53 protein-coding genes and 1 pseudogene (2 of these 54 only partly in view) are annotated in these 55,463 nt (G+C 72.3%); 28 read left to right on the forward strand and 26 right to left on the reverse strand.

All coding sequences use genetic code 11. The features are described from left to right. On the reverse strand, window positions 1–24 hold the beginning of the coding sequence (locus AC0NZQ_RS05955) for an aldehyde dehydrogenase family protein (RefSeq protein WP_474528734.1). Its footprint begins 1,410 nt before the window's first position; the window shows 24 of its 1,434 coding nt (coding positions 1–24); the start codon lies at window positions 22–24; its stop codon lies off the left edge, out of view. After that, entirely contained in the window at window positions 24–974 is a 951-nt protein-coding gene (gene deoC, locus AC0NZQ_RS05960; protein ID WP_474528736.1) for a deoxyribose-phosphate aldolase, read from the reverse strand. The genes AC0NZQ_RS05955 and deoC overlap by 1 nt, the downstream gene beginning before the upstream one ends. 71 nt (window positions 975–1,045) lie before the next feature. Between deoC and upp the strand changes: the two genes are divergently transcribed. Further along, on the forward strand, window positions 1,046–1,669 hold the full coding sequence (upp, locus tag AC0NZQ_RS05965; RefSeq protein WP_474528738.1) for a uracil phosphoribosyltransferase: 624 nt from the start codon (window positions 1,046–1,048) through the stop codon (window positions 1,667–1,669). 90 nt (window positions 1,670–1,759) lie between these two features. Here the strand turns inward: upp and AC0NZQ_RS05970 are convergent, their stop codons facing one another. Further along, window positions 1,760–2,572, reverse strand: a complete 813-nt coding sequence (locus AC0NZQ_RS05970) for an endo alpha-1,4 polygalactosaminidase (RefSeq protein WP_474528739.1) — start codon at window positions 2,570–2,572, stop codon at window positions 1,760–1,762. Continuing rightward, window positions 2,569–3,084, reverse strand: coding sequence for a DUF427 domain-containing protein (locus AC0NZQ_RS05975; protein ID WP_474528740.1), 516 nt, complete (start codon window positions 3,082–3,084; stop codon window positions 2,569–2,571). The genes AC0NZQ_RS05970 and AC0NZQ_RS05975 overlap by 4 nt, the downstream gene beginning before the upstream one ends. Window positions 3,085–3,157: 73 nt before the next feature. Here AC0NZQ_RS05975 and AC0NZQ_RS05980 point away from each other — a divergent pair, with 73 nt between their 5' ends. Together AC0NZQ_RS05980 and AC0NZQ_RS05985 are read left to right on the forward strand one after the other, a co-directional pair. Then, window positions 3,158–3,709 (forward strand): RNA polymerase sigma factor, encoded by a 552-nt coding sequence (locus AC0NZQ_RS05980; protein WP_474528741.1) that lies wholly within the window; start codon window positions 3,158–3,160, stop codon window positions 3,707–3,709. Continuing rightward, window positions 3,706–4,809 carry a L,D-transpeptidase gene (locus tag AC0NZQ_RS05985; protein WP_474528742.1) on the forward strand — a complete coding sequence of 368 codons (1,104 nt, stop codon included), beginning with the start codon at window positions 3,706–3,708 and terminating at the stop codon, window positions 4,807–4,809. Before AC0NZQ_RS05980 ends, AC0NZQ_RS05985 begins: the two co-directional genes overlap by 4 nt. Window positions 4,810–4,822: 13 nt before the next feature. Here the strand turns inward: AC0NZQ_RS05985 and AC0NZQ_RS05990 are convergent, their stop codons facing one another. The 5 genes from AC0NZQ_RS05990 to AC0NZQ_RS06010 form a co-directional block, all read right to left on the reverse strand. After that, the gene (locus AC0NZQ_RS05990) at window positions 4,823–6,397 is read right to left on the reverse strand and encodes a phospho-sugar mutase (RefSeq protein ID WP_474528743.1); all 1,575 of its coding nucleotides are present in this window, start codon (window positions 6,395–6,397) and stop codon (window positions 4,823–4,825) included. A 5-nt stretch (window positions 6,398–6,402) separates the two neighbouring features. Beyond that, on the reverse strand, window positions 6,403–7,218 hold the full coding sequence (locus AC0NZQ_RS05995) for an NAD-dependent epimerase/dehydratase family protein (protein ID WP_474528744.1): 816 nt from the start codon (window positions 7,216–7,218) through the stop codon (window positions 6,403–6,405). Window positions 7,219–7,225: 7 nt separating this feature from the next. Continuing rightward, window positions 7,226–8,044 (reverse strand): purine-nucleoside phosphorylase, encoded by an 819-nt coding sequence (locus tag AC0NZQ_RS06000; protein ID WP_474528745.1) that lies wholly within the window; start codon window positions 8,042–8,044, stop codon window positions 7,226–7,228. Between the two features lie 90 nt (window positions 8,045–8,134). After that, window positions 8,135–8,578, reverse strand: a complete 444-nt coding sequence (locus AC0NZQ_RS06005) for a TraR/DksA family transcriptional regulator (RefSeq protein ID WP_474528746.1) — start codon at window positions 8,576–8,578, stop codon at window positions 8,135–8,137. Between the two features lie 110 nt (window positions 8,579–8,688). Continuing rightward, the gene (locus tag AC0NZQ_RS06010) at window positions 8,689–9,081 is read right to left on the reverse strand and encodes an ATP-binding protein (RefSeq protein WP_474528747.1); all 393 of its coding nucleotides are present in this window, start codon (window positions 9,079–9,081) and stop codon (window positions 8,689–8,691) included. A gap of 71 nt (window positions 9,082–9,152) precedes the next feature. Here AC0NZQ_RS06010 and AC0NZQ_RS06015 point away from each other — a divergent pair, with 71 nt between their 5' ends. The 4 genes from AC0NZQ_RS06015 to meaB all read left to right on the forward strand — a co-directional run bounded on the left by AC0NZQ_RS06015 (window position 9,153) and on the right by meaB (window position 14,655). Further along, a complete protein-coding gene (locus AC0NZQ_RS06015) occupies window positions 9,153–9,485 on the forward strand; it encodes an STAS domain-containing protein (protein ID WP_474528749.1) in 333 nt (110 codons plus the stop codon). A 111-nt stretch (window positions 9,486–9,596) separates the two neighbouring features. Then, a complete protein-coding gene (locus AC0NZQ_RS06020; protein ID WP_474528750.1) occupies window positions 9,597–11,441 on the forward strand; it encodes a methylmalonyl-CoA mutase family protein in 1,845 nt (614 codons plus the stop codon). After that, complete coding sequence (scpA, locus tag AC0NZQ_RS06025) at window positions 11,438–13,588, forward strand: methylmalonyl-CoA mutase (protein WP_474528751.1); 2,151 nt, start codon at window positions 11,438–11,440, stop codon at window positions 13,586–13,588. Before AC0NZQ_RS06020 ends, scpA begins: the two co-directional genes overlap by 4 nt. A 77-nt stretch (window positions 13,589–13,665) precedes the next feature. After that, the gene (gene meaB / locus AC0NZQ_RS06030; RefSeq protein WP_474528752.1) at window positions 13,666–14,655 is read left to right on the forward strand and encodes a methylmalonyl Co-A mutase-associated GTPase MeaB; all 990 of its coding nucleotides are present in this window, start codon (window positions 13,666–13,668) and stop codon (window positions 14,653–14,655) included. On the opposite strand, the gene AC0NZQ_RS06035 is transcribed toward meaB, so the two are convergent. Next, window positions 14,643–14,783 (reverse strand): hypothetical protein, encoded by a 141-nt coding sequence (locus AC0NZQ_RS06035; RefSeq protein ID WP_474528753.1) that lies wholly within the window; start codon window positions 14,781–14,783, stop codon window positions 14,643–14,645. The two genes, meaB and AC0NZQ_RS06035, sit on opposite strands and share 13 nt — an antisense overlap. A gap of 172 nt (window positions 14,784–14,955) precedes the next feature. Then, a complete protein-coding gene (nhaA, locus tag AC0NZQ_RS06040) occupies window positions 14,956–16,194 on the reverse strand; it encodes a Na+/H+ antiporter NhaA (protein WP_474528754.1) in 1,239 nt (412 codons plus the stop codon). A gap of 96 nt (window positions 16,195–16,290) precedes the next feature. Here nhaA and AC0NZQ_RS06045 point away from each other — a divergent pair, with 96 nt between their 5' ends. Together AC0NZQ_RS06045 and AC0NZQ_RS06050 are read left to right on the forward strand one after the other, a co-directional pair. Beyond that, a complete protein-coding gene (locus tag AC0NZQ_RS06045; RefSeq protein ID WP_474528755.1) occupies window positions 16,291–17,427 on the forward strand; it encodes a glutamate--cysteine ligase in 1,137 nt (378 codons plus the stop codon). After that, window positions 17,424–18,587 carry an amidohydrolase gene (locus tag AC0NZQ_RS06050; protein ID WP_474528756.1) on the forward strand — a complete coding sequence of 388 codons (1,164 nt, stop codon included), beginning with the start codon at window positions 17,424–17,426 and terminating at the stop codon, window positions 18,585–18,587. The genes AC0NZQ_RS06045 and AC0NZQ_RS06050 overlap by 4 nt, the downstream gene beginning before the upstream one ends. A gap of 19 nt (window positions 18,588–18,606) precedes the next feature. Here AC0NZQ_RS06050 and AC0NZQ_RS06055 read toward each other — a convergent pair whose 3' ends face one another. Beyond that, window positions 18,607–19,824, reverse strand: a complete 1,218-nt coding sequence (locus AC0NZQ_RS06055) for a glycosyltransferase 87 family protein (RefSeq protein ID WP_474528757.1) — start codon at window positions 19,822–19,824, stop codon at window positions 18,607–18,609. Between the two features lie 119 nt (window positions 19,825–19,943). Between AC0NZQ_RS06055 and AC0NZQ_RS06060 the strand changes: the two genes are divergently transcribed. After that, the gene (locus AC0NZQ_RS06060; protein WP_474528758.1) at window positions 19,944–20,786 is read left to right on the forward strand and encodes a glycerophosphodiester phosphodiesterase family protein; all 843 of its coding nucleotides are present in this window, start codon (window positions 19,944–19,946) and stop codon (window positions 20,784–20,786) included. 29 nt (window positions 20,787–20,815) lie between these two features. Here the strand turns inward: AC0NZQ_RS06060 and AC0NZQ_RS06065 are convergent, their stop codons facing one another. Beyond that, window positions 20,816–21,280, reverse strand: a complete 465-nt coding sequence (locus AC0NZQ_RS06065; protein ID WP_474528759.1) for a gamma-glutamylcyclotransferase family protein — start codon at window positions 21,278–21,280, stop codon at window positions 20,816–20,818. Between the two features lie 84 nt (window positions 21,281–21,364). Here AC0NZQ_RS06065 and AC0NZQ_RS06070 point away from each other — a divergent pair, with 84 nt between their 5' ends. The 3 genes from AC0NZQ_RS06070 (at window position 21,365) to AC0NZQ_RS06080 (ending at window position 25,150) form a co-directional block, all read left to right on the forward strand. Continuing rightward, window positions 21,365–22,786, forward strand: coding sequence for an NAD(P)H-quinone dehydrogenase (locus AC0NZQ_RS06070; protein ID WP_474528760.1), 1,422 nt, complete (start codon window positions 21,365–21,367; stop codon window positions 22,784–22,786). 10 nt (window positions 22,787–22,796) lie between these two features. Then, a complete protein-coding gene (locus AC0NZQ_RS06075) occupies window positions 22,797–23,159 on the forward strand; it encodes a hypothetical protein (protein WP_474528761.1) in 363 nt (120 codons plus the stop codon). A 110-nt stretch (window positions 23,160–23,269) separates the two neighbouring features. Continuing rightward, window positions 23,270–25,150: a methyl-accepting chemotaxis protein gene (locus AC0NZQ_RS06080; RefSeq protein ID WP_474528762.1), complete on the forward strand. Its 1,881-nt coding sequence runs from the start codon at window positions 23,270–23,272 to the stop codon at window positions 25,148–25,150. Between the two features lie 76 nt (window positions 25,151–25,226). On the opposite strand, the gene AC0NZQ_RS06085 is transcribed toward AC0NZQ_RS06080, so the two are convergent. From AC0NZQ_RS06085 to AC0NZQ_RS06095, 3 genes are all read right to left on the reverse strand, one after another. Further along, window positions 25,227–26,879, reverse strand: a complete 1,653-nt coding sequence (locus AC0NZQ_RS06085; protein ID WP_474529435.1) for a glycerol-3-phosphate dehydrogenase/oxidase — start codon at window positions 26,877–26,879, stop codon at window positions 25,227–25,229. Between the two features lie 78 nt (window positions 26,880–26,957). Further along, window positions 26,958–28,469, reverse strand: coding sequence for a glycerol kinase GlpK (glpK, locus tag AC0NZQ_RS06090; RefSeq protein WP_474528763.1), 1,512 nt, complete (start codon window positions 28,467–28,469; stop codon window positions 26,958–26,960). A gap of 32 nt (window positions 28,470–28,501) precedes the next feature. Further along, window positions 28,502–29,341 carry an MIP/aquaporin family protein gene (locus tag AC0NZQ_RS06095; RefSeq protein WP_474528764.1) on the reverse strand — a complete coding sequence of 280 codons (840 nt, stop codon included), beginning with the start codon at window positions 29,339–29,341 and terminating at the stop codon, window positions 28,502–28,504. Window positions 29,342–29,500: 159 nt separating this feature from the next. On the opposite strand from AC0NZQ_RS06095, the gene AC0NZQ_RS06100 reads away from it, so the two are divergent. After that, on the forward strand, window positions 29,501–30,310 hold the full coding sequence (locus tag AC0NZQ_RS06100; protein ID WP_474528765.1) for an IclR family transcriptional regulator: 810 nt from the start codon (window positions 29,501–29,503) through the stop codon (window positions 30,308–30,310). Next, window positions 30,307–31,806 (forward strand): annotated as a pseudogene (glpK, locus tag AC0NZQ_RS06105) (glycerol kinase GlpK); the annotation flags it as partial. The gene AC0NZQ_RS06100 and the pseudogene glpK (AC0NZQ_RS06105), both read left to right, overlap by 4 nt. A gap of 71 nt (window positions 31,807–31,877) precedes the next feature. Here glpK (AC0NZQ_RS06105) and AC0NZQ_RS06110 read toward each other — a convergent pair. Beyond that, window positions 31,878–32,939 carry a GGDEF domain-containing protein gene (locus AC0NZQ_RS06110; RefSeq protein ID WP_474528766.1) on the reverse strand — a complete coding sequence of 354 codons (1,062 nt, stop codon included), beginning with the start codon at window positions 32,937–32,939 and terminating at the stop codon, window positions 31,878–31,880. A 128-nt stretch (window positions 32,940–33,067) separates the two neighbouring features. Here AC0NZQ_RS06110 and AC0NZQ_RS06115 point away from each other — a divergent pair, with 128 nt between their 5' ends. Continuing rightward, a complete protein-coding gene (locus AC0NZQ_RS06115; RefSeq protein WP_474528767.1) occupies window positions 33,068–35,350 on the forward strand; it encodes a putative bifunctional diguanylate cyclase/phosphodiesterase in 2,283 nt (760 codons plus the stop codon). Here AC0NZQ_RS06115 and AC0NZQ_RS06120 read toward each other — a convergent pair. The 4 genes from AC0NZQ_RS06120 to AC0NZQ_RS06135 form a co-directional block, all read right to left on the reverse strand. Then, entirely contained in the window at window positions 35,293–36,018 is a 726-nt protein-coding gene (locus tag AC0NZQ_RS06120; protein ID WP_474528769.1) for an N-acyl amino acid synthase FeeM domain-containing protein, read from the reverse strand. The genes AC0NZQ_RS06115 and AC0NZQ_RS06120 overlap by 58 nt on opposite strands. A 188-nt stretch (window positions 36,019–36,206) precedes the next feature. After that, on the reverse strand, window positions 36,207–37,979 hold the full coding sequence (locus AC0NZQ_RS06125; protein WP_474528770.1) for an acetyl/propionyl/methylcrotonyl-CoA carboxylase subunit alpha: 1,773 nt from the start codon (window positions 37,977–37,979) through the stop codon (window positions 36,207–36,209). A 166-nt stretch (window positions 37,980–38,145) separates the two neighbouring features. Beyond that, window positions 38,146–39,543 (reverse strand): glycoside hydrolase family 16 protein, encoded by a 1,398-nt coding sequence (locus AC0NZQ_RS06130; protein ID WP_474528771.1) that lies wholly within the window; start codon window positions 39,541–39,543, stop codon window positions 38,146–38,148. Window positions 39,544–39,870: 327 nt separating this feature from the next. Beyond that, window positions 39,871–40,275 (reverse strand): MerR family transcriptional regulator, encoded by a 405-nt coding sequence (locus tag AC0NZQ_RS06135; protein WP_474528772.1) that lies wholly within the window; start codon window positions 40,273–40,275, stop codon window positions 39,871–39,873. Window positions 40,276–40,320: 45 nt separating this feature from the next. Between AC0NZQ_RS06135 and AC0NZQ_RS06140 the strand changes: the two genes are divergently transcribed. Genes AC0NZQ_RS06140 through AC0NZQ_RS06155 form a run of 4 tightly spaced genes read left to right on the forward strand, consistent with a single transcriptional unit; the run spans window position 40,321 to window position 45,168 of the window. Further along, window positions 40,321–41,472, forward strand: a complete 1,152-nt coding sequence (locus AC0NZQ_RS06140) for an acyl-CoA dehydrogenase family protein (RefSeq protein WP_474528773.1) — start codon at window positions 40,321–40,323, stop codon at window positions 41,470–41,472. A 2-nt stretch (window positions 41,473–41,474) separates the two neighbouring features. Further along, a complete protein-coding gene (locus tag AC0NZQ_RS06145) occupies window positions 41,475–43,001 on the forward strand; it encodes an acyl-CoA carboxylase subunit beta (protein WP_474528774.1) in 1,527 nt (508 codons plus the stop codon). Then, window positions 42,998–43,165, forward strand: a complete 168-nt coding sequence (locus tag AC0NZQ_RS06150; protein ID WP_474528775.1) for a hypothetical protein — start codon at window positions 42,998–43,000, stop codon at window positions 43,163–43,165. Before AC0NZQ_RS06145 ends, AC0NZQ_RS06150 begins: the two co-directional genes overlap by 4 nt. 47 nt (window positions 43,166–43,212) lie before the next feature. Continuing rightward, window positions 43,213–45,168 (forward strand): adenylate/guanylate cyclase domain-containing protein, encoded by a 1,956-nt coding sequence (locus AC0NZQ_RS06155; RefSeq protein ID WP_474528776.1) that lies wholly within the window; start codon window positions 43,213–43,215, stop codon window positions 45,166–45,168. Here the strand turns inward: AC0NZQ_RS06155 and AC0NZQ_RS06160 are convergent. Next, window positions 45,141–45,758, reverse strand: a complete 618-nt coding sequence (locus AC0NZQ_RS06160; protein WP_474528777.1) for a Maf family protein — start codon at window positions 45,756–45,758, stop codon at window positions 45,141–45,143. The genes AC0NZQ_RS06155 and AC0NZQ_RS06160 overlap by 28 nt on opposite strands. Window positions 45,759–45,821: 63 nt before the next feature. Between AC0NZQ_RS06160 and AC0NZQ_RS06165 the strand changes: the two genes are divergently transcribed. From AC0NZQ_RS06165 to AC0NZQ_RS06185, 5 genes are all read left to right on the forward strand, one after another. After that, complete coding sequence (locus tag AC0NZQ_RS06165; RefSeq protein ID WP_474528778.1) at window positions 45,822–46,637, forward strand: S-methyl-5'-thioadenosine phosphorylase; 816 nt, start codon at window positions 45,822–45,824, stop codon at window positions 46,635–46,637. Window positions 46,638–46,674: 37 nt separating this feature from the next. Then, the gene (locus AC0NZQ_RS06170; RefSeq protein ID WP_474528779.1) at window positions 46,675–47,688 is read left to right on the forward strand and encodes an NAD-dependent epimerase/dehydratase family protein; all 1,014 of its coding nucleotides are present in this window, start codon (window positions 46,675–46,677) and stop codon (window positions 47,686–47,688) included. Window positions 47,689–48,281: 593 nt separating this feature from the next. Next, window positions 48,282–48,926 carry a glycosyltransferase family 2 protein gene (locus AC0NZQ_RS06175; RefSeq protein WP_474528780.1) on the forward strand — a complete coding sequence of 215 codons (645 nt, stop codon included), beginning with the start codon at window positions 48,282–48,284 and terminating at the stop codon, window positions 48,924–48,926. Next, window positions 48,923–49,585, forward strand: coding sequence for a TIGR04282 family arsenosugar biosynthesis glycosyltransferase (locus AC0NZQ_RS06180; protein WP_474528781.1), 663 nt, complete (start codon window positions 48,923–48,925; stop codon window positions 49,583–49,585). Before AC0NZQ_RS06175 ends, AC0NZQ_RS06180 begins: the two co-directional genes overlap by 4 nt. Beyond that, on the forward strand, window positions 49,585–50,298 hold the full coding sequence (locus tag AC0NZQ_RS06185) for a methyltransferase domain-containing protein (RefSeq protein WP_474528782.1): 714 nt from the start codon (window positions 49,585–49,587) through the stop codon (window positions 50,296–50,298). Before AC0NZQ_RS06180 ends, AC0NZQ_RS06185 begins: the two co-directional genes overlap by 1 nt. Here AC0NZQ_RS06185 and AC0NZQ_RS06190 read toward each other — a convergent pair. Together AC0NZQ_RS06190 and AC0NZQ_RS06195 are read right to left on the reverse strand one after the other, a co-directional pair. Continuing rightward, entirely contained in the window at window positions 50,238–50,717 is a 480-nt protein-coding gene (locus AC0NZQ_RS06190; protein WP_474528783.1) for a hypothetical protein, read from the reverse strand. The genes AC0NZQ_RS06185 and AC0NZQ_RS06190 overlap by 61 nt on opposite strands. Further along, the gene (locus tag AC0NZQ_RS06195; protein WP_474528784.1) at window positions 50,717–51,934 is read right to left on the reverse strand and encodes a molybdopterin-dependent oxidoreductase; all 1,218 of its coding nucleotides are present in this window, start codon (window positions 51,932–51,934) and stop codon (window positions 50,717–50,719) included. The genes AC0NZQ_RS06190 and AC0NZQ_RS06195 overlap by 1 nt, the downstream gene beginning before the upstream one ends. A 66-nt stretch (window positions 51,935–52,000) precedes the next feature. Here AC0NZQ_RS06195 and AC0NZQ_RS06200 point away from each other — a divergent pair, with 66 nt between their 5' ends. From AC0NZQ_RS06200 to AC0NZQ_RS06210, 3 genes are all read left to right on the forward strand, one after another. Then, window positions 52,001–53,287: a glycosyltransferase 87 family protein gene (locus AC0NZQ_RS06200; RefSeq protein ID WP_474528785.1), complete on the forward strand. Its 1,287-nt coding sequence runs from the start codon at window positions 52,001–52,003 to the stop codon at window positions 53,285–53,287. Beyond that, window positions 53,284–54,063, forward strand: coding sequence for an enoyl-CoA hydratase/isomerase family protein (locus AC0NZQ_RS06205; protein WP_474528787.1), 780 nt, complete (start codon window positions 53,284–53,286; stop codon window positions 54,061–54,063). Before AC0NZQ_RS06200 ends, AC0NZQ_RS06205 begins: the two co-directional genes overlap by 4 nt. A 172-nt stretch (window positions 54,064–54,235) precedes the next feature. Then, the gene (locus AC0NZQ_RS06210) at window positions 54,236–54,946 is read left to right on the forward strand and encodes a hypothetical protein (RefSeq protein ID WP_474528788.1); all 711 of its coding nucleotides are present in this window, start codon (window positions 54,236–54,238) and stop codon (window positions 54,944–54,946) included. Between the two features lie 55 nt (window positions 54,947–55,001). Here AC0NZQ_RS06210 and AC0NZQ_RS06215 read toward each other — a convergent pair whose 3' ends face one another. Continuing rightward, the gene (locus tag AC0NZQ_RS06215; RefSeq protein ID WP_474528789.1) at window positions 55,002–55,211 is read right to left on the reverse strand and encodes an acyl-CoA carboxylase subunit epsilon; all 210 of its coding nucleotides are present in this window, start codon (window positions 55,209–55,211) and stop codon (window positions 55,002–55,004) included. 24 nt (window positions 55,212–55,235) lie between these two features. After that, on the reverse strand, window positions 55,236–55,463 hold the 3' portion of the coding sequence (locus AC0NZQ_RS06220) for an acyl-CoA carboxylase subunit beta (protein WP_474528790.1). The gene runs 1,374 nt beyond the window's last position; 228 of the gene's 1,602 nt are visible here — the last part of the coding sequence; its start codon lies beyond the right edge, outside the window; its stop codon occupies window positions 55,236–55,238.

The following is a 55,463-nucleotide window of genomic DNA, read 5'->3' on the forward strand; positions in this document are numbered from 1 at the left end:
GGGCGCGTACTCGAACTTGGCCATCAGTCAACACTCACGTAGTCGGGTCCGTCGTAGCTGCCGGTCGTCAGCTTGTGCCGCTGCTGCAGCAGATCGTTGAGCAGGCTGGAGGCGCCGAAGCGGAACAGGTCCGGGTCGAGCCAGTCGTCGCCGGCCACCTCGTTGACCATGACCAGGAAGCGCACCGCCTCCTTGGTGGTGCGGATGCCGCCGGCGAGCTTCACGCCGCGGCGCTCGCCGGTCGCGGCGGCGAAGTCACGGACCGCCTCCAGCATCACCAGCGCCACCGGCGCGGTCGCCGCGGGCGAGACCTTGCCGGTGGAGGTCTTGATGAAGTCGCCCCCGGCCAGCAGGGCCAGCCACGACGCCCGACGGGCGTTGTCCAGGGTGGTCAGCTCGCCGGTCTCGAGGATGACCTTCAGGTGCGCGTCGCCGCACTCGGCCTTGACCGCGACGATCTCCTCGTAGACCTGCAGGTAGCGCCCGGCGAGGAAAGCGCCCCGGTCGATCACCATGTCGATCTCGGTCGCGCCGGCGGCGACGGCCTCGCGGACGTCCACGAGCTTGGTCGCCAGCGAGGCCCGGCCGGAGGGGAAGGCGGTGGCCACCGCGGCGATCTGCACCGCCGATCCGCGCAGCGCCTCGACGGCGGTGGCGACCAGATCCGGGTAGACGCAGACGGCGGCGACCGCCGGGGTCGCCGGGTCGGCCGGATCGGGGCGCCGGGCCTTGGCGCAGAGCGAGCGGACCTTGCCGGGCGTGTCGGCGCCCTCCAGCGTGGTGAGGTCCACCATCGAGATCGCGGTGTCGATGGCCCACGCCTTGGCCGTGGTCTTGATGCTGCGCGTGGCGAGCGAGGTAGCACGCCCTTCGGCGCCGACCTGGTCCACGCCGGGCAGACCGTGCAGGAAGCGGCGCAGCGTCGCGTCGTCGCGAGCCGCGCCGGCCAGGTCGGGGGCAGCCAGGGTCGTCATTTCGGCCAGTCTAGGCCGCGAGCCCGGACGCACCCAGACCCGACGCCGAAGCCAGGTCATAGGGTCGGGGCATGCAGACCAGCGTCGTCGAACACCCCATCGTCCAGGCGCGGCTGACCGTGATGCGCGACAAGACCAGCAGCAACGCCGAGTTCCGCGCGGCCCTTCGTGAGCTGGCCACCCTGCTCGTCTACGAGGCGGCCCGCGACCTCGAGCCCGCCGGCATCCCGATCGAGACACCGGTCTCGGCGACGACGGGGACGGCCATCGCCAACCCGCCGCTGCTGGTGCCGGTGCTGCGTGCCGGCCTCGGGATGGCCGAGGCCGCCTTCAACCTGCTGCCGGAGTCGCAGATGGGCTTCGTCGGCCTGGCTCGCGACGAGCGGACCCACGAGCCGACGCCGTACATGGCCTCGCTGCCGGAGTCGCTGGCCGGACGGCCGGTGTTCGTCCTGGACCCGATGCTCGCGACCGGTGGTTCGCTGCTGCACTGCCTGCACCTGCTCGCCGAGCGCGGTGCCACCGAGCTCACCGTGGTCTGCGCCCTCGTCGCCCCGGAGGGGCACGCAGCGCTCGAGGCGTCGGGGCTACCGATCCGGCTCTTCACCGCCAGCATCGACGAGCGCCTGAACGAGAACGCCTACATCGTCCCTGGCCTCGGTGACGCCGGCGACCGGCAGTTCGGACCGCGCTAGCGGATCCGAACCGTCGGCTCGGTGGGCCGCGTTAGCGGGTCCGGACCGTCGACTCGGTGGGCCACGTCAGCGGGTCCGGACGCTCGCACGTCAGCAGTACCGGAAGACGTATCCCCGGTGCCCACGCGGGACGACGTCCCGGTCACGGAGCAGGATGGACATCCGCCCGTGCCGCTGCGCGCAGGCTCGGCTGTAGGCCGAGCGCGGGGTGTCGCTGTACTCGATCTCGATCACACGCGACCCGTAGTACCTGGTGTAGCCGCCGCACTCCCGGTAGACCTCGCACTCCTCGGCCACGGCGAAGTCGAAGCCGAGGCGCCGGGCCTGCCGCGAGACCTCGACGGTGTTCTTCTGCGCGATGGCCAGGCCGCGGGCGTGCGCTCGCTTCACGAGGGCGCCTGCGAAGGCGAGATTGTCGGCACGGGTGATCGCGCCCCGCACGCCGCGCCGCGTCCAGGAGTCGAGGTTGTCCGGCTCGACGGCGTCGAAGCCGCGCTTGGCGCAGCCGTCGAACCAGCCGCCGACGATGCGCAGCAGGGCCTTCCGCTTCGCCGCGGTCGAGGTGTCGAGGATGTGCTCGCCGGGCCAGTTGGGGTCCTGCACCAGCCGGCCGCCGACCCGCAGCAGCAGCGAGGCGTGCTTCGCCGTCCAGAACCTGTTCTCGTCCGGCTGGGTCTGGAAGGCGTTGACGTAGCAGATGTTGTAGCGGCCTCCGACCGGCCGGGAGCTGCGGTCGCGGTCGACGATGCGGACCTGCGTCACCGGCGGGTACGAGCCGCCGAGCTGGTAGTCGGCCACCCCCGCCTTCGGCGGCAGTCGCACCGCGGGACGGGCGTCGGCCACGGACCCCGACGCGCAGCCGGCCAGCACGACGGCGGCCAGCACCGCGCCGAGCCGCCTCACCAGCCCCACGTGCCCGGCCCGCCCTTGAACGGACCCACGACATCGTCGGTGATCCAGCCGCCGTAGAAGCCGCCCTCCTGCGGCCGGACGGCCTCGCCGTCCACGGAGCAGGCGAAGGCCGACGGGTAGAAGGTCAGCGCCCCGGCGATCGCGGCGAAGCGGGGGACCGGCCGCTCGTAGGACCAGGCCTGCGCCTCGATCACCCGGTCGGGCAGGACGACGTCCCAGTAGGTGGCCTCGCCCTTCCACTCGCACATCGAGCCGCCGCGCGTCGAGGGGCGCAGCAGTGCGGCGTCGACATCGGCACGCGGCAGGTACCAGGTCGGCGGGTGGCTGGTCTCCAGGACGCGATGCGCCCGCCGTGAGTCCGCGACGACGACATCGCCGGCCCGGACGATCACGTGCCGCTCGGACGGGACGCAGGCCGGCGGCCGGGGGTAGTCCCAGACCGACTCCCGGCCGGGGCCGGGCTCGACGCGAGGTCCGGACGGGGGACGAGATGCAGGACTCACCTGATCATGGTGCCCGGCAAGGCAACCCCGCGGCGGCGCCGGACGTCCTTCCCTTGTGACAACCTTGGTCCCCGTGACCGCCGACGAGCACCGGGTGCGCGAGACGCCCCCTGCTCCGGCGGCCCCCGGCGTCGACCTCAACGCCCTCTACCAGGCGCACTGGCGCTATCTCGTGCGGTTGGCGACCCTCATGGTCGATGACGTCGCCAGCGCCGAGGATGTCGTCCAGGACGCCTTCGTCGCCTTCCACAAGCGCTCCGGGGCGCTCCGGGATCCCGATGCGGCGCTGGGTTACCTCCGGACCTCGGTCGTGAACCTGTCGCGTTCGGTGCTGCGCCGCCGGCAGACCGTCCGCAAGCACCTCAAGGTCGCCGAGCCTGAGGCGACGGCGGGGGCCGACGACGACGTCCTGCTGCGCGACGAGCACCGGGCCGCCCTCCAGGCCGTCCGCGCACTGCCGCGGCACCAGCGCGAGGTGCTGATCCTGCGGTACTGGTCGGGGCTCTCCGAGCGGGAGATTGCCGAGACCCTCGGGATCTCCAACGGCGCCGTGAAGTCGGCGGCCAGCCGCGGCATGGCGTCACTGCAGAAGACCCTGCGCAGCACGCTGGGGGAGGGGTCATGACCGACGACGACCTGGCACGGCTGCTCGCCGAGGCCTTCGATGCGCGGGCTCGCGGGGCCCTCGACGACCACGCTGCCCCGCCGCTGCCCCGCTTCGCCGACCCGTCGCGGGCCACGTCAGCCTCCCGTCTCGAGCTCTCCCCGTCCTCTGCGAGATCGCCGCGGACGCGGTGGTGGGCGCCGCTGGCCGCCGCCGCTGCCGTCCTCGCGGTGGCCGCAGGTGTCACCGCGGTCGTGGTGAGCGACGACGGCTCGCAGCAGGTCGCGGCCGGACCGAGCGGGGACCGTACGAGCGGTGGTCCGATCGCCGCCGCGAACGCGGTGCGCATCACCACCCTCAACGCCGACGGCGACACCTACGGCGTCGGCATGCCCGTCATCGCCTACTTCTCGAAGCGGATCACCGATGCCCGCGCCTTCCAGGCCGCGACGAAGGCGACGGCGAACGGCAAGCCGCTGGCGGTGGCCTGGTACTTCCAGCGTTCCAAGGCCGGCCGCGGTCCCATCGAGGGACACCTGCGACCGCAGCAGTACTGGCCGGCGCACAGCCAGATCCACGTGCAGTTCCCGGCGGCGGGGACCCCGCTCGGCGACGGGCTGCGCAGCGACGGCAAGCTCGCCTCGCTGGACTTCCGCATCGGCGCCCGCACCATCCTCACCGTCGACGACCAGCGTCACCGGCTCAGCGTCACCAGCGACGGTCGCAGCATCGACACCTTCAAGGTGTCGCTGGGGTCGGAATCGACCCCGACGACGCGCGGCATCAAGGTGATCATGGAGAAGGGGCGGGCCGTCCCGATGCGGGGGCCCGGCTACTACGAGCCGGCGGTGCGGTTCACGCAGCGACTCACCTACAGCGGCGAGTACCTGCACGCTGCGCCGTGGAACGTCAAGAACATCGATCGGGGCGTCGACTCGTCCAACGGCTGCACCAACATGCTGCCCGGCGACGCGGGGAAGCTCTACCGGCAGACCCGCGTCGGCGACGTCGTCCAGTACCCCAACGCCGACGGCCCCACCCTGCAGGTGGGGCAGGGCTACGGCGACTGGAACGTCAGCTGGACGCAGTGGCGCACCGGCGGGCTCGTCCCCACCGGCTGACGCCGTTCGCCGCTCACCCGACCAGCGCCGCCACCTCGTCGCGCAGCCGGGCCAGGGTGGCGGCGGCCGTGGCGGCCGAGCCCGACGGCTCGACCACCTCCAGATAGGCCTTGAGCTTCGGTTCGGTGCCCGACGGCCGGACGACGACCCGGCCGCCGTCGACGCGCCAGCGCAACCCGTCGGTGGCCGGCAGCAGCTCCTCGACGGTGACCGCACGGCCGAGGAGCGTCGTCGGTGGCTCGGCGCGCAGCCGCGACATGGTGTCGGCGATGACGGACAGCTGCGCCACACGCACCGAGACCTGGTCGGTGACGTAGCGACCGTGCTCGGCGGCCAGCTCGTCCAGCCGGGCGCGCAGCGACGAGCCGGCCCGCTTCAGCTCCGCGGCGAGGACGGCCAGGCGCAGTGCGGCGCTGATGCCGTCCTTGTCCCGCACGAGATCCGGGGCGACGGCGTAGCCGAGTGCCTCCTCGTACCCGTAGACGAGGTCCGGCGCGGCCCGCGAGATCCACTTGAACCCGGTGAGCGTCTCGGCGTAGCCGGCGCCGTGCGCCGCAGCCAGCACGCCGAGCAGCGAGGAGGAGACGATGGTGGTGGCGTAGGTGCCCCGGACGCCGGCGCGCAGCATGGCGTCGGCGAGCAGCACCCCCACCTCGTCGCCGCGCAGCATCTGCCAGCCATCGGGCCCCGGCACCGCAGCCGCGCAGCGGTCGGCGTCCGGATCGTTGGCCAGCACGAGATCGGCGTCGCGCTCGCGCGCGAGCTCCAGGGCGAGGTCCAGGGCGCCGGGCTCCTCCGGGTTCGGGAAGGCGACGGTGGGGAAGTCGGGGTCGGGGTCGCGTTGCTGGGGCACCGGCTCGACCTCGAAACCGGCGCGGCTGAAGACGGCCTGCAGTGTCTCGGTGCCGACCCCGTGCATGGCGGTGTGGACGATGGACAGATCCCGGCGGCTGTCCCCGGCCAGCCCCGCCACGGCGGCGACATAGGCGTCCACCACCTCGTCGTCGAGCACGTCGTGGTCGTCGGCGAGCGCGATCTGGCGCGTCGGTCCCACGGCCCGGATCGCCGCCTCGATCTCCCGGTCCGCCGGCGGGACGATCTGCGCACCGTCGCCGGCGTACACCTTGTAGCCGTTGTCCTGCGGCGGGTTGTGCGACGCGGTGACCATGATTCCCGCGGCGGCGCCGAGGTGCTGTACCGCGAAGGCGAGGACGGGCGTGGGCAGCACCCGCGGCAGCACCGACGCGGCGAACCCGGCGGCGGCGAGGATGCGTGCCGAGTCGTGGGCGAAGTCCGCCGAGCCGTGGCGCGCGTCGTAACCCACCACCACCGGCCTGCCGGCGTCCCCCCGCTCGACGAGCCAGGCCGCGAGGCCGGCGGCAGCCCGGCGCACCACCGCCCGGTTCATGCCGTTCGGACCGGCGCGCAGCGGCCCCCGCAGACCCGCGGTGCCGAAGGTCAGCGGGCCGGCGAAGCGGTCGGCCAGCTCGGTCTCGTCACCCGCGTCGAGCAGTCTCTGCAGCTCAGCCGCGGCGGCCGGGTCGACCTCGTCGTCGATCCACGCCCGCACCTCGTCGCGCAGCGTCATGTCCCTCAGTCCCTCTCGGTGCGGTCGATGTCGCTGTCGATAGCGATATCACCATCGACGGCGGTCTCGGCGTCCTCGGTGAAGCGGCCGCCGACAAGCCGGTCGGAGTCGCGCGGCGCGTCGGTGACCAGGTCGGCGTACTGCTCGGCGTCGTCGTGCGGCTCGTAGCCCAGGCGCCGGCCGGGGCCGAGGTCCCAGCTGCGGCGGGTGTTGGCCGAGACGCCCCAGACCAGCTCGTAGCCGAGGTCGGGACTGCGCAGGCAGGCGTCGACGAGGCGGACGCAGTCGTCCGGCGAGAGCCAGGTCGCCAGCGACCGGACGTCGGTGGGGCGCGAGGCGAAGGTGCCGATCCGCAGGCAGGCCACGGCGGTGCCGTACCGGTCGTGGTGATACCGCCCGAGGGCCTCGCCGAAGACCTTGGTCAGCCCGTAGAGGGTGTCCGGCCGTGGCGCGACGTCGGCCGGCAGCTCCGGGGCGTTCGGGGTGAAGCCGGTGGCGTGATTGGACGACGCGAAGACGACCCGCGGCACGCCGTGCCGGCGGACGGCCTCGAAGAGCGTCATCAGCCCGTCGACGTTCGCCTCGCGCAGTCGCGGCCACGGCGCTTCGGTGGGGATGCCGGCCAGGTGCACGACGGCGGCGCAGCCGGCGACGGCGCGGTCGACGGCGGCGGCGTCGGTGAGCTCGCCGGTGACGTCGCCGGGCCCGGCGTCCGGGACCCCGACGCGGTCCAGCGTGCGGAGCTGCCAGCCGAGCGCGGGCAGGCCGGCGCGCAGCACCGAGCCGATGCTGCCGGCGGCGCCGGTGAGCAGGACGGTCACGGGTCGGCTAGAGCCGGGGGATGACCCGGCTCAGCAGCTCGCCCATCCGGGTGGCCGACGCCTTGCCGACGGCGAGGACCTCCTCGTGATCCAACGCGTCACCCAGGCCGGCGGCGAGGTTGGTGACCAGCGAGATGCCGAGGATCTCGCACCCCTCGGCGTGGGCGGCGACCGCTTCGAGCACCGTCGACATGCCGACGAGGTCGGCGCCGAGCACGCCGGCCATCCGCACCTCGGCCGGCGTCTCGTACTGCGGGCCGGGGAACTGGGCGTAGACGCCTTCGGCGATCTCGGGCGCGATCTCGTGCACCAGGTCGCGCAGCCGGGCGGCGTAGACGTCGGAGAGGTCCACGAAGCGCGGCCCGACGAGCGGGGTGCGGCCGGTGAGGTTGAGGTGGTCGCGCAGCAGCACCGGATCGCCCACGGACAGTCCCGGCGCGAGGCCGCCACAGGCGTTAGTGAGCACCACGACCCGGCAGCCGGCGGCAGCGGCCGTCCGGACGCCGTGGACGACCGGTGCGACGCCGCGACCCTCGTAGAGGTGCGTCCGTCCGAGGAAGGCGAGGACGCGCACGCCCTGCACGTCGATGGAGCGCACCCGGCCGGCGTGACCCTCGACAGCGGGCGGCAGGAAGCCGGGCAGCTCGGTGACAGGGAAGTCCGCGCTCGGGGTGCCCAGGACCTCGACGGCCGGCACCCACCCCGAGCCCAGGACGATGGCGACGTCGTGGCGGGCCACGCCGGTGCGCTCGGCCAGGGCGGCGGCTGCGGCAGCTGCTGCGCTCGCCGGGTCGGCGGTCTCGGCGTCGATCGGTGTTCCGGTCACGCCCGCCGACCCTACTCGCGCCGCGGGGGGCGGCAGCGTGGGTCGGCGGGCGTGACCGGGCCCCGGCCTTGTCATCGCCGGGGCCCTCCCTCAATCCTCCGCGTGGCCGTTCCCGGCGGCCCTGACCGCGACTGCGCCGGCACCCCTACCGGCGGCGTCGGGGGCGGCGTGCGTGCTCGTCGTGACTTGTCGTTGGCACGTCATGCACATCGCCACCTGCGGAAGGATCTCGAGTCGTTCGCGGCCGATGGCCGCATCACAGCGGGTGCACCGGCCGTAGCGGCCGGTGGCCATCCGCTCGAGCGCGGCGCGGACGTCCCGGAGCGCGGCCCGCGCGCCCGCGGCCAGTGAGGCCGCCACCTCGTCGTCCGCGCTGCCGAACCGGCCGGGTGTACCTGGCCGGGTCAGTGCCGCGAGCTGCTCCCGGCGGAACTCCTGCTGCTGGTGGAGCATGACGCGGAGCTGGGCGTACTCGCGGGGCGTCAGCGAGGACGGCCGCGATGCCGCCTGCGCCGGGTCTGTCCGTGTGCCCATGACTCCACCCTGCGCGACGGTGGTGGCAGTCCACGGTGAGCCAGCTGTGAACCGGCTCTGTCCACGAGCTCTGTCCGCGGGCGTCCCGCCGGGGCGGTCAGTCGGAACGGTCAGTCCGGGAGGGCCAGCTCGGCCCAGACGATCTTGCGGCCGGGGGCGCTGAGGGTGACGCCCCACGAGGTGCAGAGCGCGCTGACCAGAGCCAGCCCACGACCGTTCGTGTCGTGGATACCGGCGTCGCGCGGCTGCGGCCAGCCGGTGCCCTCGTCCTCGACTCGCAGCACCAGCCGCCGCCGCTCGTGGGAGACGGCGACGCGCACGGTCGGGCTCGCGGCCCGGACGGCGTTGGTGACCAGTTCGCTGATCACGAGCTCGATGTCGTCGCGCAGGGTGTCGGGCAGCGCCGCGGGCAGCAGGCCGGCGATCACCGCGTTGACGTAGACGCGAGCGGCGGTGGGAGTGTGTTCGTCGGCGACGAACTCCCGTTCGAGCGGCGCTGCCACGTCGTCTCGTCCTCCACCCACGCCTGCCGTCGTTGCGACGCCTCCATCGGTGACTGTGCCACAGTAGGACCGTGAGTTCACTGTCCCTCAGTGCCCGCCGTGAGCACGGCGACGACGGTGGCGCCGTCACGTTGAGCCTGGACGGTGACCTCGACCTGGCCACCGTGCCCACGCTGCGCGACTCGGCACTCTCCGAGCTCGCCGAGCCGTCGTGCCGGACGCTGGTCCTGGATCTGGCGGGCCTGACCTTCGTTGACTCCACCGGAATCGGCTGCTGGATCGACCTGCGCAACCACGCCGAGGAACTCGGCAAGGGCCTGCGCCTCGAGGCCGTCCCCGCGGCGGCTCGGCGCACCGTCACCATCGCCGGGCTCGCCCCGGTCTTCGGCATCGACGAGGCCTGAGGCTCTCGGGTGGAGCAGACCTACTGACGCGTAACCCCCGGCGAACGGCGGGTTGCGACATCGCCCACGTCGACATCGCCCCGGGCGGGTCCGGCCCCTAGAGTCCAGAGAATGCCCGACGAGCCGGCCGCACCGTCAACTCTCGCCCTCGCCGCCGACTTCCCGACGCCCGACCGGGACGCCTGGCGCGCTCTGGTCTCCGCCGTCCTCGCCAAGTCCGGCGCGGCCGAGGCGAGCGACCCCGAGGCGGCACTGGCGTACCGCAGCTACGACGGCATCACGATCGCCCCGCTGTACACCGCCGACGACGCGCCACCGCTGGTGGGTGCGCCCGGCCGGCCGCCGTTCGTCCGGGGCCCGGTCGCCCTCACCGACACCGGCGACGATCCCGACGGCGGCACCGCCGCACCCGGCTGGGACGTCCGCACCCGGCACGCCGACCCCGACGCCGCCCGGACCAACGCCGCCGTCCTCAACGACCTCGAGACCGGCGCCACCTCGCTGTGGCTCGTCGTCGGCGACCGCGGCCTGGCGGTCGCCGACCTCCCGGCCGCCCTGAAGGACGTCTACCTGGAGCTGGCGCCGATCGTCCTGGACGCCGGTGCCGACACCGTCGCCGCCGCCGACGCGCTGCTGGCCCTCGCCGACGAGCGGGGGGTGGAACGTGCTCGGCTCGCCGGCTCGCTGGGTGACGATCCGATCGGCGCGCTGGCGCGAGACGGTGCCGAGCCCGACCTCGCCTCCCTCGCCGATCTCGCCGGCCGGGCGGCCGGCACCGGCCTGCGCGTCGCCACGGTCGATGCCGGCGTCTACCACCGCGCCGGGGCCAGCGACGCGCAGGAGCTCGGCATCGCCACCGCCGTCGGGGTCGCCTACCTGCGGGCGTTGGTCGACGGCGGGTTCGCCGTGGACGACGCCCTCGCCCTCATCGACTTCCGCTTCGCGGTGACGGCCGAGCAGTTCCCGTCCATCGCCAAGCTGCGGGCGGCCCGGCGGCTCTGGGACCGCGTCGCCGAGCTCAGCGGTGCCGCCGAGACGCGGCGCGGGCAGTACCAGCACGCGGTGACCGCCGAGGCGGTCCTCACCCAGCGCGACCCGTGGGTCAACCTGCTGCGCGGCACCATCGGCTGCTTCGCCGCGGCCGTCGGCGGTGCCGACGCGATCACGGTGCTGCCCTTCGACCACGCCATCGGGCTGCCGGACGACTTCAGCCGCCGCATCGCCCGCAACACCTCGGCCGTGCTGCACGACGAGTCCTCGCTGGCCCGGGTCGCCGATCCGGCCGGCGGCTCCTGGTTCGTCGAGTCGCTCACCGACCAGCTCGCCGAGGCGGCGTGGTCGGTCTTCACCGGCATCGAGCGGGGCGGCGGCGCGCTCGCGCAGCTGCGCGACGGCTCGCTCGAGGCGATGGTCGCCGAGGTCCGGGGCCGTCGCGCCGACGACATCGCCCACCGCCGTGCCCCCATCACCGGTGTCAGCGAGTTCGCCTTCATCGATGAGGCGCCCGTGACGCGCACCGCCTGGCCGTCGTCGGTCGGGGGCGGGCTGCTGCCGCAGCTGCGCTACGCCGAGGCCTTCGAGCAGCTGCGCGATCTGGCCGACGGGCAGCCGGAGCGTCCCGTCGTCTTCCTCGCCACGCTCGGACCGCCGGCGGTCCACAGCGCGCGCGCCGGCTTCGCCGCCAACCTCTTCCAGGCCGGCGGATTCTCCTGCGTGACCGGCCCGGTCGAGGACTTTGCGCAGTCCGGCGCAAAGATCGCCTGTCTCTGCTCGTCGGACAAGGTCTACGCCGAGGAGGCCGCACCCGCCGCCGCAGCGCTGCGCGAGGCGGGGGCCAGCCGGATCTGGCTGGCCGGCAAGGGCGACCACGACGGGGTCGACGCGACCATCTTCGCCGGCTGCGACGCGGTCGCCGTGTTGCGAGAGGCCTTCGACGAGCTGGGAGTGAGCGCATGAGCATCCCCGATTTCGGCGACGCGACGCTGGGTGACATCCCGGCCTCGACGCCGGAGGTCACCGCATCGGCCTGGCAGACCCCCGAGGGCATCGACGTCGCCCCGCTCTACACGGCGGCCGATCTCGGTGAGCTGGACACGCTGCGCACCTACCCCGGCATCAAGCCGTTCCTGCGTGGTCCGTACCCGACGATGTACGTCAACCAGCCCTGGACGATCCGGCAGTACGCCGGCTTCTCGACGGCGGCGGAGTCCAACGCCTTCTACCGCCGCAACCTCGCGATGGGGCAGAAGGGGCTCTCCATCGCCTTCGACCTGCCGACGCATCGCGGTTACGACAGCGACAACCCTCGCGTCACCGGTGACGTGGGCATGGCCGGCGTCGCCATCGACTCGATCTACGACATGCGGCAGCTCTTCGACGGCATCCCGCTGGACCGGATGAGCGTCTCGATGACCATGAACGGCGCGGTGCTGCCGGTGCTGGCGCTCTACGTCGTCGCGGCCGAGGAGCAGGGGGTCAAGCCGGAGCAGCTCACGGGGACGATCCAGAACGACATCCTCAAGGAGTTCATGGTCCGCAACACCTACATCTACCCGCCGCAGCCGTCGATGCGGATCATCAGCGACATCTTCGAGTTCACGTCGCAGCACATGCCGAAGTTCAACTCGATCTCGATCTCCGGCTACCACATCCAGGAGGCCGGCGCGACGGCTGACCTGGAGCTCGCGTACACCCTCGCCGACGGCGTCGAGTACATCCGTGCCGGCCTGGAGGCCGGTCTGGACATCGACAAGTTCGCGCCGCGACTGAGCTTCTTCTGGGCCATCGGCATGAACTTCTTCATGGAGGTCGCGAAGCTGCGGGCGGGGCGCTTGCTCTGGGCCAAGCTCGTCAGCCAGTTCGACCCGAAGAGCGACAAGTCGCTGTCGCTGCGCACCCACTCGCAGACCTCGGGCTGGTCGCTCACCGCGCAGGACGTCTTCAACAACGTCACCCGCACCTGCATCGAAGCCATGGCGGCGACGCAGGGTCACACGCAGTCGTTGCACACCAACGCCCTCGACGAGGCGCTGGCGCTGCCGACCGACTTCAGCGCCCGCATCGCGCGCAACACCCAGCTGCTGCTGCAGCAGGAATCGGGGACGACGCGCGTCATCGACCCGTGGGGTGGGTCGGCCTACGTCGAGAAGCTGACCTACGACCTCGCCCGGCGGGCCTGGGCGCACATCACCGAGGTCGAGGAGGCTGGCGGCATGGCCAAGGCCATCGACCAGGGTCTGCCGAAGCTGCGCATCGAGGAGGCGGCGGCGCGCACTCAGGCGCGGATCGACTCCGGACGCCAGCCGCTCATCGGCGTCAACAAGTACCGGCTCGCGCAGGAGGACGACCTCGACGTCCTCAAGGTCGACAACGCCGGGGTGCGCCGGGAGCAGACCGAGAAGCTGCAGCGGCTGCGGGCCGAGCGCAACGCCGACGAGGTCGAGGCCACGCTCACCGCGCTCACCCACGCCGCCGAGCGGGGCGGCAACCTGCTGGCCCTGGCCATCGACGCCGCCCGCGCCAAGGCCACGGTCGGTGAGATCAGCGACGCGCTGGAGAAGGTCTACGGTCGGCACCAGGCGACGATCCGGACGATCTCCGGCGTCTATCGCGAGGAGGCCGGGGCCGAGGTGGAGCTGATCGAGCAGGCGCGTGCCGCCACCGACGAGTTCGCCGACGAGCAGGGTCGCCGGCCCCGCATCCTCATGGCCAAGATGGGACAGGACGGCCATGACCGCGGCCAGAAGGTCCTCGCCACCGCCTTCGCCGACCTCGGCTTCGACGTGGACGTGGGCCCGCTGTTCCAAACGCCGGCCGAGGTCGCGCGGCAGGCCGTCGAGGCGGACGTCCACGTGGTGGGCGTCAACTCGCTGGCCGCCGGTCACCTGACGCTGGTGCCGGAGCTGCGGGACGCGCTCGCCGAGCAGGGCCGTGACGACATCATGATCGTCGTCGGCGGGGTGATCCCGCCCGGTGACTTCGACGCGCTGCGCGAGGCCGGCGCCGCCGCGATCTATCCACCCGGCACGGTCATCGCGGAGGCCTCGTTGGAGCTGCTCGGCAAGCTGCGCGATGCCCTGGCCGACTCCGCCCCCGCCGGTTGAGTGGGCCGATATCGCGCGAGTGGGCCGATAGATCGGCCCACTGAGCTGACCATGGCCCACTCAACAGGACGAACGCGATGGTGAAGGTCTCCGTGCCCGAGCTGGCCGAGGGCGTCCGGGCGGGGCGACGGGCGGCGATTGCGCGGGCGATCACGCTCGTCGAGTCGCGCCGTGCCGATCACGGTGAGCTCGCCCAGCAGCTGCTCGCCGAGCTGCTGCCGGAGACCGGCGGCGCCGATCGCATCGGCATCAGCGGTGTCCCCGGCGTCGGCAAGTCCACCTTCATCGACCAGCTCGGCGTCAACCTCATCGCCGAGGGCCACCGGGTGGCCGTGCTGGCCGTCGACCCCTCGTCCGGCCGAACCGGCGGTTCCATCCTCGGCGACAAGACCCGGATGGCCCGGCTCAGCGCGGACGACAACGCCTTCGTCCGCCCCTCGCCCTCGGCGGGGACGCTGGGCGGCGTGGCGAAGGCGACCCGCGAGACGATGCTCGTGATGGAGGCGGCCGGTTACGACGTCGTCCTCGTCGAGACCGTCGGCGTGGGGCAGAGCGAGTACGTCGTCGCCGACATGGTGGACACCTTCCTTTTTCTCACTCTTGCGCGAACGGGTGACCAGCTGCAGGGCATGAAGCGCGGCATCCTGGAACTCGCCGACGTCATCGCCGTCAACAAGGCCGACGAGCAGCACGAGACGGAGTCCGAGCGAGCCGGCCGGGAGCTGTCGGCCGCGCTGCGCTTCCTGCGCGGTCCGGACGACGACTGGCAGACGCCGGTCGTCACCTGCAGCGGGCTGCACAACCTCCACCTGGACCGGGTCTGGAAGCACGTCCGGCGTCACCGGGAGTGGCTCGACGAGCGGGGCGGCTTCGACCGCAAGCGCAGCGAACAGCTCGTCGCCTGGACCCGCGACCTCGTCCGGGACCGTCTGCTCGCCCGGCTGCAGGCCGCGGGTGTGCGCGAGGCCGTCCAGCAGGCCGAAGCGGCCGTCCGGGACGAGCAGCTCACCCCGGATCAGGCGGCGGAGCGCATTCTCGCCGCCCTCGACCGCGATCAGTCGGGCTGACCCTCGCGCCGGCGGGCGGCGCTGAACTGGACGAAGGTGAGGGCGACGGCGGCCCCGGTGACGACACCGGCCAGTCGGGCCAGGATGCGGCGCCGGGTGTTGTCCAGCTCGAATCCGGTGAACTGCACTCCGATCTCCTTCCGAGACGGAAAGGGCACCGCCCCGGGATCGCCGGGCGCGGTACCTGATCATGACTGTACGGACGTCGGTCGGGACGAAACGGACAGTCATGGCGCCGTGTACCCGTTCTCACAGTCGACCCGGACACAGCGCGCCCGCAGGATTAACGGCGGGTGACGATCAGCTTTCGCGCTCGCACATCCGGCGGTACACCCGGTTACGCACCCGCAGGATCCCCGCCGCCGAGGCCACGGCCAGCAGCGATCCGACGAGGACGCCGACGGTGACGTGCTCCCCGGCGGCGCTGCCCGCGCCGTAGGCCAGCTCACCGATCAGCAGCGAGACGGTGAAGCCGATCCCCGCCAGGGCGGCCATGCCGATCACGTCCACCCACGCGAGCTCGTCGTCCAGCTCGGCGCGGGTGAAGCGCGCCAGCAGCCACGTTGAGGCCGAGATGCCGACGGTCTTGCCGATCACCAGCCCGGCGATCACCCCGAGGGCGACGGGGTCGCTCAGCGCGTCGCCCAACCCGGACCAGCCGCCGACCGCGACCCCGGCGGCGAAGAAGGCGAAGACCGGCACCGCCAGGCCGGCCGAGAGCGGCCGCAGCCGGTGCTCGAGGTGACGGGCCAGGCCGGGTCGCTCCGGGTCGCGATCGCGCCGCACCACCGGCACGGTGAACGCCAGCAGCACCCCCGCGACCGTTGCGTGCACCCCCGACTCGTGGACCAGTACCCACGCGACGACGGCCAGCGGCAGCAACAACCACGGACTGCGCACCCGCCGCTGCACCAGCACACCGAAGAGCGCGATCGGGACCAGCGCCGCCACGAACCAGAGCAGGTGCAGTTCCCGCGTGTAGAAGATGGCGATGATCGTGATCGCCAGCAGATCGTCCACGATGGCGAGCGTCAGCAGGAAGGTCCGCAGGCCGGACGGCAGGTGCGTGCCCAGCACGGCTAGCACGGCGACGGCGAAGGCGATGTCCGTGGCGGTAGGGATCGCCCAGCCGGTGAGGTCGCCGTCGGCGAGCAGGTTCACCACGACGAAGATCAACGCCGGGGTCGCCATGCCGCCGACCGCGGCCGCGACCGGGAGCGCCGCCCGCCGGGGATCGCGCAGGTCGCCGGCGACGAACTCCTGCTTCAGCTCGAGCCCCGCGACGAAGAAGAAGATCGCCAGCAGGCCGTCGGCGGCCCAGGTGCCGAGGCTCAGGTCCAGGTGCAGCGCGGACGGTCCCACCCGGAGATCGCGCAGTCGCTCGTAGGAGTCGGCGAGCGGGCTGTTGGCCCAGACCAGGGCGACGAGGGCCGCGGCCAGCAGCAGCACGCCACCGGTGGTCTCGCCGCGCAGGACGTCGGCGATCCGGCGTGACTCGTCGGTCGAGCCTCGGGCGAAGAGGCGCAGCGGCTGCGGCACGGTGGCGTCCTTCGAGGGTCGGGAAGTGTCACTGCCGACCAGACTTCCCGGCGCACCACCACCCACCCTACGGGGCCAGCGCCTAAAGTCAGCGGGATGCACATCGACTTCTCGCCGTCGCAGCGTACGAGCCTGGGGGTCGAGTGGGAGCTCGAGCTCGTCGACCTCGACACCCGCGAGCTCACCGGGGCCTCGGACGCGCTGCTGGCCGAGATCTCGGCCGAAGGCGACGGCGAGCATCCGAAGGCCAAGCACGAGCTGTTCCAGTCCTGCGTCGAGGTGATCACCGGCGTCTGCCAGACCGTCGCCGAGGCCCGCGCCGACCTCGCCGGGACCATCGCCGAGCTGCAGGGCCCGGCCGCCGCCCGCAACGTCGGGCTGATGTGCAGCGGAACGCATCCGATCACCGACTGGTCGACACAGCGCATCACCGACACCGACCGCTACCACTCCCTCATCGACCGGAACCAGTGGCTGGCGCGGCAGCTGCAGATCTTCGGTGTCCACGTCCACTGCGGCATCCGGGCCCCCGAGAAGGCCATCCCCATCGTCAACGGACTGCTCGCCTACCTGCCGCACTTCCTCTCGCTGTCGGCCTCCTCGCCCTACTGGATCGGCTCGGACACCGGCCTGGCCTCCTACCGGTCCAAGGTCTTCGAGGCGCTGCCCACGGCCGGGCTGCCGTACCAGCTCGGCGGCTGGGACGAGTTCGAGCGCTACATGGACATCCTGATCCACTCCCACGCGATCGAATCGATCCGCGAGGTGTGGTGGGACATCCGCCCCCACCCCAACTTCGGCACGGTGGAGCTGCGCATCTGCGACGGCTTGCCGTCCCTGGACGAGATCAGCTGTGTCGCCGCGCTCGCGCAGTGCCTCGTGGAGCGCTTCGACCGCCAGCTGGACGACGGCTACCAGCTGCCCGAGCCGCGGCCGTGGCTGGTGCGGGAGAACAAGTGGCGCGCGGCGCGCTACGGCCTGGACGCCGAGATCGTGGTGGACAACACCGGCCGCGTCCAGCCGGTGACGACCGCGATCACCGACCTCGTGGACGACCTGCTGCCCATCGCCCGCCGGCTCGACTGCACCGCCGAGCTCGAGGCCATTCCTCGGCTCATCGAGCGGGGCGCCAGCTACCAGCGGCAGCGTGCCCACGCCGCGGCGCACGAGGGCAAGCTGGAGCCGGTCGTCGACCTGCTGATCGCCGAGCTGCGAGACGGGCTGGAGCTGTGAGCGCAGCCGAACAGCTCGAGCCCCTCGACGTCGTCGCGCTGCGGCGGGAGCTGCACGCGCACCCCGAGCTCGCCTTCGCCGAGCACCGCACCACCGACCTGATCGTGGGACAGCTGCGCGCCGTCGGACTGGCGCCGCAGGTGCTGCCGGGTGGGACCGGTGCGGTCTGCGACGTCGGCGCCGGGGAGCCGGTGATCGCGCTGCGGGCCGACATCGACGCGTTGCCGCTGGCCGACGAGAAGGCAGTGGCCTACCGCTCGACGGTCGAGGGGATGTGTCACGGCTGCGGTCACGACGCGCACACCGCGATCCTGCTGGCCGCGGCGCGGGAGCTCGCCGCCGCGCCACCGAGCACGGGCCGGGTGCGGCTGGTCTTCCAGCCCGCGGAGGAGACGGTGCCCGGCGGGGCGCCGCAGGTGCTGCGCTCCGGGGTGCTGACCGGGGCGCGGCAGATCTTCGCGCTGCACTGCGATCCCCGCCTCGAGACCGGGACGGTCGGGGTGCGGACCGGACCGATCACCGCAGCCTGCGACCAGCTCGAGGTCACCCTCACCGGCACCGGCGGGCACACCGCGCGGCCGCATCTGACCCAGGACGTGGTCTACGCCGCGGGCCGGCTCATCACCGAGTTGCCCGGCGTGCTGTCACGCCGCGTCGACCCGCGGGCGGCGATGTCGCTGGTGTGGGGTTCGGTCCAGGCCGGGCGCGCCGCGAACGCGATCCCGATGTCCGGCCGCCTCCGGGGCACGCTGCGCGTCTTCGACCGGGATGCCTGGGCCGCCGCGGAGCCGTTGGTCCGCGCCCTGGTCGACGAGCTCGTGGCCCCGCTCGGCGTGGCCGCGACGACGACCTACACCGTCGGGGTGCCGCCGGTCGTCAACGATCCCGCCGCCGCCGATCTGCAGCGGGGTGCGGTGGTCTCCGCGCTCGGTCCGGCCGCCCTCGTCGACACCGAGCAGAGCATGGGCGGTGAGGACTTCGCCTGGTACCTCGACAGCCTCCCCGGTGCGCTGGCCCGCCTCGGTGTCCGGCGTCCGGGTGGCCCGGCCTTCGATCTGCACCAGGGCACCTTCGACATCGACGAGGCGGCTCTGGCCGTCGGTGTCCGCTACACCGTCGCCCTGGCCCGGACCGCCCTCACTGCCGCCGGCGCTCGCTGACGTCGCCTGCCCCGGTCGGTCAGGCCCCCGCCCTGTCCGGCTGCGCGACGCCGGCTGACGACGAGCCCTCGCTCTGCTGTCGCCGGAGCGTGCGCCAGGTCCAGGCCAGGAAGACCAGGCCGAAGACGACGTAGCTGTTCGATGCCAGCAGCAGGTCCGGTCGCCACGTGGGTGTCAGCGGCGAGCCGTCGCCGGTCCGCAGCCACCAGACGACGTAGGACTGGAAGCTCACGCAGCCGAGCAGGAAGAGCAGCGGCGAGCGCCGCACCGTCACGACGGCGATCACCGCCCACCAGGCCCAGTGGTGGCTCCACGAGATCGGCGAGCAGAGCAGGCCGGTGACCGCCACCGTGGCGAGCCCCCACAGCGGCGAGATGCGGGCGTACGCCGCCGTGCCGAGCGCCAGCCCGCTGCCCAGCACCACCGCGATGACCAGCCAGTTCACGCTCGCCGGCAGGTCGACGCCGAAGAGCCGCGTGAGCAGACCGTGGACCGACTGGTTGGCCACGCCCCGCTCGTTGCCGACGCGTTTGTTGGAGAAGAGGTAGTCCGTCCAGTAGCCGACCGTCGCCCGCCGGTCGTAGAGCAGGGAGACGGCCAGGGTGAGGGCGAAGGTCGCGAGCGCGGTCAGCGCGGCCCGCCACTGCCGCAGGCACAGGTAGTAGAGGACGAAGACGCCCGGCGTGACCTTGATGCCGATTGCCAGCCCGACGCCCATTCCGCGCAGGGCCGGCCTCCGGCCGAGGAAATCCCAGAGCACCAGCCCGACCAGGAAGAGGTTCACCTGGCCGTAGTCGAGGGTCTTGTGGACCGGTTCGCTCCAGAGCGTCAGCGCGACACAGCCGGCGGCCACTGCGAACACCTCTGCCGCCGGTACCGCGCGGCGCGCACAGCGCAGGCAGATGACTCCCAGCACGACGAGCGACGCCCCGGAGACCAGGATGCCGTCCACGGTCATGGGCAGGGCGGTGAGCGGCACGAAGCAGATCGCCGCGAAGGGCGGGTACGTTGCCAGCCCGTCCACCCCCGGCAACGGCCCGTACAGCCAGCGACCGTCCACGACGGCCGCGCCCTCCTGCCGGTAGATGTGCAGGTCGCCGAGCGGGAGCCGCGGTCCGACGATCTGCAGCACGGCGAAGGCGAGCAGCGAGGCGAGCAGCAACGCGGCAGGCAGGCGCGACACCGCCCACGGCTGCAGCCGGGACCGGCGACCGGAGGTCAGGCGACCGGATGTCATGGCTGTCCTTCGGGGTCGTGCCTGCCCGGGCAGGCCGTGCGGTGTCTCGTCGCCGAACTTCTGAGAACGGGCCGGTGGCGTCGCTGTCGCAGTATCGATCCTGCGCTCACACTGGCCGCATGGCCGCCGTCCTCGTGCCGCTGCACCGCCGTCACCGCCTCCCCGTCGTGCTGGTGATGTTGCTGATCGCGGTCTGCCTGGCGGGGGCGGTCGACGCGATCCGCCGGGAGGGATCGGCTCGGGCCAGCGAGGTGACGCCGCTGCAGCACTGGCTCTCCGAGCCGGTGGCGCGGATAGCCCACCACGGCGGCGACGCGGATTGGCCCGTCGCCTCGCCGCTGGCGTACGAGAACGCTGCGGCGTGGAGCCCGTCGCTGGCCCTCGAGGTCTCGGTGCGCCGGAGCCGGGACGGGGTGTGGGTCGCCTCGGAGGATGCCACCACCGAGCAGGTCTTCGGCCGCGATCTCGTCGTCGCCGATACCGACTGGGCCGAGCTGTCGACGCTGCGCTCCACGGTCGGCGACCAGCCCATGTCCCGATTGCAGCAGACCGTGCTGGACCGGGTGGCGCGGGACCGGGTGGTCGTCGTCGACGACAAGTCCGGTCGGGACGCCGACGCGCTGCTGGACCTGCTGGACCGCTACGGCGGGCCGTCCCGCTTCCTGGTGAAGTCCGACGGCCCGGCGACGGCGGTGGCCGCCGCTGCCCGAGCCCGCGGCTACCGGACGTGGGGCTACTACTACCCGTCGGCGATGTCGTCGTTCGCGCGGACGCAGGGCGTCTACGACATGATCGGCGTCCCGTGGAACGCGTCGGCGGAGCAGTGGCGGACGGTGCGGGCCACCGGGAAGCGGATCTTCGCCTTCGTCGTCGCCAACCGGGGGCAGGCGGACGCGGGCCTCGCCGCGGGCGCCACGGGTCTGATGGTCTCGGGGGTGACGCAGGTCGTCCCGCGGGGCTGACGGATGTCCAGTCGCCCGGCGCGCGGCGGTCACTCCCCGAGCGAGCGGCACTCGCGGTTCCGCATCGCCTCGACGTAGTCGGCGGGGGCGCCGGCTGCCTCGGCGGCGTCCGCGATCAGGCCGATCATCCGGGCCGACGGCAGCCCGCCCTCGAAACCGTCCAGCACGTAGAAGTTGGCCAGCACCTCGCCGTCAAGGGTGTCGACGCGGAGCTTGATGCGGTTGTAGAGGCCGGTGTCGGCAGCCTCCCAGTAGTCCAGCGTCTTCCAGTCCCGGGGCGAGACGTCGTAGAGCGCAACGAAGACCGCGGAGTCGGGATCGGGGACGATCATCGGCAGCGAGCCGTCCCAGCCCAGCTCCTCGCCGCCGAAGGTCATCCGCCAGCCGCGCAACCATCCCGTGCCGGCCGCGGGGGAGTGGGGACACCGCTCCAGCATCTGTTCGGGGTCCATGTTGGAGCCGTACGCGGCGTACAGCCCGCCCGCGATGCTCATGCTGTGCGCTCCCTCATCGGATGCTCACATCTGTCATTGGGGGGAGCGTACCGAGCCCCGGCCCGGCACGGGGACAATGTCAGCGTGACAGGACACGACAGCGACACCCGCATCGTCGTCATCGGCGGCGGCCCGGCCGGTTACGAGTCCGCGCTCGTCGCCGCCCAGCTCGGGGCCGCGGTCACCGTGGTCGATCGCGACGGCATCGGCGGAGCCTGCGTCCTCACCGACTGCGTCCCGAGCAAGACGCTGATCTCCACCAGCGACCGGATCACGGCGCTGCGGGACGCGCCGCGCGTCGGCGTCAGCCTCGGCGGCGGCGAGGTCCACATGGACTTCGCCGCGGCCAACCAGCGGATCAAGGACCTCGCCCGGCAGCAGTCCGCCGACATCGCCGACCGGCTGCGCCGCGACGGGGTCACCGTGCTGGAGGGCAGCGGCCGCTTCGCCGAGGAGCAGCACGGCCGGGTGCACCGCATCGAGGTCGTCGCCGCGGACGGCAGCGTCCGCGAGACGATCGAGGCCGACGTCGTCCTGCTCGCCACCGGCGGCACGCCGCGGGTGCTGCCGGGCGCGGAGCCCGACGGCGAACGGATCCTCTCCTGGCGCGACGTCTACGACCTCACCGAGGTCCCCGAGCACCTGATCGTCATCGGCTCCGGCGTCACCGGCGCCGAATTCGCCAGCGGGTACAGCGAGGCCGGCGTGCCCGTGACGCTCGTCTCCAGCCGTGATCGCGTGCTCCCCGGCGAGGACCCCGATGCCGCCGACGTCATCGAGCAGGTCTTCACCCGCCGCGGCGGCACCCTGGTGAAGCAGGCGCGGGCGGCGGCGGTGCGCCGCGACCGCGACGGCGTCGAGGTGGAGCTCGTCGACGGCCGGAGCGTGCGCGGATCGCACGCGCTGATGTGCGTCGGGTCGGTGCCGAACACCGCCGGGCTCGGGCTCGAACACGCCGGGGTCGAGGTGGACGGCAACGGCTTCATCGTCGTCGACCGGGTGTCGCGGACCTCCGTGCCGTCGGTCTACGCCGCCGGTGACTGCACCGGCGTGCTGCTGCTCGCCTCGGTCGCTGGCATGCAGGGCCGCATCGCGATGTGGCACGCCCTCGGTGAGGCGGTGGCCCCGCTGCGCCTCAAGACGGTGGCGGCCAACATCTTCACCCATCCGGAGATCGCCACCGTCGGCATCCCGTACTCGAAGGTGGCCTCGGGCGAGGTCCCGGCACGGATCGTCAAGCTGCCGCTGGCCGGCAACGCCCGCGCCAAGATGCAGGGGCACGACGACGGCTTCGTCAAGCTCTACTGCCGTGCCGCCACCGGCGCGGTGATCGGCGCGGTGATCGTCGCCCCCGGTGCCTCGGAGCTGATCTTCCCCGTCACCTTCGCCGTCCAGCGCTCGCTGACGGTCAACCACCTCGCCGCCACCGTCGGCGTCTACCCGTCACTGTCCGGCTCGGTGGCCGAGGCGGCGCGGCAACTCATGCTCCACGACGACTTGGATTAGAGGCTCCGACATGACTGTCAACCACGGTGACTACTCGCCCGAGGCCCGCGAGGCCGCGCTCGGCAAGGCCAAGGCGGCCGGCGTCTTCGCCGAGCACGCCGAGATCATCGTCGCCGCGCTGCCCGACGTCCCCGAGGGTCACGTCCTGGTTGCCATCGTCGACGACGGTCACGCCTTCTCCGGCACCCACCACGTCGCGCAGGACGACATCGTCGAGCGGGTCCCCGAGCTGGAGGCCGAGACCGGCTGGGCCATGGTCTTCACTCCCGGCACCGACACCACTGAGATCCGGCGGCGTACTGACGAGATGGCCACGCTGGCCCGGCGCCGGGCGGAGATGATCGCGCGGATCTCCGCCCGACGCACCCCCTGATCGGCTCGTCAGCCGATCCGAAGAATATTCGCGAGGCGAAGTGCTTCATTCGCAGCTGAGCGTTGCCGATGAAAGGTTGTACGCAATTCGGCAACGACGAGAGTGATGCCATGCCCGGCGACGACGCCACCTCCCCGCGGTCGATGACCGCCTTCGCGAACACTCTCCTGGCCCCGGGCAAGGCCGTGATCGCACGCCTGACCGTCAAGGCCAGGCTGGTGATCCTCGTCGTCGTCCTGATGATCCCCACCTGCGTCCTCGGCCAGGCCTACCTGTCCAAGAGCAACTCGCAGATCGCCTTCGCCGACAAGGAGCGGGACGGGGCCTCGGTCCTGCGCCCAGCGCTGCTCGCGCTCGCGGGAACCCTCTCGGACCGGCCGGTCGACCTCGCCGCGCTGGCCCGCTCTGTCCGCGATCACCCGGATCTCGACCTGGCGTCCGTGATGGCGAAGGTCAACGCGGCGGCGAACACCACCTCCGCGGCCGGTCGAGCTGACCTCGCCGGCAAGCTGACCGAGCTGATCGTCGCGGTGGGAAACCAGTCGAACCTGCTGCTCGACCCCGATCTCGACTCCTTCTACGTCATGGACTCCCTACTGGTCCAGCTGCCTTCGGTGCTCAGCGCAGCGGCGTCCGCCGCCGTTCCGCCGTCGGGCACCCCCACCGACGAGGATATCGCGGCGCGGGCCGTCCTGGCCGGCAAGATCGCCTCCGCGACGTCGGCGCTCCGGTCGGACTGGAAGTCCGCCGTCACTCACACGTCGCAGGCAGATCTCGAATCCCGTCTGGAGCAGCTGCGTCCTATCGCGACCGCCGCGCAGGGCCTTCGCGGCGCGCTTGCCGCTGACTTGTCCGGCCGCAAGACGGTGGACGTGAGCGCCCTCGGTGCGGCAACCGTCGCGAACGCCGGGGCCGGAACGACAGCGCTTGACAGGCTGTTGCAGGCGCGCATCGACGGTTTCGAGAGTCAGTTCTACCTGATTCTCGCCATCACCCTGGTCAGCCTGCTCGCCGCGCTGTGGTTCACGGTCGCCACCGTCGTGGTGACGCGGCGGGACGCTCGCCGCACGGTCGACGCGGTCCGTGCGCTCGCCGTCGGCGATGTCCGGGCGCGGTCGATGCCCGACGGGCGGGACGAGTTCGGCGACATCGGTCGCGCGCTGAGCACGGCCACCGACACCCTGCGCGCCACCATCGGCGAGATCGGCGAGCACGCCGAGCAGTTGACGACGGCGAGCCGGCAGATGTCGGCGGCGAGTACCTCCATCTCCACCGCCGCGGACGAGACGACGACGCAGGCCGAATCGGTCGCGGGTGCGGCCGAGATCGTCAGGGAGCACGTCACCGGTGTGGCCGCCGCCTCGACCCAGTTCGGGGCGTCGATCAACGACATCGCCAAGAGCGCATCCGAGGCGGCCCGGGTCGCGTCGTCGGCGAGCGACCTCGCCATGAGCACCACCAGCACGGTGTCCCAGCTGGCCCGCTCGACCGCCGAGATCACCGACGTCATCAAGCTCATCCGATCGGTGGCCGACCAGACCAACCTGCTGGCCCTGAACGCGACGATCGAGGCGTCGCGCGCCGGTGAGGCGGGCCGCGGGTTCGCGGTCGTCGCCAGCGAGGTCAAGAACCTCGCCGAGCAGACCGCCTCGGCCACCGCGGACATCACGCAGCGCATCAAGCGGATCCAGGACGACAGCCAGTCCGTCTCCGAGACCATCGCCGGGGTTGTCGAGGTGATCTCGCAGATCAGCCAGTTCCAGATCTCCATCGCCGGCGCGGTCGAGGAGCAGAACGTGACCGCCGCCCAGATCAGTCAGCAGGTGACCGAAGCAGCTACCGGTTCTGCCGACATCTCTCGCTCCATCGGCAGCGTCGAGGTGATCGCGCGCAAGACCACCGAGCACGCCCAGCAATCACAGGCGACGGCGAATGGGCTCGCCGGGATGAGCACCGAACTGCAGGACCTGGTGGGCCGCTTCCAGCGGTGACCACCCTGTACCGCTCCCTCGGCGAGTTGGTCGAAAATCCCCCCGGATTTCGACCAACTCGCCGAGGAAGGCGGGATCAGGTGGCGGCGCCCATCCGGACGTCCGGGGCGCCGAGGCGCGCGGAGTCCGCGGTCTGGTCGTCGGCCTGGTGCTGTGACTCGCGCTCGGCGGCGACCCGCTGGACGTAGTGCTCCAGCTCGCGGGCGACGGTGTCGGCGTCCCAGCCCAGCACCGGCGCGATCAGCTCGGCGACGTGCGGGGCGGCTTCCACGCCCCGGTCCGGGACCTCGATCGAGATCCGGGTGCGCCGGGTGAGGATGTCCTCCAGATGGCGGGCGCCCTCGTGCGTCGCGCCGTAGAGCGCCTCGACCTTGAGGTACTCCGGTGCCCCCGGCAGCTCCTCGGCGAGCTCCGGCCGCTCCTCCACCAGCGCCAGCACCTCGTCGATCAGCGAGCCGTAGCGGCCGAGCAGGTGCTCCACCTGTCCCACCCGCAGTCCGGTGCGGGAGGCGATGAGGCGCCGCGAGTTCCACAGCGCGTGGTAGCCGTCGGCCCCGACCAGCGGGACGTTCTCGGTGATCGACTCCGGCAGCTTGCGTTCGGTGTCGTGGACGGCGAAGTCGACGGCGTCCTTGGCCATCACGCGGTAGGTCGTGTACTTACCGCCGGCGATGACGGTGAGGCCGCGCACCGGGGAGGAGACCGCGTGTTCCCGTGACAGCTTGGAGGTCGAGTCCGATTCGCCCGCCAGCAGCGGCCGCAGCCCGGCGTAGACGCCGACGACGTCCTCGCGGGTGAGCGGGTCGGCCAGCAGCCGGTTCGCCTGCTCCAGCAGGTAGTCGATGTCCTGCTGGCTGGCGGCGGGGTGCGCGAGGTCGAGGTCCCAGTCGGTGTCGGTGGTGCCGACGATCCAATGGCTGCCCCACGGCACGATGAAGAGCACGCTCTTGGCCGTCCGGGCGATGATGCCGGTGGCGGAGTTGATCCGGTTCCGCGGGATCACCACGTGCACGCCCTTGGAGGCCCGCACCCGGAACTGGCCGCGGCCGCCCACCATCTGCTGGATCTCGTCGGTCCAGACACCGGCGGCGTTGATGACCTGCTGCGCCCGGATGTCGAACTCGTCGCCGCCCTCGAGGTCCTTGACCCGGACACCGACGACCCGCTCACCCTCGCGCAGGAAGCCGACCGCCCGCGTGCTGTTGGCGCAGTAGGCGCCGAAGTGGGCGGCGGTCCGGGCCAGCATCATGGTGTGGCGGGCGTCGTCGACCTGCCCCTCGTAGAAGCGGATCGCGCCCCGGATCGCCGTCCCCTTGCCCGACGGGAACGACTGCATCGTCTTGCGCTTGCCCAGGTGCTTCATGTGGTGCGGGACGCCGCGACCGCCGCCCATGACGTCGTAGACGCCGATGCCCATGCCGACGTAGGCGCGATCGAACCAGTTCTCCAGCGGGTAGATGAGCGGCACCGGCTTGGCCAGGTGCGGGCAGAGCCGGTTGAGCACCAGGCCGCGTTCCTTGAGCGCCTCGAAGACGAGGTGGAAGTCGAACTGCTCGAGGTAGCGCAGCCCGCCGTGGAAGAGCTTCGTCGACCGGCTCGACGTGCCGGAGGCGTAGTCCCGCGCCTCGATGAGGCCGACGGTGAGGCCGCGGGTCACAGCATCCAGCGCGGCACCCGTGCCCACGACGCCGCCGCCGATGATGAGGACGTCGAGCTCCTCGGTGCGCATGCGCTCCAGGGCATGCGCGCGGTCGTCCGGTCCCAGGGTGAATTCGGTGCCAGTCACGTTCTCAGCCTTCCCGCCCGCTCAGTCCACATCCACCCAGTCGAGGGTGCGTTCCACCGCTTTCTGCCACCCCGCGTAACCGTCGCGCCGCTGCTCCTCGGACCATTCCGGCTCCCAGCGCTTCGACTCGTTCCAGTTCTCGCGCAACTCATCGGTGTTCTTCCAGAACCCGACGGCGAGGCCGGCGGCGTAGGCGGCACCGAGGGCGGTCGTCTCGGCCACGACCGGGCGGCTGACGGGGACCCCGAGGATGTCGGCCTGCAGCTGCATGCAGAGCTCGTTGACGGTGACGCCACCGTCGACCTTGAGGACGTCGACGTGGACCTTCGAGTCCGCCTCCATCGCCTCGGAGACCGCGCGGCTCTGGTAGCAGATCGACTCCAGCGTCGCCCGGGCCAGGTGGGCGTTGGTGTTGTAGCGCGAGAGCCCGACGATGGCGCCACGGGCGTCCGAGCGCCAGTAGGGTGCGAAGAGACCGGAGAAGGCCGGGACGAAGTAGACGCCGCCGTTGTCCTCGACGCGCCGGGCGAGCCCCTCGATCTCGGAGGCGCCGGAGATGATGCCGAGCTGGTCGCGCAGCCACTGCACCGCCGAGCCGGTGACCGCGATCGAGCCCTCGAGCGCGTACACCGGGGCGTCGTCGCCGATCTTGTAGCAGACGGTGGTGAGCAACCCGTTCTCGCTGCGGACGAGCTCGGTACCGGTGTTGAGCAGCAGGAAGTTGCCGGTGCCGTAGGTGTTCTTGGCCTCGCCCGGGGCGAAGCAGACCTGGCCGAACATGGCGGCCTGCTGGTCGCCGAGGTCACCGGTGAGCTTGATGCCGCGGAAGGCGGCGATGCTGGTCTCGCCGTAACCCTCGGCGCAGGAGGACGGCTTGATCTCGGGGAGCATCTGCCGCGGGATGTCGAAGAGCGCGAGCAGCTCGTCGTCCCAGTCGAGGGTCTCGAGGTCCATGAGCATGGTGCGCGAGGCGTTGGTGGGGTCGGTGACGTGGACGCCGCCCTCCGGGCCGCCGGTGAGGTTCCACAGCAGCCAGGTGTCGGTGTTGCCGAAGATCGCGTCGCCGCGCTCGGCCGCCTCGCGGACCCCGTCGACGTTCTCCAGGATCCACTGGATCTTGCCGCCGGAGAAGTACGTCGCCGGCGGCAGGCCGGCCTTGCGGCGGATGGTGTCGCCGTGGCCGTCGCGTTCCAGCTTCGAGGCGATGCGGTCGGTGCGGGTGTCCTGCCAGACGATGGCGTTGTAGTACGGCCGGCCGGTCTTGCGGTTCCAGACGACGGTGGTCTCGCGCTGGTTGGTGATGCCCATCGCCGCCAGATCCGACGGCTCCAGGTTCGCCTTGGTGAGGGCGGACTGGATCACCGAGCGGGAGCGGTCCCAGATCTCCACCGGGTTGTGCTCGACCCAGCCGGCCTGCGGCAGGATCTGCTCGTGCTCGAGCTGGTGCCTCGCCACCTCGTTGCCGCCGTGGTCGAAGATCATGAATCGGGTACTGGTCGTGCCCTGGTCGATTGCGCCGACGAAGTCCGCCATGGTGAGTCGATCCTTTCCGAGCAGGTGGTGGGTCAGGCCGCGTCGTTGGCGGCGCGGGGCAGGAAGCGGCTCACGCCGAACTTGTAGAGCGCGCCGCCGACGAGACCGCCGAGCAGTGGGCCGACGATGGGCACCCAGAAGTAGAGGTTCCCGTACTGGTCGCGCATCGCTCCGCCGTAGCCGGTGAAGAAGGAGGCGAGCCGGGGCCCGAAATCGCGGGCGGGATTGATGGCGTAGCCGGCGTTGGTGCCCCACGCCATGCCGATCGCGACGACGAGCAGGCCGATGATGAACGGGGAGAGGTTGGCCAGCGGCGGGCTGTTGCGGACGTCGGTGATGGCGAAGATCAGGAACACCAGGATGGCGGTGCCGATGATCTGGTCGCGCAGCGCGCCGTACTCGCTCACCGGGAGTCCGCCGTTGCCCGGCAGCGTGGAGAAGACGCCCTGCGACTTGATGGTGTGAGTGGGGTCGAACTTGGCCAGCACCTCGGTGTAGTTCCACCGCACCAGCAGCGCGGCGATGAACGCCCCGAGGAACTGCGCGACCACGTACGGCGCGATCTTGCGGGCCGGAAAGCCCTGGAAGGCCGCCAGGGCGACGGTCACCGCCGGATTGAGATGCGCGCCGCTGATCCGTCCGGCGACGAAGACGCCGAGCATGACGCCGAAGCCCCAGGCCCAGCTGATGGAGTCGTGATCACCCAGGCCGCTACCGCCGGCCGAGACCTGGGCCACCACCGCGCAGCCGATGAGGATGAGGATGAGCGTCCCGAAGAACTCGGCGGCGAACTCCGCCTTGGTCGTCGGGACGTACTCCGTCGCCGAGGGCAGCTCCACCTCCCTGTCCCGTCGCGCCGTGTCGTCCACCATGCCGCTGCTCCCCTCGTCGTCGAGTGCGTTCGCGGACGTGCGGGTCGGTGTCGCCCGGCACGTCTGACGCTCGACGTTATGAGCGGTGTCACATGGCGACAACCACAACCGTTCGACAATGCCGAACGTTTGCTGTGCGCGGCGACTAGGGTGCGGCGCATGCCCGGTCTCATCCAGTCGATCGAGCGGGCCGCTGCCGCATTGCGACTGCTGGCGGCGCCGCCGGGTGAGCTGACCCTCGGCGAGCTCGCCGCCGCGCTACACCTGGCCAAGGGCACGACCCACGGCATCGTCCGCACCCTTGTCGACGTCGGCTTCGCCGTCCAGGACGAGAGCACGGGGCGCTACCGGCTGGCCGAGGCGAGCACGGGTCTGCGGTCGGCCTACCTCGACCCGAACGAGGTGCGGGCGCGCTCGATGAACTGGGCCGATCCGCTGGCCGCCCGGACCGGGCACGCCGTGCTGGTGGGGGTGCTGTCGCGCGACGGCGCCGGCCGTACCGAACGCGACGTCGAGGTGGTCCATCACGTCTTCCGGCCGGACGGCACGCCGCAGCGCAGCGAGGTCGGCGTGCTGCTGCCGGCTCACGCCACCGCACTGGGCAAGGCGCTGCTCGCCTTCAGTCCGTCGCTGGCACCCCGGGCGCCGCGGCGGCTCACCCACCGGACCCTCACCGACCCGGCGGCACTGGCCGCGGAGCTGCGTCAGGTCCGTGCGACCGGCGTCGCCACCGACTGCGACGAGTTCCGGCACGGTCGCGCCGGGGTCGCGGCCCCCGTCCGCGGCGCGGGGGGCATGGTGGTGGCGGCGGTCGGCGTGATGGCCCATCCCGACGCCCTGGGTGCCGGCCGCAGCTTCCCCGCCGCCGACGTGGTCGAGCGCGTCACCGAGTGTGCCCGTCACATCGCCATCGAGCTCGCCGCCAGCCGTGCGGAGGTGCTGCGCCGGCGCAGCACGGCGCCGCGATGAGCAGCGCCCGCTTCGTCCTGGCCGTCGACCAGGGGACCACCTCGACGCGCGCCATCCTCTTCGACCAGGCGGGGCACGCGGTGTCGGTCGGCCAGCTGGAACACCGGCAGTACTTCCCGCAGCCCGGTCACGTGGAGCACGACGCCGCCGAGATCTGGCGTAACACGCAGCGGGCGATCGAGAACGTGATGGCCGAGTCGGGGGCACGAGCCGAGGACGTCGCGGCGCTCGGCATCGCCAACCAGCGCGAGACCTTCGTCCTCTGGGAGCGTGCCACCGGACGCCCGGTACGGCGGGCGATCAGCTGGCAGGACACCCGCTCCCAGCAGCTGGCCGCGGAGCTGGCTGCCGGGCCGCACGCCGCAGAGGTGGCGGCACGCAGCGGGCTGCCGATGTCGGCCTACTTCTCCGCGCCCAGGCTGCGCTGGCTGCTGGATCGCGAGCCCGGCATCGCCGCGCGGGCCCGGGCCGGGGAGCTGCTCTTCGGAACCATGGAGAGCTGGCTGATCTGGAACCTCACCGGTGGCGTCGACGGCGGCGCCCACGTCACCGACGTCACGAACGCCAGTCGCACGATGCTCATGGACCTGCGCACCCTGGACTGGGACCCGTGGCTGCTCGACTTCTTCGACGTGCCGCCGGAGCTGCTGCCCGCGGTCCGGCCCTCGGCGCAGACCTTCGGCGTCGCCGGGGGTCCGATCGCGGGCGTCCCCGTGGCGGCAGCCCTGGGGGATCAGCAGGCCGCCCTCTTCGGGCAGACCGCCTTCGACCCCGGCCAGGCCAAGTGCACGCTCGGCACCGGCAGCTTCGTGCTCCTCAACGTCGGCCGGGAGGTCGTGCTGCCGGTCAACGGCATGCTGCCGACGGTCGCCTACCAGCTGCCGGGCGAGGGCGCCGTCTACGCGATCGAGGGCTCCATCGCGGTGACCGGCGCGCTGGTGCAGTGGTTCCGGGACAGTCTCGGCATGGTCGAGACCGCCGCCGAGATCGAGACGCTGGCCCGGACGGTGGCCGACACCGGTGGTTGCTATGTCGTCCCCGCCTTCTCCGGTCTCTTCGCTCCCCACTGGCAGCCGAGCGCGCGCGGGATCATCGCGGGGCTCACCGGCTACATCACCAAGGGCCACCTCGCCCGCGCCGTCCTCGAAGCCACGGCCTGGCAGACCAAGGACGTCGTCGACGCGATGAACCAGGCGACCTCGGCGCCGCTGCAGACCCTCATCGTGGACGGCGGCATGACCTCCAACAACCTGCTGATGCAGCTGCTGGCCGATGTCCTGGACGTCCCCGTGGTCCGGTCGATGACGACCGAGACGGTCTCGCTGGGGGCCGCCTACGCCGCCGGGCTCTCGGTGGGGTTCTGGCCCGACCTGCAGGGACTGCGTCGCAACTGGCATCGCGCCGCGCAGTGGACGCCGGAGCTGGCCCCGGCCGAGCGTGAGCGCCGGCACGCCGACTGGCGGCATGCCGTCGGCCTCAGCTTCGACTGGGTCCGCGACTGAGCGCGTCGCCGGTCGAGCGAGATGCCGGTCGAGCGAGGTGCCGGTCGAGCGAGATGCCGGCTGCCTCAGGCCGGGTCGAGCTGCAGGTCGGCGCAGCGGTCGCGGCCGCCCCGCTTGGCGCGGTAGAGCGAGACATCGGCCGCCTGGTACAGCGCGAGCACGTCGCGGGCATGGGTGGGCAGGTGGGCCAGGCCCACCGACGCGGTGACGGTGAGGACGGTGGGGTGATCGCCCCGCGCCATCGAGACGGCGTCGACGTCGACCCGGAGCGCGCGGATGCGGTGCACCACGGCGCGGGCCCGCTCCTCGGCCGCGGCAAGGGTGCAGCCGGCGAGCAGGATGGCGAACTCGTCGCCCCCCATCCGGCTGACGACGTCGGTGCGCCGACCGAGCCCGTCGAGGACGTTCGACACCTGCTTCAGCACGAGGTCGCCGGCCAGGTGACCGTGGACATCGTTCACGGACTTGAAGTGGTCGATGTCGACGATCAGCAGCGCGGTACCGCCGTTGCTGGCGGCGCTCTCCAGGGCCGAGCTGGCCGCCGAGTCGAGCACGCGTCGGGTCACCAGACCGGTCAGCGGGTCGATCGCGGCCTGCTCCCGCAGCTTGGTCACCAGCCTCTCGACGCGCTCGCCCGCCCGCAGCAGCAGCAGCGCGGAGGTGATGAGCGCACAGGTGACATAGCCGGAGTCCCGGATCGCCTCGCGGACCGGCAGCAGCCAGAAGGTCACCGTCAGCTGGCCGGCCACCGCCGCGGCGGTGACGGCCACCGCCCCGGGCCGGCGCAGCTGTCCGCCGGCGTAGAGGGTGGGGAAGACGAAGAAGATCTGCGCCGTGACCCCGGCGTCGCGCGTGGCCAGATCCGCGGCCACTATCGCCGTGATGCCGCCGAACGGGTAGGCGGCCCACAGCCAGGCCGGTGGCTCGGGCGTCAGCACGATGGCGCCCGCGCAGGCCACCACGAGCAGCGGCCCGATGATGGCGACCTCGTTGCTGCCACCCGCGTCCGGCTCCAGGCCGAGCAGCATCGTGGTCAGCGTCACCGTGGCCGCCGCAATCGTGAGGACGGCGACGAGCCGCTTCGCGAACGCGGGATCGCGCGGGGTGAAAGCTGTTGACCACCTCATGCCCCCTGACATCGACCGTGGCGCCAGTACCTTGAGCGCAACGGGTGTCCGCCGGCCGCTCAAGTCCCTGGCCTCGCTGCCGATGGCACGTACCGGGGAGGACCACGCAGACGGGGGTATTCGAGGACATGCAGCGAGCCGACCGGGTTCTCGCGCGACTGGTGTGGCTGCTGCTGCCCCTGGGTGTCGGCGTCAACTTCGCGGTCAACGGCATCAAGATGCAGCCCGACCGCACTGCGGTTACCTGGTTCTGCCTCGTGTTCTTCGGCGGCCTCTGCGCCCGGCTGCTCATCGCCGCACTGCGCTGGCCCGCCCGACGGATGCCGTTCCTGCTCGCCCTCGCCGGACTCGGCCTCTGGTGCGTCGAATCGGCCTCGTTGCAGCACCACGACCTCTCCGGCGGGGCGACCCACCTCGCCCCCGGCGAGATGCTCTTCCTCGCCAGCTACGGCCTGCTCGCCATGTATCTCGTCCTCGACCTCGATCAGCGCCCCGCCCGCACGCTCGCCGCCTCCCTGGATGCGGCGATCGTCTGCGCCGGCAGCGCCTGCGCGGCCGGCCCGTTCGTGGCCCTGGTGCTCGGCGGCAACAAGGTCGCGGCGTGGGTGGCGCTGCTCTACCCGGTCCTCGACCTCGCGCTCGCCGGCCTCGTCGCCGCCCAGGTCGCGCTCCGGGTACGCGCCAAGAACCGGCGCAGCGTCATGTTCGTCGCCGGCTTCGCGCTGCTGGCCATCGCCGACGTCACCTTCGCCAGCCGGGTCGTCCAGGGCAGCACCGGCTCCACCGTGGTCACCGTGACGCTCTGGGGTACCGGGTTCGCCCTCATCGTCGCCGCCGCCGTGGCGCCCCGCCCGCCCCGGCTCCGCGCGCCGGGGCAGGTGCCGGCGCCGATCCTGGCGCTCTCGGCCGTCGCCGCCATCACCGTCCTGCTGATCGGACCGGCGCTCGAGCTCGGCCTGGCCATCGAGCTCGTCGCCGCGGCGGCCCTGCTCGTCACCGGCACGCGCCTACTGATCGCGCTGCGCGACGCGAACACCGCCGCCAGTGCCATCGAGCTGGCGCAGACCGACGACCTCACCGGCCTGCCCAACCGTCGGGCGATCAACATGCGCCTCACCGAGGCGCTGGCAGGCGGGCAGCCCTTCGGCCTGCTGATCATGGACCTCGACGGCTTCAAGGAGATCAACGACTCCCTCGGTCACGACTTCGGCGACGCGATCCTACGCACCACCGCGGCCCGGATGCGCGACGTGCTGCCCCGCTCGGTGCTGGTGGCCAGGCTCGGCGGCGACGAGTTCGCGCTCATCGTGCCGACCTCGGAGGAGCTGGAGCTCTTCGAGGTGGCGCGGACCGCCCTCGACGAGGTGCAGCGCCCCGACTCCGTCGACGGCATCGAGATCGTCGTGGACGCCTCGATCGGCATCACGTCCCGCACACCCGAGGACACCAGCGGGTCGGCCATGCTGCGCCGCGCCGACATCGCGATGTACCAGGCAAAGGCCAACGCCTCCGGCATCGCCCTCTACGAGCCGGACAGCGACGACTTCACCCGCCGTCGGCTCCGGCTAGTGGAGGAGGTCCGCCGCGCGATGGCCCAGGACCAGTTCCTCGTCCACTACCAGCCGCAGATCGACGCCGCCGACCAGTCCATCGTCGGCATCGAGGCGCTCGTGCGGTGGCAGCACCCGAGCGGGTCCACCGAGTCCCCGGAGGCCTTCCTCGCCACAGTGCGGGGCACCGGCCTGATGTCGCAGCTCGGCGAGACCGTCATCCGCCACACCGTCGAGGACATGCGGCGCTGGCACGATCGCGGCTGGAACGTCCGCATCGCGCTGAACTGCGCTCCACCGGAGCTGCTGAGCGGCAGCTTCGTGCGGTACCTGCTCGGGGTCGCCGAGAGCTCGGGGCTGCCGGCGTCGCACTTCGTCATCGAGGTCACCGAGGACCTCTTCGTCTCCGACCCCGGCCGGGCCCGCGCCGTGCTCGCCGACGCGCGGGCGGCGGGGCTGCAGACCTCCATCGACGATTACGGGACCGGCTTCTCCTCGCTGGCCTACCTGCGCGACCTGCCGGTGGACGAGCTCAAGATCGACCGGTCGTTCGTCGCCTCCATGGTGGACGACCCGCGCGCGGCCACCATCGTCGACTCGACGGTCCGACTCGCTCACGCCCTCGGCATGCGGGTGGTCGCCGAAGGTGTCGAGGACGCCGCCACCGCGGCGGCGCTGGTCGCGATGGGCGTCGACGTCATGCAGGGCTATCACTTCACCCGGCCGCTCCCGCCGGATCTCGTGGAGCAGTGGGCCGATTCCTGGACGTCGTTCGGTACGCCCCCGCCGGCGGCGCTGAGCGGTCAGGCAGGCACGGACGCGGTGGGTACCGCGAATGGGCCGAGCGAGTCGAGCCGGTAGGCCGCCGCCTCGGACGGCAGCGCGACCTCGCCGAGCCCGACGCCGAGGGTGATGAGGCGGTGGGCATCGGGATTGTGCCGCTGCTGGTGCATGAGCATGTCGTCGCAGTTGCCCCAGGCCGGCGTGCTCGCCGCCGAGCCGCACCAGGCCAGCGGCCGGGCCCCCGGCAGTGCGGAGGTGGGCAGCCCGACGACCCGCAGCGTGCTGCGCACCCGTTCGTCGACGGTCATGAGCAGATGGCGCACGTCGTTGATGGCGGCCAGCTGAACCAGTGCGTGGTACAGCGCTGCCAGCACGACCGACCGCTGCCGGCCGATCGACCGCTCGACGGCGAGCGTCCCGACGTCCCAGGCCCGGCTGAGATCGATGCCGGCCGCCCGCACTGATCGTCCGACATCGAGGAACCACGGCGAGAGCGCCGCCTCGACCACGGTCTTCACCGGCTCGGCCACGGGGTCAGGGCCGGGGTAGATCAGCCGCATGTGACCGACGACGTTGTCCAGCGGGTCGGTGACCGAGACGAAGACCGACCGCTCGTTGAAGGCGGCGAACTCGAGATCGTGGGCCTCGGGAGCGACGCCGTAGGAGTGTTCGAAGACGCGCCGTTCGAACCGGTACGCCTCGGAGGCGACGAGGTCGCAACGCCCCGCCACCTGCAGCCTGAACATTCCCGTCACCGGCACCGCCCCCGCGAGTCGATCTTCACCGACAGATGTAACCGCAACGGGGCGGGTCCCTACCGCGGATGTCACTGACGCGCCGCGCCAACCGGCCGGCGCCGGGGAGAAAGCGGACATCGGCAGGGGCGACCCGGACTTTGCGCGCCGGGCCGCAGCCCTGTCGATCTCGTGGCGGACTACTCGGCGGCGTCCTTGATGTCGCAGATGACGCTGCCGGCGGTGACGACCGCGCCGACCTCGGCCTTGAGGCCGGTGACGGTGCCGGCCTTGTGGGCGGTGATGGGCTGCTCCATCTTCATGGCCTCGAGGACGACGACGGCCTGACCGGCCTCGACGGTGTCACCGTCGGCGACGGCGAGCTTGACGATGGTGCCCTGCATCGGTGCGGTGAGCGAGTCGCCGGAGGCCGCAGCGCCGGCCTTCTTGCCCGCCGAACGCTTCGGCGCGGCCTTGCGGGCCGGGCCGCCGCCCCCGCCGCCGGCACCGAAACCGGCGGGCAATGACACCTCGAGGCGCTTGCCACCCACCTCGACCACGACGGTCTCGCGCGGTGCGGCCTCGTCCTCGGCTCCGGCGCCACCGCCGAAGGGCGGGATCTGGTTGTCGAACTCGGTCTCGATCCAGCGGGTGAAGATGGTGAAGGGCTCGTCGTCGCTGGTGGCGAAGGCCGGGTCGCGGACGACGGCACGGTGGAACGGGATGGCCGTCGCCATGCCCTCGACGACGTACTCGTCGAGGGCGCGGCGGGCACGGGCCAGCGCCTCGAGCCGGTTCTCGCCGGTGACGATGAGCTTGGCCAGCAGCGAGTCGAACGCCCCGCCGATGACCGAGCGCCCCTCGATGCCGGAGTCCACGCGGACGCCGGGGCCGGCGGGCTCGTGGTACTCGGTGACGGTGCCCGGTGCGGGCAGGAAGTTGCGGCCGGGGTCCTCGCCGTTGATTCGGAACTCGAAGGAGTGTCCGCGGGGCGCCGGGTCCTCGGTGAAGCGCAGCTTCTCGCCCTCGGCGATGCGGAACTGCTCGCGGACCAGGTCGATGCCGCTGGTCTCCTCGGTCACGGGGTGCTCGACCTGCAGGCGGGTGTTGACCTCGAGGAAGCTGATCACGCCGTCGTTGCCGACGAGGTACTCGACGGTGCCGGCGCCGTAGTAGTTGGCCTCGCGGCAGATGTCCTTGGCCGACTGGTGGATGCGGGCGCGCTGCTCGTCGGTGAGGTACGGCGCGGGCGCCTCCTCGACCAGCTTCTGGTTACGGCGCTGCAGCGAGCAGTCGCGGGTGCCGACGACGATGACGTTGCCGTGCTGGTCAGCCAGCACCTGCGCCTCGACGTGGCGGGAGCGGTCCAGGTAACGCTCGACGAAGCACTCGCCGCGACCGAAGGCCGAGATGGCCTCGCGGACGGCGGAGTCGTAGAACTCCTCGACCTCGCTCATCTCACGGGCGATCTTCATGCCGCGGCCACCACCGCCGTAGACGGCCTTGATCGCGATGGGCAGGCCGTGCTCCTCGGCGAAGGCGACGACCTCGGCCGCGCCGGAGACCGGGTCCTTGGTGCCAGCGACGAGCGGGGCGCCGGCACGTTCGGCGATGTGCCGGGCAACGGCCTTGTCGCCGAGATCCTTGATCGACTGCGGCGACGGCCCGATCCAGGTGAGCCCGGCGTCGATGACGGCCTGCGCGAACTCGGCGTTCTCCGACAGGAACCCGTAACCCGGGTGGACGGCGTCGGCCCCGGACTTCTGGCAGGCGTCGATCACCTTGGCGATGTCCAGGTAGGACTCGCCGGGCGTGTTGCCGCCGAGGGCGAAGGCCTCGTCGGCCACCTTGACGTGCAGGGCGTCGCGGTCGGGATCGGCGTAGACCGCGACCGAGGTGTATCCGGCGTCGCGGCAAGCGCGGATCACCCGGACGGCGATCTCGCCACGGTTGGCGATGAGCACCTTCTGCACGTGCGGCCTCCTAGGTATCGGATCTCGGCACAGCGAGCGCGGCGCACGGTCAAAGCGGGTGAACCACCCTCGACACGCCGTCGGCGGCAGATTACCGTTCCCGGTCTCCGCCCCCGAAGGCGTGTCGCCCCCCGGCAGGGTGGCTCACCCGCAAGTCATGGCCCCGTCACTTCCAGGCGCGCACCCAGTCGATCTCGGTGGTCGCGTTCTGCGGGGTCGCGGCCGTCGGCGCGTTGGCGGTGTTCGGAGCGCCGAGCGCCTGCGTGAGGATCATGAAGAAGGGCTGGTCGAACGGCGCCCCGCTCGGCAGGTTCAGCGCCGAGTAATTGTTCGTCACGCAGTTCTTGCCGTCGAAGGCGATCGCGATCTGACCCGGCTTCCACGTCATGGTGTAGGTGTGGAAGGCGGTCGGGTCGGGCTGGATGCAGTAGTTGTTCGTCGCCACGTTGCTGCCGGTCATGCCGTAGCCGGTGGTCGCCGAACCGGTGTACGAGCTCAGCTTGGCGGTGCTCGGCGCGTAGACGTAGTGCAGGTACGGGATGCTCCGGTCCGGATACTTGCTGTACCGCTCGGCGATGTCGATCTCGCCGGACATCGGCCACGCCCGGTACTTCGCCTGGTTGTTCGGCCACATCCACAGCGCCGAGTGCAGCCCCGCCACGGTGGCGGCCGGGAACTTGGCGCGGATCGAGTACGAGCCGTACGCCTGCGAGAACTTGCCGATGGTCGAGACGGAGCCGCTGAGGAACTGAGTCAGGCCCTTCGTGCCGCAGGAGTAGTTCGGCGCGGGGACGGTACGCAGCTTGAGGGTGCCGTCGGAGACCTGGATCGTCTGCGGCGAGTCGACCATGCACTCCTTGGGGTTGTTGCGGAACCCGGAGCCGGCCGTGGTCACCGCCGACCACTTGCTCGTGTCCAGCGCCGTGCCGGAGAACTCGTCGTCGAAGGTGCAGGTGAGCGCCCGCCCGTCGGTGGTGGGGGCGACGGCGCCGCCGCAGGGGGCGGTGACCGGATCGGCGGAGATGACGGCGGTGGTCGGTGTGGAGCCGGGGGCGGCCGTCCGCGCCTCGTCCAGGGCGGCCGCGGTGGCCTTGCGGACGGCGTCGGCGCGAGCCGCGCTGGTGGCTGCGTGGCGCGCCTTGGCGGCGGCGGCGCTGGCGGCACGGGCGACGGCGCGGCGGTGGGCGAGGGCCCGCGCGCGGGAGGTCGCCAGCGTCTTTGCCTTGGCGCGGGCCTTGGCGCGGGTGATCCCGGTGGCGCTCGCGGTGGTGCGGCCGGTGGCCGAGGCCGCCGAGGTCATGGTTCGGGCGGCGCGTGCCGACTGCGTGACGCGGATCGGGGCATGGGTCCCGCCGGGAACGGTGGCGACCACCGTGGCCCGGAACGTGGCGGCTGCCGTCCGCTGGACGCTGGCGGTCATCTGGGCAGCCGCGCTGGCCTTCGCGCGGTGCAGCGCCTTCGCGTCGGCGGGGGCGGCGGCGGTGGCCACTCCGGCCGCGAGGGTCAGGCCGAGCAGGCCGGCGGCGACTCGCCGGGAACGCGGTGTGAGCAAGGTGGGAAGCATGGGTCGTCCAGTCGTGTCTGACGACCGGAACCCGCGGAGTGGACCTACGCGGAAGCCGGCCGTATGGCCTGTCCCCGCGTGGGCCGAACGTCCCGCAATGCTCGCTCGGCTTGTGCTCACACAAAACTAACATGGGACAGGGCGGAGACGCAATGCCGCGCGCTAAGTCCCTCAAATCGGGCGTACGGCCGCGGCAAACTGTCCGAAGGTCGCGAACGGGACGGGTCGTGGGACTGTCGCGAGCGGGACCTCGGTCCCGGCGCGGTCATGACCTTCGGGCCGCTCGATCGGGACCCCGCCGGAGGCCGGCGCGGTCGCCCCGGCCGGTCAGTGCAGTTCGGCGAGCCGGTCGCGACAGCGGGTGGCGACGTCGTCGACCTCGGCGAGGGTGCGGGCCAGGTCGGCCTGCCGGCGACGCAGCTCGGCGGCGATCTCGTCCAGCCGGGTGAGCAGGGTGGTGAGCTGGCGCCGCTCGGAGCTCTCGGCGCCGTCGTACATGTCGACGATCTCGCGGCACTCCGCCAGGGACATGCCGAAGCGACGTCCCCGCAGGATGAGCAGCAGTCGGGTCCGGTCCCGGTCGTCGTAGACCCGGTTACTGCCGCTGCGGCGCGGCGTGAGCAGGCCCTCGGCCTCGTAGTGGCGCAGGGTGCGGGTGGTGACGCCGAGCTCGGCGGCGAGCTCGCCGACGGTCCAGGTGCGTGCCGGCGGGGTGGTGCCGGCGCTGCCCATCCGGCTATCGTGGCCGTACCTTTACGTTAACGTCAAGGAGCCGGGATGAGCTTCGAACTGAGCAGCGAGCACGAGACCTTCCGCAAGGTCGTGCGGGACTTCGCCGAGCGCGAGGTCGCTCCCGGCGTCGCGCAGTGGGACCGCGACCACCACCTGCCGCTGGAGATCGTCCGCGGCATGGGTGAGCTCGGCCTCTTCGGAATCCACGTCCCCGGGGAGTACGGCGGCAGCGACGGCGACTTCACCTCGCTCTGCGTGGCCATCGAGGAGCTCGGCCGGGTGGACCAGTCGATCGGCATCACCCTGGAGGCCGCCGTCGGCCTGGGCATCAACCCGATCCTCACCTACGGCACCGAGGAGCAGAAGCAGCAGTGGCTGCCCGACCTCGTCGCCGGCCGGGCGCTGGCGGGGTTCGGCCTCACCGAGCCCGAGGCGGGCTCCGACGCCGGCGCGAGTCGTACCCGCGCGGTGCTGGACAGCGGGGAGTGGGTGATCGACGGGGCCAAGGCGTTCATCACGAACTCCGGCACCGACATCACCTCGCTGGTCACCGTCACCGCCAGGACCGGTGAGGACGAGATCAGCTCGATCATCGTCCCGTCGGGAACGCCGGGCTTCACCGTCGAGCCCGCCTACGACAAGCTCGGCTGGCACATCTCCGACACCCACGGCCTCACCTTCGACGGCTGCCGGGTGCCCGAGGCGAACCTGCTCGGGCGCCGCGGCGACGGCTTCCGGCAGTTCCTCGCGGTCCTCGACGACGGCCGGATCGCCATCGCCGCACTCGCCGTCGGCCTCGCGCAGGGGTGCCTGGACCTCTCGCTCGCCTACGCCAAGGAGCGCACCACCTTCGGCGCGCCGATCGGGTCGCGGCAGGGGGTGGCCTTCTCCCTCAGCGACCTCGCCGTCTCGGTCGAGGCAGCCCGGCTGCTGACGTACAAGGCGGCATGGCTCAAGGACGCCGGCCGACCCCGCGCCGAGCTGAAGCAGGCGGCCTCGATCGCCAAGCTGTACGCCACCGAGGCCGCGGTGGCCGCCACCCGGGTCGCCACCCAGGTCTTCGGCGGCAACGGCTTCATGGAGGAGTACCCGGTCGCCCGCTTCTACCGCGACGCCAAGATCCTGGAGATCGGCGAGGGGACCTCGGAGGTCCAGCGGATGCTCATCGCCCGCGGCCTGGGACTGCCGGTCTCCTGACCATGGTGAGCACCCCCGACGAGATCGCCGCCGCGCGGCAGGCGACGCTCGCGCCGACGCCGAAGGCCGCCGACAAGCTGGCCGAGCAGGGCAAGCTCTACGTCCGCGAGCGCATCGCGCTGCTGGCCGACGAGGGCAGCTTCGTCGAGGACGGTCAGCTCGCCAATGCCCTGGCCGGTGATCTGCCGGCCGATGCCGTCGTCACCGGCCAGCTCGCGGTGGACGGTCGTCCCGCCCTCGTCGTGGCCAACGACCCCAGCGTCAAGGCGGGGTCTTGGGGCGCCCGCACGGTGGAGAAGATCATCCGGATCACCGAGCGGGCGTTGGTCGAGGAACTGCCGATCTTCTGGCTCATCGACTCCGGCGGTGGCCGCATCACCGATCAGGTGGAGATGTTCCCCGGTCGCCGCGGCGCGGGACGGATCTTCCACAACCAGGTCGCGCTCTCGGGCAAGGTGCCGCAGATCTGCTGCCTCTTCGGGCCGTCGGCCGCCGGTGGTGCCTACATCCCGGCGTTCTGCGACTTCGTCGTCATGGTCGAGGGGAATGCCTCGATGTACCTCGGCTCGCCACGGATGGCCGAGATGGTGGTGGGGGAGAAGGTCACGCTGGAGGAGATGGGCGGCGCCCGGATGCACGCCACGATCTCCGGCTGCGGCGACAACCTCGCCGTCGACGACGCCGACGCCCTCGAGCAGGCCCGGCTCTTCTTCGACTACCTGCCGACCTGCTGGCGCGAGCCGGCGCCCGAGGCGGCGGCGGAGCCGCCGGCGGCCGAGCTCGCCGACGACGCGGTGCCGGCCGAGGAGTCGGTGCCCTTCGACATGCACGAGATCATCGATGGCCTCGTCGACGCCGACTCGTTCTTCGAGGTGAAACCGCTCTTCGCCGCCGAGGTCGTGGTGGGCTTTGCCCGCATCGACGGACAGCCGGTGGGCATCGTCGCCAACAACTCCATGGTGCGCGGTGGTGTGCTCTTCACCGATTCGGCCGACAAGTGCGCCCGCTTCATCTGGCTCTGTGACGCCTTCAACGTCCCGCTGCTCTATCTCGCCGACGTCCCCGGTTTCATGATCGGCAGCGAGGTGGAGCGGCAGGGCATCATCCGGCACGGTGCGAAGATGATCACGGCCGTCTCGGAGGCGACCGTCCCGCAGGTGTCTGTGATCGTCCGCAAGGCCTACGGGGCGGGGCTCTACGCGATGGCCGGGCCGGGCTTCGCCCCGGACGTCTGCCTGGCACTCCCCACGGCCAAGATCGCGATCATGGGGCCGCAGGCGGCGATCAACGCCGTCTACGCCAACAAGATCGCCGCGCTGCCCGACGAGACGCAGCGGCAGGAGTTCGTCGCCGTGAAGCGTGCCGAGTACGAGCAGGACGTCGACATCCTGCGCCTGGCCGCTGACCTCGTCATCGACGGCATCGTCACGCCGGGGGAGCTGCGCGGTCAGCTGGTCAGCCGCTACCGGGCGCTGGCCGGCAAGACCAGGGACGTCGCCGGCAAGCATCACGGCGTGCCGCCGGTATGAGTGCCCACGACATCCGCGTCCGCGGCGGGGCGACGGCCGAGGAGCTGGCGGCGGTGCTGGCCGTCATGGCACCGCGTCCGGAGGCCGTCGAGGACCCCTATCGCCGCTGGCGGCAGGTGCGGCGCGCCGCGTTGCGCAGGACCTCCGGCGCGCGGGGCACCTGATCGGCTTTCGCCGGGCCGAGGGTGGGCCGGTGCGGCAGAATGCAGGGGTGAGCACGCCGGACCACGCGTCGCGCGAGGAGCCGGTGCTCGACCCCATCGAGGTGTCGCATGTCGCGGCCAACGTGCCGTTCGTGCTGCGCACCGTCCTCGGCATCACCGTGCTCGGCGTCGGCATGAACGTCATCGGCGTCGTGGTGATCGGCCTGCTGGTGATCGCGATGAACGCGCAGGTCCCCGAGGAGCAGATCAGCACGCTGACCACGACGGCCTTCGTCCTCACCGGGCTGAGCGTCGTCGCCGGCGTGAGCCTGGCGACGCTGGTGCACCGCCGCACCCTGCGGTGGCTGCTGCGCGGTGACAGTCCCGATCTCGACGAGGCGCGGCGCGCGCTGCGCATGCCGCTGGACCTCGCCATCATCACGGCCGCGCTCTGGACGCTGGGGGCGATCGTCATGGCGACGGTGGCGGCCGTCGTCGGCGTCGGCGTGCGGACCTCGCTGGGCCTCGGCGGCGGGGTCGTCGTCGGCGGGTTGGTCTCCGCGGGTCTGACCTACCTGGTCATGGGGCGGGTGAACCAGCAGATCGCGCGATTGTCGCTGGCGGCGGTGCCGCCGGCCGACACCCCGGTCTTCGGGGTGCGATGGCGGCTGCTGGTCAACTGGGTCCTGACCAGCGGGCTGCCGCTGGTGGGGCTCGTCCTCGTGCTGGTGGTGCCGCCGGGACGGCGCAACTCCGTGGGGATCGCCCTCGTCGTCGTCGCCATCGCGATCATCGTCGGCGGCACGTCGACCATCCTCATCGCCCGCGCCATCGGCACGCCCCTGCGCGGTGTCGTCGACGCCCTGAACCGGGTCGCCGAGGGCAGCCTCGACGTCGCCCTGGAGCCGGACGACCCCGGCGAGATCGGCCTGGTGCAGAACGGCTTCAACGAGATGGTGGCGGGTCTGCGCGAACGCGACCGGGTCACCGATCTCTTCGGCAGGCACGTCGGACCCGCCGTGGCGGCCGAGGCCATCAGCACCGGCGTCACGCTCAGCGGTGAGTCCCGCAATGTGGTCGCGCTCTTCGTCGACATCACCGGCTCGACCAAGCTCACCCGACTCACCGAACCGGCCGACTTCGTCGACATGCTGAACCGCTTCTTCGCCGTCGTCGTCGACGAGGTCGAGGGCAGCGGTGGCCTGCTCAACAAGTTCGAGGGCGACGCCGCCCTCTGCGTCTTCGGCGCCCCCGCGGAGATCCCCGACGCCGCCTCCGCGGCGCTGCGCACCGCGCGGGCGATCCGGGACCGGGTGCACGAGATGGGTGAGCTGGAGGTCGGTATCGGGGTCGCGTCCGGGCAGGTCATCGCCGGCCAGATCGGCGCGCCCAGCCGGCTGGAGTACACCGTCATCGGTGACGCCGTGAACGAGGCTTCCCGGCTGACGGATCTGGCCAAGCGCGTCGACGGCCGCATCCTGGCCAGTGAGGGCACCGTCGAGGCCGCGACCGATCAGGAGCGGGCGCACTGGGTGCGGGGCAAGTCGCTGCGGCTGCGCGGCCGGGAGGCGTTGACCCACAGCTTCCGCACCGTCGACGCTCCCCGCTCGTCCTCGCCGTCGCTACCCCGTCGGCTCACCGAGGTGGCCCGAGCGGTGGCGGAGCTGCCGAGCCTGCCCACGCACCTGCCGAGCCTGCCCAATCCCCGGCCACGTCCGGCCGCCGCTGACACCCCGGAGGCCGACACCCCGGACGGGATCATGGTCGGGACCTCGACCGGGACCTCGACCGGGACCGCGACCGGGACCGCGACCGGGACCGCGACCGGGACCTCGACCGACGGGGCGGGCGACACGGTGGTGGACGCAGCGGGCGACGCGGCGGTGCGCCCGGCGGGCGGCGACGCGACTGAGAGCGCGGGGGACAGCAACATCACGCGCGACCTTGCCGACGAGACGGAGGGTGCGCTCGACGGCACCGCCGAGCGACGGCGGCCTCAGCCGGTCGAGGCGACCGAGGGATAGCCGAGGTCGGCCAGGCTGCGGCCGAGGTCGCGCAGCATCGAGCGGACCACGGGCAGCGAGACGCCGACGACGTTGTGATGGTCGCCGTCGACCGCCGCCACGAACCAGCCGCCGAGGCCGTCGACGGTGAAGGCGCCGGCCACGTGCAGCGGCTCGCCGCTGCCGACGTAGTCGGCAATCTCCTCGTCCGTGATCTCGGCGAAGCGGACGGTGGTCCCGACCTGCCGGGTCGCCTCCGCCCCGGTCCCGGTGTCGATGAGGTGGTGGCCGGTCCAGAGGGTGCCGCTGCGACCCCGCATCGCGCGCCATCGAGCCGTCGCCTCCGCGGCGGTGCCCGGCTTGCCGAGCGGCTGGCCGTCGAGGTCCAGCATCGAGTCGCAGCCGAGGACCAGCGCCCCCGGACCGACCTGGTCGGCGGCCACCGCCCGGGCCTTGGCCGTGGCCCGGCGCAGCGTGAGCTCGGCCGTCGAGGCGGCGATGATGGCCTCCTCGTCGACGCCGCTGACGACCACCTCAGGGGCGAGCCCGGCGGCACGCAGGGTGGCGAGCCGAGCGGGCGAGGCCGAGGCCAGCACGAAGCGCATCCCCATGCCGGCCACGCTACCGGCCCCGCTGCGACGCCCGGCCGGCCTCGCGCCACTAGCGTGGCGGCCATGACCTCTCCCGCGACCACTGCCGCCGACGAACCCATCGGGGTTATCGGCGGCTCGGGCTTCTACTCGCTGTTGGACGACCCGGAGTCCCGGCCGGTCGAGACGCCGTACGGCGAGCCCAGTGAACCGGTCACGCTGGGGGAGCTCGCCGGCCGACGGGTGGCCTTCCTGCCCCGCCATGGCGCGGGACACCGCTTCGCCCCTCACGTGGTGCCGTATCGCGCGAACCTCTGGGCGCTGCGCTCACTCGGCGTCCGACAGGTCGTCTCGCTCTCGGCGGTTGGCTCGCTCACCACCTCGCTGCCGACGGGGACGCTCGTGGTCCCCGATCAGCTCGCCGACCGCACCCATGGCCGACCCCACACCCTCTTCGAGGATGGCGCGGGTGTCGGTCACGCCGCCTTCGCCGACCCGTACTGCCCGCGCGGCCGGGCTGCAGCAGTGGCGGCCGACCCCGCGCCGCACGACGGCGGCACCCTCGTCGTGGTGAACGGGCCGCGCTTCTCCTCCCGCGCCGAGTCCCGGGAGTTCCAGTCCCACGGCTGGTCGATCATCGGCATGACGGCGATGCCCGAGGCGGGCCTGGCCCGAGAGCTCGCGCTCTGCTACACGACGCTTGCGCTCGTCACCGATCTCGACGCCGGGGTCGAGGCCGGCGAGGGCGTCACCCACGCCGAGGTCCTGGCGGCCTTTGCGGAGAACCTGCCGCGGCTGCGTGACCTGCTGATCGACACGCTGGGGGCGCTCCCCGCCCGACAGGACGACTGCGTCTGCGGCGACACCTCCGGCTATCCCGCCTCCCACGTTCTGCCGTGAGCGCCGTCTGCAGAGCCGGCCAAGGGTCACCGGGCCGATGAGGATCCTGCTCACCGGCGGGGCCGGCTTCATCGGGACCCACGTGCGTTCGGCGCTGACCGACCACGACGTTGTCGTGCTCGATTCGTTGCGTCCGGACGTCCACCGAGGTGAGCCGCCGCGGATCGACGGCCTCGTTCGCGCAGATGTGCGCAATCCTGAGGCGGTCGAGGCTGCGCTCGACGGGATCGACGTGGTGATCCATCTCGCGGCCAAGGTCGGGCTCGGGGTGGACGTCCAGGACCTCCCCGACTACGCCGACTCGAACGTGCACGGCACCGCGGTCCTGCTCGCGGCGATGGCGCGGCGCGGGGTGTCGCGGCTGGTGCTCGCCAGCTCGATGGTGGTCTACGGCGAGGGGCTCGGTGCCTGTCCCGAGCACGGACTCGTCACGCCGGGTCCGCGCGACCCGGCCGAGCTGGACGCGGGGAACTTCGAGCCGCCGTGCCCCGTCTGCGGTGCCCCGCTGGCCCCGGCGCTGGTGACCGAGCAGGCGGCGACCGACCCGCGCAACGCCTACGCCGTCAGCAAGCTCGCGCAGGAGCAGCTGGCCTCGGCCTGGGCGCGCGCGACGGGCGGCAGCGTCGCGTCGCTCCGCTTCCACAATGTCTACGGCCCCGGACTGCCGGCCGACACCCCGTACGCGGGGGTGGCGGCGATCTTCCTCTCGGCCCTGCGCCGTGGCGAGGCACCCACCGTCAACGAGGACGGGGCGATGCGCCGCGACTTCGTCCACGTCCGGGACATCGCCACCGCCGTGGTCGCCGCGGCCGAGCAGCATCGGCAGGGAGTCCGGGCCTTCAACGTCGGCTCGGGAACCCCCCGCACCGTCGGGGACCTGGCCACCGCGCTCGCCACCGCGCTCGACGGTCCCCGCCCGGTGGTCACCGGGAGCTACCGGCTCGGCGACGTCCGGCACATCACCGCGGATTCGTCCCGGCTGCGCGAGGAGCTTGGCTGGCGCCCGCAGGTCGACTTCGCCGACGGCACGGCCGAGCTCGCCCGGATCTGATCACCTCCGCAGCCCGCAGCCCGCAGCCCGCAGCCCGCAGCCCGCAGCCCGCAGCCCGCAGCCCGCAGCCCGCAGCCCGCAGCCCGCAGCCCGCAGCCCGTTGACCGCGGCCTCGAGAAATCCCCGATCCCGAGACGGCACGGCGGAGCCGGTGCCCCCATGTGGCGACCCCGCTTCGCTGACCTCGGCACCACCCTTTTCGCGCCCCGTGTTCTGCACCCGAATTCGGGTGCAGAACACGGGGACCAAAAGAGGGCGGGGTGGGGCCGGGGACGGCGAGGCCGGAGACGAATCCGACGGTGACGGTGACGGTGACTGAGCCGGCGACGGCGGACGGGACGGGAGCGAGCTGGAGCCGGTAAAGGCAAGCGGTGGCCACCGGTGACGGTAGGCGGGGGCGGCGAGTGGTGGCGGCGAGCGGGGGCGGCGAGCGGGGGCGGCGAGCTGGGGCGGCGAGCGGGGGCGGCGAGCTGGGGCGGCGAGCGGGGGCGGCGAGCGGGGGCGGCCAGCGGGGGCGGCGAGCGGGGGTGGCTCGGGACACCGCCTGAAACCGGCAGGGTGGCTCACCGAGAACTGTGGGTATGGCGATCGACATGAGTCTCGACGTCGTCCTGCCGTGCCTGGACGAGGCCGAGGCCTTGCCCTGGGTGCTTGACCGCATCCCCGCGGGCGCCCGTGCGATCGTCGTCGACAACGGCTCGCAGGACGGTTCCCCCGAGCTGGCCCGCAGGCTGGGCGCGCAGGTGGTGACGTGTGAGCAGCGCGGTTACGGCGCCGCTTGCCACGCCGGACTGGTGGCGGCTCGGTCCGAGTACGTCGCCGTCTGTGACTGCGACGCCTCGCTGGACCCCGGCGAGGTCGTCGCCATGGTGGAGCGGCTGCGCTCCGGGGCCGACCTCGTGGTGGGACGGCGTCGCCCCGAGCGTGGCGCGATGCCGCTTCACGCACGCGTGGCCAACATCGAGCTCGCCCGGCGGGTCCGGGCACGGACCGGCACTGATCTGCGCGACATCGGCCCGCTGCGGGTGGCCCGTCGGGAGCCGTTGCTCGGTCTCGGCCTCGCCGACCGTCGGAGCGGATACCCGGTCGAGACGGTGGTCCGGGCCGCCGATGCGGGATGGAACATCGTCGCGCACGACGTGGCCTACCGGCGCCGATCGGGGCGATCCAAGGTGACGGGCACGGTGCGGGGCACCGCCCGCGCCGTCCAGGACATGAGCGCGGTGCTGGCCCGGTGACGACCGCCAACGAGACGACTCTCGGGACCGTCATCGTCATCGCCAAGCAGCCCGTCCCCGGCCGCGTGAAGACTCGGCTGACCCCGCCGCTGACCCCGGGCGAGGCTGCGGACGTCGCCGCCGCCGCGCTCCACGACACGCTGGAGGCCGTCGGGCGCGTGCCGGCTCGACGGCACCTGCTCGCCTTCGACGGTGATCCCGCCGGGTGGGTCCCGCCGGGCTGGGAGGTCGTGGCGCAGCCGTCCGGCGGGCTGGATCTCCGTCTCGGCGCTGCCTTCACGGCGGCGGCCGCCAGCCCCGGCCCGGCCGTCCTGGTCGGCATGGACACCCCCCAGCTGCGCCCGGAGCAGCTGCTGGCGTGGGATCCGCAGCAGTACGACGCCTGCCTGGGCCTGGCCCGCGACGGTGGCTTCTGGGTCATCGGATTCCGCGACCCGGAGATCGCCGCCGCCGCGATCGACGGTGTCCCCATGTCGACCGACCGGACCGGTGCCGATCAGTACCGCCGGCTCGCCGAAGCGGGGCTGCGGGTGCAGCTGCTCGACGACCTCACCGACGTCGACACCGTCGACACCGCACACGAGGTAGCCGCAGTGTCACCCGCCGGGCGATTCGCTGCCGCGCTGGCCCGGACCGACGCCGTCGCGCGGGCGCGCTGATGGAGCTCGGAGCCCTCGCGCCGTACGAGACCGCGCTGCGCACCGCGGGCCCGCTCGCGCTGCAGACCGCGACCGGCCGGCAGGTGGCGCTGGACGTCGCCCGATGGCTCGGTCCGGCCGACGCCGCCGACCTCACCGTGGTGCGGCGCTGCGAAGGTCCGGTCCTGGACGTGGGTTGCGGCCCCGGCCGCTTCGTCTCCTCACTGCACGCGCGCGGCATCTTTACTCTCGGGGTGGACATCGCCGAGACGGCGGTCGAGCTGACGCGCGGCATGGGCATGCCCGCCCTGCTGCGCAGCGTCTTCGGCGCGCTGCCCGGCGAGGGGCGCTGGGCCACCGTCCTGCTACTCGACGGCAACGTGGGAATCGGCGGCGACCCGGTGCGGCTGCTCAATCGCGTCGCCACCCTGCTCGCTCCCGGCGGCCGGCTCATCGTCGAGACCTCCGGGTCGCCCGAGGACGGCAGGAACGACGATCTCGATGACGGCATCGCCGATGCTCTCGGCGCTGGTCTCGACGGCGGCCTCGCCCCTGACGAGGAGACGGCGGTGCAGACCGTCCGCTTCACCGAGGGCGGCGCGCCCGTCGGGCCCGAGTTCGACTGGGCGGTGGTGAGCGAGCGGTCACTGCTGCACTTCGCCGCTCGCACCGGCTACCGCTGCGTGGAGTCCTGGTCGTCCGGTGGACGGACGTTCGTGGTGCTCGCTCGCTGATCAAGCCGCTGGCCGGACCGAGCACGGACCACCGCGGTCAGGTACCCGACGAGCGTCACCGCGAGCACGGCTCCCAGGGCGATCGCCAGGTTCCGGGTGTAGTCCTGCTGCAGGATCCCCTTGCTCGCCGGCTGCGAGCCCTGGCGGTGGATCAGCGGCAGCGCGATGACCGTGATCAGCGCGGCCGCGATCAGTCCACCCTGGACGAAGCGGCGGGCCCGGGGCGGCACCAGCCGATGGGTCGCCCAGCCGACACCCACCACCACCGGCGAGAGGACGGCATCGTGCAGCACGACGGCCGCGACGAGCCAGACCGCGAGCAGCAGCAGGTCCTCGCCGGGGATCTGGGTCAGCAGCCGGAAGAGTCCGAAGGCGATCAGCGCCACGCCGGGCACCGCGAACAGCAGCCGTCCCCTCATCACTGCACCTCCACGCGGGTCAGCCATTTGGTGTTCAGCACGCCGGCACGGTTCGGCGCGATGAGGCGCAACGGGTAGCCGTGGTCCAGCGTGAGCCGGGTGCCGTTGAGGTGGGTCGCCAGCAACGCCTCGCCCACCTGCGGGCCGTCGACGTAGGAAACGTTGTAGGACCCCTTCGGCTCGAGCGAGACGACCTTGACCCGCGACCCGTCGTCGCCGCCCACCAGCCGCACCAGGCGGGACAGCGAGAGTCCGCGCCAGTCGGCGCCGACGCTCCAGCCCTCGACGCAGGCGATCGGGTAGCTCGCCTCCCGTCCCTGCGCGGCCGCCAGCTGCTCGACCTCGGCGAGGGAGTAGGCCAGCGTCCGGTCGCCGACCACGGTGAGCCGCCAGCCGGGGTCGCGGGCGAGGGTGAGCACCCCCGCCTGGTCGGCGGTGCGGTTCACCGGGACGTCCTGCTCCGGCGCGTCGCGCTGCCGCCGCACGGCGAAGAGCCCGACCGGGGCCAGCGGGGTGACGCTCTGCCCGGCGGCGGTGACGGCGATCAGCCCGATCCCGCCGCCGGTGGCGAGCAGGACCCCGCGCCGCGAGATGCCGGCGGGCTCGGCAGCGGGAGTGAGGGTCCCGTCGGTGTCACCAGCGTCGACAGCCTCTTCGGCGTCGTCGCGTTCGGTGAGGACCGGCGCCTCGGCCAGCCGGGCCCGCAGTCCGCGGCGGATGTCGGGCAGCTTGACGGCGACGTGCAGCAGGATCGACCCGATCGCCACGTAGCCGAGGAAGCGGTGGACCGGGACGAAGTCCCAGGACCACGGGTACCAGTTCAGGACGTTGAAGTACCCGGTCACGAGCTCGACGAGTGCCGAGGCGACGAGCAGGGCGATGGAGAGCCGCTCCAGCGCCTTCTTGGGTCCCAGCGCCACCGGCCACGCGAAGAGCTTGGGGTACACCGACCAGAGCTTCACCAGCAGCAGCGGGATGGCGATGGTGCCGGTGAGCACGTGCAGTCCCTGGGTGAGGCGGTAGCCCCAGACCGGGATCGCAGGCTCGGGCAGCCACCCCCATGGGTGGTACTGGTAGTGACTCAGCATGCCGGTGACGAAGCAGATCCCGAAGGCAATGCCCAGCAGGCGTCCGACCCGAGCGGTGACCGCGACCGAGCGCAGCGGGCTGGTGAAGCGGGGCCACAGCCGTGGCGGCGAGTCCGAACGGATCGACATGATCAGCAATCCTCTCGGCGGCACGGGTTTCATGAACAGTCCGTCGCGTGAGGCATGCTCGGTTCCGTGACGAGGCGTGCGGCAACGGGATGTCTCGTCGGCCTCCTCGTCGTGCAGGGCATTTTCTACGCGTGGCTGCTCGGGTACGTCGAGCGGGGCAGGGACCAGAACCACGCGGTGGCACTGCTGATGGCGACGACGCCGCTGTGGCTGCTCTCCGTCTGGCTGCTGCGGCGGACCGGCGTGACCGGGCGTCGGGCGGTCGCGGTCGTCCTCGGTGGCAGCGCCGCCCTCGCCGTCATCGCCCTGGCGCATCCGCCGTCCACGTCCGACGACGACTACCGCTACATGTGGGACGGCAAGGTCCAGCTCGCCGGCATCGACCCCTACCGCTACCCGCCGGCCGCCCCCGAGCTCGCCCACCTGCGCGAGCCGGGAGTCTTCGGCCCGCCCGGCCGCTACGTCTGGCAGTTCGACGGCGGTTCGACGCAGATCAACCGCCCCACCGTCCGGACGGTCTACCCACCGGTCGCCGAGGGCGCGTTCACGGCGATCCGGATCCTCTCCTTCGGCGGTCACGGCAACCACCTGCCGCTGCAGCTCGCCGCCACCCTGGGCCTGCTCGCGGTGGGATGGCTGCTGCTGCGCCGCGGTCCCCCGTGGCGGGCAGCGTTGTGGTCGTGGTGCCCGATCGTCATCGTCGACCTGGGTAACAACGCCCACATCGACTGGCTCGGCGTGCTGCTGGTCGTGCTCGCGTTCACCACGGCGCGGGGGGCGATGGTCCGCGGTGTGCTCGTGGGGGCGGCCACGGCGGTGAAGCTCTACCCGGCGCTCGTCCTGCCCGCGCTCATGCGGCGCGACTGGCGGGTGCTGCCGATCGCCCTGGCGACCGTCGCGCTCTCCTATGTGCCGCACGTGGCCGCCGTCGGCGCCGACGTCATCGGCTACCTGCCCGGCTACCTGCGCGAGAACGACGAGCACAGCGTGCAGTTGCTGGGCGCCTTGCTCGGCGAGACCGCCGGCCGCGCCGTGGGGGTCCTGGCGCTCGCGGCCGTCGGGTTGTGGGCGTGGCTGCGGGGCTCCCGGGCGCATCCCGAGCAGAGCGCCGTGGTGGTTGTCGGGGTCGCCTTCCTCGTGACGACGCCGACCTACGGCTGGTACGCCACGCTGCTGCTCGCTCTCGTGGCCCTCACCGGCGCCGTGGAGTGGCTGCCGGTGGTCTTCGCCGCGACCTGCTGTTACCTGGTGCACGCCGACGTCGACGTGTGGATCTACACGGCGGCGCTGGCGGCGACGGTGGTCACCACGGTGGTCCGCCGCCGCGCCGGGCTCGTTAGCCTGCGGGGATGACCAGCCCTGTGACGCTCGACCACGACGGTCCGCTCGCCGTCATCACCCTCGCCGCCCCGCCGCTGAACCTCTTCGACCGGGCCATGGTCGAGGCGCTGCGCGAGGCGATCCACGCGGTGGCGACGGCCGACGACGTCCGTGGCCTGCTCATCCGCGCCGAGGGCCGGGCCGTCTCCGGCGGGGTGGACGTCAACCTCTTCGCCGAGCTCGACCCGGTGACGGGGGCGGCGCTCTGGGCGGACTGGTTCACCATGATCCACGAGCTGGAGAACCTGCCCTTCCCGACGGTCTTCGCGGCGCACGCGCTCTGCCTCACCGCGGCCTTCGAGATCTCGCTGGCCTGTGACCTGCTGCTGGCCGCCGAGTCGGCGCGCTTCGGCCTGGTCGAGATCGTGGTGGGGCTGACCCCGTCCATGGGTGGCCCGCAGCGCCTGGTCGAGCGGGCCGGACCGGCGCGCGCCCGCGAGCTGATCTACACCGGCGAGCTCTTCGACGCCGCCACCCTCGAGCGCTGGAACGTCGTCAACCGGGTGCTCCCCGACGACGGCTTCGCCGAGGCCGCGCGGGCCTTCGCGCGCCGGATCGCCGAGGGTCCTACCCGCGCCCACGCCGCGACGAAGACCATCGTCCGCGCGCAGTTGGCCGGCGGCACCCGGGCAGCCGACGAGGTGACGCCGCTGGTCAGCGGCGCGCTCTTCGGCACCGAGGATCTGCAGAACGCCGTCGCCTCGTTCCTGCGGGACGGTCCGGGCAAGGCCACCTACACCGGCCGCTGACCCGGCTCGCTACACCCGGCCGTCGGGCCGGCGCGCGACTGGGCTCGCGGCGAGGCGCCGGTCACGTCGTGAGCAGCAGCACGGTGACGGCGGTGACGTTGGCGCCATGGCGGTCCGAGCCGCTCGTTAGCTTCGAGGTACAGCACGTCCCACGTATCTCGAAGGGCCCGTCATGCCGCGTCGTCATCGCACCACCCGTGCTGTCGCCCCTGGTGCCCCTGTCGCAGCCGTCGGCGTCGCTCTGGTCCTCATCGCCGGTGGCACCGCCGTGGTGACATCGGGGGGCGGCGCGGCCGCGGCAGCGGAGCGTTGCGTGGCCTGGGCGGCGATGCCGGCCCGTGTCACCCTCACCCGTCACGTGGTGCTCCGGCCGCAGCTGCTGGGCACCGCCGGCTGCCGGGCGGGCAGCTTCGACAACGGCGCCACGGCCGCGCTCGTCGGGCCGGGCCGGGACGGAGAGAGCCAGCGCTGGGACCGCTTCGGCGACCGCGAGCAGATCGACCTCTACCGCGACCTCGACCGGCCGGGCCGGTACACCATCCGCAGCGGCGACGTGCAGGCCTACGACCGCGACGAGGAGCGCATCCCCGCCAGCTGGCGCAGCACGTCGGTGGTGGTGAAGTACGGCGCGTCCTTTGGTGCGGTCCGCGGCTCGGCGACGACCAGTCGCGCCACGCTGCGGCGCTGGACCGCAGACGGTAAGCGCCGCTCGGCCGGGACGCCGGTGATGCTGCAGCGGCACCGGGACGGGCACTGGACGACGGTGGCCCGCGCCCGCACGGCCCGCGACGGCACGGTCCGCTTCACGCACCGGCCGGGGAGCTACCGACTCGTCTCGGCCGCGACCGCCGCTACCTGGGGTGCGGTCGCGACCCTCCACTGACTGGATCGGGGAGCGCTGATCCCGCTCAGCGGGATCAGCGCTCCCCGATCGGTCGTCAGAGGGCGCCGCGCCAGCCGTTCGGGCCGGGGTAGACCTGCCGACGCAGCTGCCAGGCAGGATCGTTCCAGCCGCCACGGCGCTCGCGAGGCTGCTCCTCCTCGCCGCCGGTGCCGGCCACGCTCACCAGCGCGGTGAGGACGGCGAGGTCCTCGGGGCTTGCGTCCCCGCGCACGATGCGCAGCACGGGCCTGGTCTCGTCGCTCATGATGTCGTCCCGTCGTCGCAGCGGTTAGAGCGGGATGTTCCCGTGCTTCTTGGGCGGCAGCGTCTCGCGCTTGTTGCGCAGCATCCGCAGCGCGCGGATCACGTACGACCGGGTGGCGGACGGCTTGATCACCGCGTCGACGTAACCGCGGTCGGCGGCGAGGTAGGGGTTGAGCAGGGTGTCCTCGTACTCCTGCGTCAGCTCGACCCGCACCTGCTCCGGATCGTCGGCGGCCGCGAGCTTCTTGCGGTG

It is taken from the genome of Jatrophihabitans sp. sgz311053 (assembly GCF_056135305.1).

Bases quoted from the DNA above. Each gene is read 5' to 3' on its own strand.
- AC0NZQ_RS06130 (WP_474528771.1), bottom strand. From the start codon at position 39,543: ATGCTTCCCACCTTGCTCACACCGCGTTCCCGGCGAGTCGCCGCCGGC.
- AC0NZQ_RS06075 (WP_474528761.1), top strand. From the start codon at position 22,797: ATGACTGTCAACCACGGTGACTACTCGCCCGAGGCCCGCGAGGCCGCG.
- AC0NZQ_RS06055 (WP_474528757.1), bottom strand. From the start codon at position 19,824: ATGACATCCGGTCGCCTGACCTCCGGTCGCCGGTCCCGGCTGCAGCCG.
- AC0NZQ_RS06005 (WP_474528746.1), bottom strand. From the start codon at position 8,578: ATGGGCACACGGACAGACCCGGCGCAGGCGGCATCGCGGCCGTCCTCG.
- AC0NZQ_RS06095 (WP_474528764.1), bottom strand. From the start codon at position 29,341: ATGGTGGACGACACGGCGCGACGGGACAGGGAGGTGGAGCTGCCCTCG.
- meaB (WP_474528752.1), top strand. From the start codon at position 13,666: ATGGTGAAGGTCTCCGTGCCCGAGCTGGCCGAGGGCGTCCGGGCGGGG.
- AC0NZQ_RS06210 (WP_474528788.1), top strand. From the start codon at position 54,236: ATGCCGCGTCGTCATCGCACCACCCGTGCTGTCGCCCCTGGTGCCCCT.
- AC0NZQ_RS06085 (WP_474529435.1), bottom strand. From the start codon at position 26,879: ATGCGCACCGAGGAGCTCGACGTCCTCATCATCGGCGGCGGCGTCGTG.
- AC0NZQ_RS06205 (WP_474528787.1), top strand. From the start codon at position 53,284: ATGACCAGCCCTGTGACGCTCGACCACGACGGTCCGCTCGCCGTCATC.
- AC0NZQ_RS06215 (WP_474528789.1), bottom strand. From the start codon at position 55,211: ATGAGCGACGAGACCAGGCCCGTGCTGCGCATCGTGCGCGGGGACGCA.
- AC0NZQ_RS06060 (WP_474528758.1), top strand. From the start codon at position 19,944: ATGGCCGCCGTCCTCGTGCCGCTGCACCGCCGTCACCGCCTCCCCGTC.
- AC0NZQ_RS06145 (WP_474528774.1), top strand. From the start codon at position 41,475: ATGGTGAGCACCCCCGACGAGATCGCCGCCGCGCGGCAGGCGACGCTC.
- upp (WP_474528738.1), top strand. From the start codon at position 1,046: ATGCAGACCAGCGTCGTCGAACACCCCATCGTCCAGGCGCGGCTGACC.
- deoC (WP_474528736.1), bottom strand. From the start codon at position 974: ATGACGACCCTGGCTGCCCCCGACCTGGCCGGCGCGGCTCGCGACGAC.
- AC0NZQ_RS06140 (WP_474528773.1), top strand. From the start codon at position 40,321: ATGAGCTTCGAACTGAGCAGCGAGCACGAGACCTTCCGCAAGGTCGTG.
- AC0NZQ_RS06175 (WP_474528780.1), top strand. From the start codon at position 48,282: ATGAGTCTCGACGTCGTCCTGCCGTGCCTGGACGAGGCCGAGGCCTTG.
- AC0NZQ_RS06190 (WP_474528783.1), bottom strand. From the start codon at position 50,717: ATGAGGGGACGGCTGCTGTTCGCGGTGCCCGGCGTGGCGCTGATCGCC.
- AC0NZQ_RS06100 (WP_474528765.1), top strand. From the start codon at position 29,501: ATGCCCGGTCTCATCCAGTCGATCGAGCGGGCCGCTGCCGCATTGCGA.
- AC0NZQ_RS06115 (WP_474528767.1), top strand. From the start codon at position 33,068: ATGCAGCGAGCCGACCGGGTTCTCGCGCGACTGGTGTGGCTGCTGCTG.
- AC0NZQ_RS06045 (WP_474528755.1), top strand. From the start codon at position 16,291: ATGCACATCGACTTCTCGCCGTCGCAGCGTACGAGCCTGGGGGTCGAG.
- AC0NZQ_RS06110 (WP_474528766.1), bottom strand. From the start codon at position 32,939: ATGAGGTGGTCAACAGCTTTCACCCCGCGCGATCCCGCGTTCGCGAAG.
- AC0NZQ_RS06065 (WP_474528759.1), bottom strand. From the start codon at position 21,280: ATGAGCATCGCGGGCGGGCTGTACGCCGCGTACGGCTCCAACATGGAC.
- AC0NZQ_RS05985 (WP_474528742.1), top strand. From the start codon at position 3,706: ATGACCGACGACGACCTGGCACGGCTGCTCGCCGAGGCCTTCGATGCG.
- AC0NZQ_RS06165 (WP_474528778.1), top strand. From the start codon at position 45,822: ATGACCTCTCCCGCGACCACTGCCGCCGACGAACCCATCGGGGTTATC.
- AC0NZQ_RS06195 (WP_474528784.1), bottom strand. From the start codon at position 51,934: ATGTCGATCCGTTCGGACTCGCCGCCACGGCTGTGGCCCCGCTTCACC.
- scpA (WP_474528751.1), top strand. From the start codon at position 11,438: ATGAGCATCCCCGATTTCGGCGACGCGACGCTGGGTGACATCCCGGCC.
- AC0NZQ_RS06135 (WP_474528772.1), bottom strand. From the start codon at position 40,275: ATGGGCAGCGCCGGCACCACCCCGCCGGCACGCACCTGGACCGTCGGC.
- AC0NZQ_RS06170 (WP_474528779.1), top strand. From the start codon at position 46,675: ATGAGGATCCTGCTCACCGGCGGGGCCGGCTTCATCGGGACCCACGTG.
- AC0NZQ_RS06160 (WP_474528777.1), bottom strand. From the start codon at position 45,758: ATGGGGATGCGCTTCGTGCTGGCCTCGGCCTCGCCCGCTCGGCTCGCC.
- glpK (WP_474528763.1), bottom strand. From the start codon at position 28,469: ATGGCGGACTTCGTCGGCGCAATCGACCAGGGCACGACCAGTACCCGA.
- AC0NZQ_RS05990 (WP_474528743.1), bottom strand. From the start codon at position 6,397: ATGACGCTGCGCGACGAGGTGCGGGCGTGGATCGACGACGAGGTCGAC.
- AC0NZQ_RS06150 (WP_474528775.1), top strand. From the start codon at position 42,998: ATGAGTGCCCACGACATCCGCGTCCGCGGCGGGGCGACGGCCGAGGAG.
- AC0NZQ_RS06120 (WP_474528769.1), bottom strand. From the start codon at position 36,018: ATGTTCAGGCTGCAGGTGGCGGGGCGTTGCGACCTCGTCGCCTCCGAG.
- AC0NZQ_RS06185 (WP_474528782.1), top strand. From the start codon at position 49,585: ATGGAGCTCGGAGCCCTCGCGCCGTACGAGACCGCGCTGCGCACCGCG.
- AC0NZQ_RS06020 (WP_474528750.1), top strand. From the start codon at position 9,597: ATGCCCGACGAGCCGGCCGCACCGTCAACTCTCGCCCTCGCCGCCGAC.
- AC0NZQ_RS06080 (WP_474528762.1), top strand. From the start codon at position 23,270: ATGCCCGGCGACGACGCCACCTCCCCGCGGTCGATGACCGCCTTCGCG.